Annotated in this window: 51 protein-coding genes and 1 pseudogene (2 of these 52 only partly in view); 28 read left to right on the forward strand and 24 right to left on the reverse strand. The window is 62.5% G+C overall.

Annotation, left to right across the window (positions count from 1 at the left end):
* The 3 genes from OOT43_RS17710 to OOT43_RS17720 all read left to right on the forward strand — a co-directional run.
* Positions 1-1,050 carry the final stretch of a bifunctional diguanylate cyclase/phosphodiesterase gene (locus tag OOT43_RS17710; protein WP_266021996.1) on the forward strand. 1,917 nt of this gene lie to the left of the window's left edge, so the window shows 1,050 of its 2,967 coding nt (coding positions 1,918-2,967); its start codon lies beyond the left edge, outside the window; it ends in the stop codon at positions 1,048-1,050.
* 102 nt (positions 1,051-1,152) lie between these two features.
* Complete coding sequence (pssA, locus tag OOT43_RS17715; RefSeq protein ID WP_266021997.1) at positions 1,153-1,668, forward strand: CDP-diacylglycerol--serine O-phosphatidyltransferase; 516 nt, start codon at positions 1,153-1,155, stop codon at positions 1,666-1,668.
* Positions 1,669-1,874: 206 nt separating this feature from the next.
* The gene (locus OOT43_RS17720) at positions 1,875-4,010 is read left to right on the forward strand and encodes a beta propeller repeat protein (RefSeq protein WP_266021998.1); all 2,136 of its coding nucleotides are present in this window, start codon (positions 1,875-1,877) and stop codon (positions 4,008-4,010) included.
* A gap of 49 nt (positions 4,011-4,059) precedes the next feature.
* Here OOT43_RS17720 and OOT43_RS17725 read toward each other — a convergent pair whose 3' ends face one another.
* Genes OOT43_RS17725 through OOT43_RS17755 form a run of 7 tightly spaced genes read right to left on the reverse strand, consistent with a single transcriptional unit; the run spans position 4,060 to position 10,122 of the window.
* A complete protein-coding gene (locus OOT43_RS17725) occupies positions 4,060-4,380 on the reverse strand; it encodes a non-heme iron oxygenase ferredoxin subunit (RefSeq protein WP_266021999.1) in 321 nt (106 codons plus the stop codon).
* Between the two features lie 13 nt (positions 4,381-4,393).
* Positions 4,394-4,849, reverse strand: a complete 456-nt coding sequence (gene sufU / locus OOT43_RS17730; RefSeq protein WP_266022000.1) for a Fe-S cluster assembly sulfur transfer protein SufU — start codon at positions 4,847-4,849, stop codon at positions 4,394-4,396.
* Positions 4,849-6,099 (reverse strand): cysteine desulfurase, encoded by a 1,251-nt coding sequence (locus OOT43_RS17735; RefSeq protein WP_266022001.1) that lies wholly within the window; start codon positions 6,097-6,099, stop codon positions 4,849-4,851. Before OOT43_RS17735 ends, sufU begins: the two co-directional genes overlap by 1 nt.
* Positions 6,100-6,113: 14 nt before the next feature.
* Positions 6,114-7,403 carry a Fe-S cluster assembly protein SufD gene (sufD, locus tag OOT43_RS17740; RefSeq protein ID WP_266022002.1) on the reverse strand — a complete coding sequence of 430 codons (1,290 nt, stop codon included), beginning with the start codon at positions 7,401-7,403 and terminating at the stop codon, positions 6,114-6,116.
* A gap of 1 nt (position 7,404) precedes the next feature.
* Positions 7,405-8,160, reverse strand: coding sequence for a Fe-S cluster assembly ATPase SufC (sufC, locus tag OOT43_RS17745; protein ID WP_317134078.1), 756 nt, complete (start codon positions 8,158-8,160; stop codon positions 7,405-7,407).
* A gap of 38 nt (positions 8,161-8,198) precedes the next feature.
* Entirely contained in the window at positions 8,199-9,644 is a 1,446-nt protein-coding gene (gene sufB, locus OOT43_RS17750; protein ID WP_266022004.1) for a Fe-S cluster assembly protein SufB, read from the reverse strand.
* A 16-nt stretch (positions 9,645-9,660) separates the two neighbouring features.
* Complete coding sequence (locus OOT43_RS17755; protein WP_266022005.1) at positions 9,661-10,122, reverse strand: SUF system Fe-S cluster assembly regulator; 462 nt, start codon at positions 10,120-10,122, stop codon at positions 9,661-9,663.
* A gap of 198 nt (positions 10,123-10,320) precedes the next feature.
* Here OOT43_RS17755 and OOT43_RS17760 point away from each other — a divergent pair, with 198 nt between their 5' ends.
* From OOT43_RS17760 to OOT43_RS17775, 4 genes are all read left to right on the forward strand, one after another.
* Entirely contained in the window at positions 10,321-11,424 is a 1,104-nt protein-coding gene (locus tag OOT43_RS17760; RefSeq protein ID WP_266022006.1) for a hypothetical protein, read from the forward strand.
* Between the two features lie 251 nt (positions 11,425-11,675).
* Complete coding sequence (gene lspA / locus OOT43_RS17765; RefSeq protein WP_266022008.1) at positions 11,676-12,239, forward strand: signal peptidase II; 564 nt, start codon at positions 11,676-11,678, stop codon at positions 12,237-12,239.
* Positions 12,236-12,880, forward strand: coding sequence for an FMN-binding negative transcriptional regulator (locus OOT43_RS17770; protein ID WP_266022009.1), 645 nt, complete (start codon positions 12,236-12,238; stop codon positions 12,878-12,880). Before lspA ends, OOT43_RS17770 begins: the two co-directional genes overlap by 4 nt.
* A gap of 27 nt (positions 12,881-12,907) precedes the next feature.
* Positions 12,908-14,557 carry an alpha-keto acid decarboxylase family protein gene (locus OOT43_RS17775; protein WP_266022010.1) on the forward strand — a complete coding sequence of 550 codons (1,650 nt, stop codon included), beginning with the start codon at positions 12,908-12,910 and terminating at the stop codon, positions 14,555-14,557.
* On the opposite strand, the gene OOT43_RS17780 is transcribed toward OOT43_RS17775, so the two are convergent.
* Both OOT43_RS17780 and leuA read right to left on the reverse strand, forming a co-directional pair.
* The gene (locus OOT43_RS17780; RefSeq protein ID WP_266022011.1) at positions 14,541-15,143 is read right to left on the reverse strand and encodes a GNAT family N-acetyltransferase; all 603 of its coding nucleotides are present in this window, start codon (positions 15,141-15,143) and stop codon (positions 14,541-14,543) included. The genes OOT43_RS17775 and OOT43_RS17780 overlap by 17 nt on opposite strands.
* Positions 15,128-16,834, reverse strand: coding sequence for a 2-isopropylmalate synthase (leuA, locus tag OOT43_RS17785; RefSeq protein WP_266022012.1), 1,707 nt, complete (start codon positions 16,832-16,834; stop codon positions 15,128-15,130). Before leuA ends, OOT43_RS17780 begins: the two co-directional genes overlap by 16 nt.
* Positions 16,835-17,009: 175 nt before the next feature.
* Between leuA and OOT43_RS17790 the strand changes: the two genes are divergently transcribed.
* The gene (locus OOT43_RS17790; RefSeq protein WP_266022013.1) at positions 17,010-17,480 is read left to right on the forward strand and encodes an Lrp/AsnC family transcriptional regulator; all 471 of its coding nucleotides are present in this window, start codon (positions 17,010-17,012) and stop codon (positions 17,478-17,480) included.
* Positions 17,481-17,503: 23 nt separating this feature from the next.
* On the opposite strand, the gene OOT43_RS17795 is transcribed toward OOT43_RS17790, so the two are convergent.
* The 3 genes from OOT43_RS17795 to OOT43_RS17805 all read right to left on the reverse strand — a co-directional run bounded on the left by OOT43_RS17795 (position 17,504) and on the right by OOT43_RS17805 (position 21,223).
* Entirely contained in the window at positions 17,504-19,414 is a 1,911-nt protein-coding gene (locus OOT43_RS17795; RefSeq protein ID WP_266022014.1) for a hypothetical protein, read from the reverse strand.
* A gap of 39 nt (positions 19,415-19,453) precedes the next feature.
* Positions 19,454-20,230 carry a methyltransferase domain-containing protein gene (locus OOT43_RS17800; protein ID WP_266022016.1) on the reverse strand — a complete coding sequence of 259 codons (777 nt, stop codon included), beginning with the start codon at positions 20,228-20,230 and terminating at the stop codon, positions 19,454-19,456.
* Positions 20,231-20,332: 102 nt separating this feature from the next.
* Positions 20,333-21,223, reverse strand: a complete 891-nt coding sequence (locus OOT43_RS17805; RefSeq protein ID WP_266022017.1) for a LysR family transcriptional regulator — start codon at positions 21,221-21,223, stop codon at positions 20,333-20,335.
* Positions 21,224-21,313: 90 nt separating this feature from the next.
* Here OOT43_RS17805 and OOT43_RS17810 point away from each other — a divergent pair, with 90 nt between their 5' ends.
* Positions 21,314-22,102: a ceramidase domain-containing protein gene (locus tag OOT43_RS17810; RefSeq protein WP_266022018.1), complete on the forward strand. Its 789-nt coding sequence runs from the start codon at positions 21,314-21,316 to the stop codon at positions 22,100-22,102.
* On the forward strand, positions 22,099-22,749 hold the full coding sequence (locus tag OOT43_RS17815; RefSeq protein WP_266022019.1) for a glutathione S-transferase family protein: 651 nt from the start codon (positions 22,099-22,101) through the stop codon (positions 22,747-22,749). The genes OOT43_RS17810 and OOT43_RS17815 overlap by 4 nt, the downstream gene beginning before the upstream one ends.
* A gap of 44 nt (positions 22,750-22,793) precedes the next feature.
* On the opposite strand, the pseudogene OOT43_RS17820 reads toward OOT43_RS17815, so the two are convergent.
* Both OOT43_RS17820 and OOT43_RS17825 read right to left on the reverse strand, forming a co-directional pair.
* A pseudogene (locus tag OOT43_RS17820) lies at positions 22,794-23,546 on the reverse strand (alpha/beta fold hydrolase); the annotation flags it as partial.
* Positions 23,540-23,902, reverse strand: a complete 363-nt coding sequence (locus OOT43_RS17825; protein WP_266022020.1) for a hypothetical protein — start codon at positions 23,900-23,902, stop codon at positions 23,540-23,542. The pseudogene OOT43_RS17820 and the gene OOT43_RS17825, both read right to left, overlap by 7 nt.
* Before the next feature lie 270 nt (positions 23,903-24,172).
* On the opposite strand from OOT43_RS17825, the gene OOT43_RS17830 reads away from it, so the two are divergent.
* The 5 genes from OOT43_RS17830 (at position 24,173) to OOT43_RS17850 (ending at position 28,801) form a co-directional block, all read left to right on the forward strand.
* Positions 24,173-25,261, forward strand: a complete 1,089-nt coding sequence (locus OOT43_RS17830) for a sensor histidine kinase (protein WP_266022021.1) — start codon at positions 24,173-24,175, stop codon at positions 25,259-25,261.
* Positions 25,262-25,490: 229 nt separating this feature from the next.
* Positions 25,491-26,042 (forward strand): DUF6326 family protein, encoded by a 552-nt coding sequence (locus OOT43_RS17835; protein ID WP_266022022.1) that lies wholly within the window; start codon positions 25,491-25,493, stop codon positions 26,040-26,042.
* Between the two features lie 322 nt (positions 26,043-26,364).
* Complete coding sequence (locus tag OOT43_RS17840) at positions 26,365-26,883, forward strand: DUF4189 domain-containing protein (protein WP_266022023.1); 519 nt, start codon at positions 26,365-26,367, stop codon at positions 26,881-26,883.
* Entirely contained in the window at positions 26,817-28,028 is a 1,212-nt protein-coding gene (locus OOT43_RS17845; RefSeq protein ID WP_266022024.1) for a sensor histidine kinase, read from the forward strand. Before OOT43_RS17840 ends, OOT43_RS17845 begins: the two co-directional genes overlap by 67 nt.
* On the forward strand, positions 28,025-28,801 hold the full coding sequence (locus tag OOT43_RS17850; RefSeq protein ID WP_266022025.1) for a LytR/AlgR family response regulator transcription factor: 777 nt from the start codon (positions 28,025-28,027) through the stop codon (positions 28,799-28,801). The genes OOT43_RS17845 and OOT43_RS17850 overlap by 4 nt, the downstream gene beginning before the upstream one ends.
* Positions 28,802-29,185: 384 nt before the next feature.
* On the opposite strand, the gene OOT43_RS17855 is transcribed toward OOT43_RS17850, so the two are convergent.
* The gene (locus tag OOT43_RS17855) at positions 29,186-29,605 is read right to left on the reverse strand and encodes a winged helix-turn-helix transcriptional regulator (protein ID WP_266022026.1); all 420 of its coding nucleotides are present in this window, start codon (positions 29,603-29,605) and stop codon (positions 29,186-29,188) included.
* Between the two features lie 199 nt (positions 29,606-29,804).
* Between OOT43_RS17855 and OOT43_RS17860 the strand changes: the two genes are divergently transcribed.
* Positions 29,805-30,353, forward strand: coding sequence for an MAPEG family protein (locus tag OOT43_RS17860; RefSeq protein ID WP_266022027.1), 549 nt, complete (start codon positions 29,805-29,807; stop codon positions 30,351-30,353).
* A 145-nt stretch (positions 30,354-30,498) separates the two neighbouring features.
* On the opposite strand, the gene OOT43_RS17865 is transcribed toward OOT43_RS17860, so the two are convergent.
* Positions 30,499-30,936 (reverse strand): hypothetical protein, encoded by a 438-nt coding sequence (locus tag OOT43_RS17865; RefSeq protein WP_266022028.1) that lies wholly within the window; start codon positions 30,934-30,936, stop codon positions 30,499-30,501.
* Positions 30,937-31,105: 169 nt separating this feature from the next.
* Between OOT43_RS17865 and OOT43_RS17870 the strand changes: the two genes are divergently transcribed.
* Complete coding sequence (locus tag OOT43_RS17870; protein WP_266022029.1) at positions 31,106-32,065, forward strand: AraC-like ligand-binding domain-containing protein; 960 nt, start codon at positions 31,106-31,108, stop codon at positions 32,063-32,065.
* Positions 32,066-32,154: 89 nt separating this feature from the next.
* On the opposite strand, the gene OOT43_RS17875 is transcribed toward OOT43_RS17870, so the two are convergent.
* Positions 32,155-33,264 carry a DUF3047 domain-containing protein gene (locus OOT43_RS17875; protein ID WP_266022030.1) on the reverse strand — a complete coding sequence of 370 codons (1,110 nt, stop codon included), beginning with the start codon at positions 33,262-33,264 and terminating at the stop codon, positions 32,155-32,157.
* Positions 33,265-33,382: 118 nt separating this feature from the next.
* On the opposite strand from OOT43_RS17875, the gene OOT43_RS17880 reads away from it, so the two are divergent.
* Entirely contained in the window at positions 33,383-34,153 is a 771-nt protein-coding gene (locus OOT43_RS17880; protein ID WP_266022031.1) for a helix-turn-helix domain-containing protein, read from the forward strand.
* Between the two features lie 121 nt (positions 34,154-34,274).
* Positions 34,275-35,192: an AEC family transporter gene (locus OOT43_RS17885; protein ID WP_266022032.1), complete on the forward strand. Its 918-nt coding sequence runs from the start codon at positions 34,275-34,277 to the stop codon at positions 35,190-35,192.
* A 42-nt stretch (positions 35,193-35,234) separates the two neighbouring features.
* Here the strand turns inward: OOT43_RS17885 and OOT43_RS17890 are convergent, their stop codons facing one another.
* Positions 35,235-35,714 (reverse strand): cupin domain-containing protein, encoded by a 480-nt coding sequence (locus OOT43_RS17890; RefSeq protein WP_266022033.1) that lies wholly within the window; start codon positions 35,712-35,714, stop codon positions 35,235-35,237.
* Between the two features lie 4 nt (positions 35,715-35,718).
* The gene (locus OOT43_RS17895) at positions 35,719-36,531 is read right to left on the reverse strand and encodes a glutathione S-transferase (protein WP_266022034.1); all 813 of its coding nucleotides are present in this window, start codon (positions 36,529-36,531) and stop codon (positions 35,719-35,721) included.
* Between the two features lie 34 nt (positions 36,532-36,565).
* On the opposite strand from OOT43_RS17895, the gene OOT43_RS17900 reads away from it, so the two are divergent.
* From OOT43_RS17900 to OOT43_RS17910, 3 genes are all read left to right on the forward strand, one after another.
* Positions 36,566-38,197, forward strand: a complete 1,632-nt coding sequence (locus OOT43_RS17900; protein WP_266022035.1) for a L,D-transpeptidase family protein — start codon at positions 36,566-36,568, stop codon at positions 38,195-38,197.
* A gap of 177 nt (positions 38,198-38,374) precedes the next feature.
* Positions 38,375-38,680 carry a type II toxin-antitoxin system Phd/YefM family antitoxin gene (locus tag OOT43_RS17905; RefSeq protein ID WP_266022036.1) on the forward strand — a complete coding sequence of 102 codons (306 nt, stop codon included), beginning with the start codon at positions 38,375-38,377 and terminating at the stop codon, positions 38,678-38,680.
* Positions 38,680-39,021 carry a type II toxin-antitoxin system RelE/ParE family toxin gene (locus OOT43_RS17910; RefSeq protein ID WP_266022037.1) on the forward strand — a complete coding sequence of 114 codons (342 nt, stop codon included), beginning with the start codon at positions 38,680-38,682 and terminating at the stop codon, positions 39,019-39,021. Before OOT43_RS17905 ends, OOT43_RS17910 begins: the two co-directional genes overlap by 1 nt.
* A 306-nt stretch (positions 39,022-39,327) precedes the next feature.
* On the opposite strand, the gene OOT43_RS17915 is transcribed toward OOT43_RS17910, so the two are convergent.
* The 3 genes from OOT43_RS17915 to OOT43_RS17925 all read right to left on the reverse strand — a co-directional run bounded on the left by OOT43_RS17915 (position 39,328) and on the right by OOT43_RS17925 (position 44,924).
* A complete protein-coding gene (locus tag OOT43_RS17915) occupies positions 39,328-40,581 on the reverse strand; it encodes a hypothetical protein (RefSeq protein WP_266022038.1) in 1,254 nt (417 codons plus the stop codon).
* A gap of 898 nt (positions 40,582-41,479) precedes the next feature.
* The gene (locus OOT43_RS17920; RefSeq protein ID WP_266022039.1) at positions 41,480-41,836 is read right to left on the reverse strand and encodes a lysozyme family protein; all 357 of its coding nucleotides are present in this window, start codon (positions 41,834-41,836) and stop codon (positions 41,480-41,482) included.
* Positions 41,837-42,206: 370 nt separating this feature from the next.
* On the reverse strand, positions 42,207-44,924 hold the full coding sequence (locus tag OOT43_RS17925; protein WP_266022040.1) for a cation-translocating P-type ATPase: 2,718 nt from the start codon (positions 44,922-44,924) through the stop codon (positions 42,207-42,209).
* Between the two features lie 165 nt (positions 44,925-45,089).
* On the opposite strand from OOT43_RS17925, the gene OOT43_RS17930 reads away from it, so the two are divergent.
* Positions 45,090-46,721 carry an inorganic phosphate transporter gene (locus OOT43_RS17930; RefSeq protein ID WP_266022041.1) on the forward strand — a complete coding sequence of 544 codons (1,632 nt, stop codon included), beginning with the start codon at positions 45,090-45,092 and terminating at the stop codon, positions 46,719-46,721.
* A 27-nt stretch (positions 46,722-46,748) separates the two neighbouring features.
* On the opposite strand, the gene OOT43_RS17935 is transcribed toward OOT43_RS17930, so the two are convergent.
* Positions 46,749-49,181, reverse strand: a complete 2,433-nt coding sequence (locus tag OOT43_RS17935) for an AMP-binding protein (RefSeq protein ID WP_266022042.1) — start codon at positions 49,179-49,181, stop codon at positions 46,749-46,751.
* Positions 49,182-49,318: 137 nt separating this feature from the next.
* On the opposite strand from OOT43_RS17935, the gene OOT43_RS17940 reads away from it, so the two are divergent.
* Together OOT43_RS17940 and OOT43_RS17945 are read left to right on the forward strand one after the other, a co-directional pair.
* Entirely contained in the window at positions 49,319-49,975 is a 657-nt protein-coding gene (locus tag OOT43_RS17940) for a hypothetical protein (protein ID WP_266022043.1), read from the forward strand.
* A gap of 68 nt (positions 49,976-50,043) precedes the next feature.
* On the forward strand, positions 50,044-50,709 hold the full coding sequence (locus tag OOT43_RS17945; RefSeq protein ID WP_266022044.1) for a DUF47 domain-containing protein: 666 nt from the start codon (positions 50,044-50,046) through the stop codon (positions 50,707-50,709).
* 80 nt (positions 50,710-50,789) lie between these two features.
* Here the strand turns inward: OOT43_RS17945 and OOT43_RS17950 are convergent, their stop codons facing one another.
* Positions 50,790-51,119, reverse strand: coding sequence for an RNA recognition motif domain-containing protein (locus OOT43_RS17950; RefSeq protein WP_266022045.1), 330 nt, complete (start codon positions 51,117-51,119; stop codon positions 50,790-50,792).
* Positions 51,120-51,559: 440 nt separating this feature from the next.
* On the opposite strand from OOT43_RS17950, the gene OOT43_RS17955 reads away from it, so the two are divergent.
* The 3 genes from OOT43_RS17955 to bstA form a co-directional block, all read left to right on the forward strand.
* Positions 51,560-52,924: a DEAD/DEAH box helicase gene (locus OOT43_RS17955; RefSeq protein ID WP_266022046.1), complete on the forward strand. Its 1,365-nt coding sequence runs from the start codon at positions 51,560-51,562 to the stop codon at positions 52,922-52,924.
* Between the two features lie 257 nt (positions 52,925-53,181).
* Positions 53,182-54,189 (forward strand): sterol desaturase family protein, encoded by a 1,008-nt coding sequence (locus OOT43_RS17960; RefSeq protein WP_266022047.1) that lies wholly within the window; start codon positions 53,182-53,184, stop codon positions 54,187-54,189.
* A 207-nt stretch (positions 54,190-54,396) separates the two neighbouring features.
* Positions 54,397-56,194, forward strand: the 5' portion of a protein-coding gene (gene bstA / locus OOT43_RS17965) for a sterol transporter cytoplasmic membrane protein BstA (RefSeq protein WP_266022048.1). Its footprint extends 926 nt past the window's final position; the window shows 1,798 of its 2,724 coding nt (coding positions 1-1,798); its start codon is at positions 54,397-54,399; the stop codon falls past the right edge of the window.

Raw genomic sequence — 56,194 nt, forward strand, 5'->3', positions numbered from 1 at the left:
GAATTCGCAGTCCTGGTGCCGGACCCGGCCGGCGGCCAGGAACTCGCGACGCTGGCCGGCAGAATGCTCGGCGCCTTTGCCGAGCCTTTTCTGATCGAGGGCCGGGAGCTGTTCGTTTCCGCCAGCCTGGGCATCGCGCTTTACCCCAGGGACTGCACCGGAATCGAAACCTTGTTCCGCTACGCCGATTCCGCCATGTATCACGCCAAGCGGCAGGGAAGGAACAACTTTCAGTTCTATTCAGCCGACCTCACGGCGCGCGCCTCGGAACGCATGCGAATCGAATCCGCCCTGCGCCGGGCGCTGGGGCGCGACGAACTGGAGCTGTACTTCCAATCGCAGATTGACATGACTTCCGGGACCATCGTCGGCGCCGAGGCGCTGCTTCGATGGAACAGGCTGGGGCATGGCGTCATGCTGCCGTGCAAGTTCATCCCGGTGGCGGAGGAAACCGGCCTGATCGTCGGTATCGGCGAGTGGGTGCTGGCCAGGGCCTGCGAGGCTGCCGTCGCCTGGAACGGCCGGCGCGAGCGTCCTCTTTCCGTTGCCGTGAACCTTTCCACCCGGCAGTTCATCCTGAACGATCTTGCCGGCACCGTCCGGCGCATCCTCGACGAGACCGGCTGCCGGCCGGAATGGCTGGAGCTGGAAATCACCGAAAGCCTGCTGCTGGAAGACAGCAGGGAAATCCGATCGACGCTCGAAGCTTTCGACCGCATGGGACTGTCGATCGCCATCGACGACTTCGGTACCGGCTATTCCGCCTTGAGCTACCTGCATCGCTTTCCGGTGAAACGGATCAAGATAGACCGGTCTTTCGTCCACGGCGTTCCATCCGACCGCCGCAAATCGGAACTGGTCAAGGCCATGATCTCGATCTCTCAGGCACTGGGCCTGGAGGTGCTGGCGGAAGGCGTGGAAACCCCGCAACAGGCGGTTTATCTCCAGGCTCACGGCTGCCGGTTGGCGCAGGGCTATTTGTTCGGCGTACCGCAGCCGCTCCTGGCCTTCGATGCGTTGATGGGAGAGGACTGGAGCGCTTTTTCCTGACCCCCGCCGTTGCAGGAGGCAGAGGCTGAAGGCTGCGACGCGGGGTTGTCATTTTTCCATGCTATTCAAGGAAGGATCACTACTACAGGAGGGAACGCCAAGATGAACATGCTGCGTTTGTTGTGCTGGGCCGATGCGCTGACCATCGCCAATCTGAGCTGCGGGGTGTCGGCGATATTCGCGGCTATCCAGGGACATCCGGAAATCGGCGCGGGGCTGATCGCGCTGGCGGTGGTCTGGGACTCGCTGGATGGCAAGGTGGCGGCCTGGACCCACCATACCGGCCGCGAGTTCGGCAAGCAGCTCGATTCGCTGGCCGATCTGGTCTCCTTCGGCGTATCGCCGGCCTGCCTGTTCTTCACCATGAGCGCGCCGTCCTGGCTGGCCGTGCCGCCGCTCCTGTTCTTCGTCGCCTGCGGCATGCTCAGGCTGGCGCGCTACAACATCTCCACGGGCAAAGGCTTCGAGGGGGTGCCGATCACGGTCAACGGCGTCCTGTTTCCGCTGCTCTACCTGCTGTCCGTGATTTTCCCGCCGAGCCTCAGCGCCTGGCCCCTCGTGTTTCTGGCGATGGGTCTGCTGATGGCTTCCGGCCTCAAGATCAGCCGATTGTTCTGAACGCCACCTGTCCGGATCATCCCATTCACCTGCGGGGCAGCCGTCTATCGCCATGGAATGGACATTTGTTATCTTCCAACTTAAGTTATTACATGTAATTTTACATGTGCCGACAGGGGGATTTCCGGTCTCTCCTGAAGCCCGCGGCGAGTCAAGGGCTTGGCGGCGTGTCTTGGCGTGTTCGACGTGGACGGAATGAGGTGGAGATGATGACTTCGGTTTGGCAAAGGCGAGTGGGTGGGTTGGCGCTGATGTTGGGATTCGCCGGCGCGGCCGGCGCCGTCGGGGATTGCGCGGTGAACTGGACGGCCCGAACTGCCTCGGGGGTGAGTTCGGCGCTCGAGTCGGTCGCGTGGTCCGGCACGCAGTTCGTGGCCGTGGGGGATGGTACCACGATAGCGACCAGCCCCGATGGCGTCACCTGGACGAAACGGCTGGTCGCCTGCGGGTCGGCTAATTTTCAGGACATCGCCTGGTCCGGCAGGCGGTTCGTCATGGTAGGCGCCGGCGGCTTGATATGCAGCAGTGCCGACGGCGTCACATGGTCGTCGGTGACCGTGACGCCCGGCAACACAAATACCCTGTTTGCTGTCACTTGGGCGGGCAACCAATTCGTCGCCGGCGGGCAAAACGGTGTGGTGCTCACCAGCCTTGACGGCATCAATTGGACTAATCAGGGCTCAAAGACTTCTGCGACGATCAACGCGATATCCTGGTCCGGTGAGCGATGGGTGGCGGTGGGATCCGGGGGAGCCATTCTGACCAGCAGCGACGGCCTCAGCTGGCAGACCCAAACGTCCGGCACGACAAACAACCTGAATGCCGTTGTCTGGTCTGGCAACAAATTCCTGGTGGTAGGGCAAAGCGGCAGGCTTCTCACCAGCGCCGACGGTGCCGCTTGGACCAGCGCGACTATCAACGGCGGCAACAATCTCTTCGGCCTGGCCTGGTCCGGCGGCGAGTTCGTCGCCGTGGGGTTCGCGGGTTCGCTCATCAGCAGTGCCGACGGGGTGAACTGGTCCTCGCGGACCTCCGGCGCGACGGGGAATCTCCGCTCCGTGACGTGGTCCGGCGAGCAGTTCCTGACGGTGGGACTTGGGGCGACCATCCGGGCCAGTGCCTGTCCCTGGGGCGACGGCCTCAGCCTGGCGAACGACCGCTGGACCCAGATCGGTCTGCCGGCGCTGCCGGACAATGCCACGGTGGCCGGCGTGTTCGGCGGCCTGACCGGCACCTACAACGTCGATTGGTCGGTATGGCGCTTTGACGCGGGGACCAACAGCTACGTCAACCTGCCGAGCACTTCGACCGCGATGGATCAGAGCACGGGGTACTGGTTGAAGAGCATCAACGGTGCCGCCACGCCGAGCCTGGCCGGCACCGCCACCCCGTTGGCTACCGCTAACGCCAATTGTCCATCGGCGGGAGGCTGTTACGAACTCGCGCTGGTCCCGGATCCTAGCGGCGCCACCACCCGGGCCAATCTGGTCAGTTTCCCGCTGCCCTATCCGATCGGCTGGTGGGATGCCCGGATCGAGGTGGACGGTGTCGCCTACACGCCTTCCGCCGCAGAACTCGCAGGCTACGTCAGCAAGACCTACTACGTGTGGAACGGCAGCAGTTACGACAGCTATGACGACGTCACCGCCGGTGCCACCGGCATGCTGCAGCCCTGGCAGGGCATCTGGGTCACGGTGCTGCCGAACGCCGTCGAACATACGGTCAAGCTGCTGATCCCGGCCATCCCCAAGGTCAGCCAGGCGCCCGCCGAGAGCCCTGCTTCGTGGGTCCTGCGGGCGCTGGACTGGCTCATTCCCGCGGCCATGGCGGACGCCGCTGTGCCCGCACGGGGTGCCAGGACTCCAGCCTATGGCGATGGGGCTGTCCGGGACGACTGGTATGTGCGCTTCGTCGTCGAAGCGCCCGAGGAGAAATTGGCTGATCGCAATACCCTGCTCGGTCAGCTCCACGATACGCTGGCGGGTTTCGATGCGCACGACCTCCCGGCTCTGGCTCCGTTCGGTGCGCCTTATCTCAGCGCCGTTCTGCCTCACCCGGAATGGGGCGAACACGCCGGGGACTACAACTCGGACTACCGTCCGGTGCCCGCCGGGCTTGGCACCGACCGCTGGGAACTGCGGATCGACACCGACCGTGCGCGCAAAGTGCGGCTGCGTTGGGAAGGGCCCGATGCCGTCCTCCGTCGCTCGGTGTTGATCGATGGGGCCACGGGCCGGCGTTACAACGCGGCTTCCGCCCGTCTCAAGCGCGACGGGCTCTGGCTGGAACTGAGCACGGGCGGCCACCGGTTTAGCTGGGTCTACAAGGGAGGCCGGAAGTAAACCGGCCGCCTGGACGACGAAACCTTGCGTCCGGATCTCGCTTTGTTCGCTAGTCCCAGCGGGCGTCGCGCACCCGGACCATCCCGCCTTCCACGCGGACGGCAAAGCAGGTGAGGTCTTCGTAGGCCGGCGGCGCCAGGACCTTGCCGGTCTTGAGGCAGAAGCGGGCGCCGTGGCGGGGGCAGGTGATTTCGCCGCCGGCCAGCCGGCCGCTGGCAATCTCGGCGCCGTCGTGGGTGCAGGCGTCCTCGATGGCGTAGAACTCGCCGCCCAGCTTGAATACGGCGACGGGGATGCCGTCGAGATCGGCAACGACATGCCCGCCTTCTGGAAAGCTGTCCGCCGGCGCTACGTCGATCCAGTCGCTCATCGGGCTCGAGACCTCATTCCGTGGTGACGGTCGCTTCTTTGTTCTCGATGGCGGCTTCCAGCGAGTGCCAGGCCAGGGTGGCGCATTTGACCCGCGCCGGATAGGCACGCACGCCGGCCAGGACGGCCAGCTTGCCCAGTTCTTCCAGGTTGACGGCATCGTCCTTGCCGGTAGCGATGCGGTGGAAGGTCTCGAACAATGCGTGGGCCTCGCTTTCGTGCATGTCCCGGACGATCTCGGTCATCAGCGAAGCCGAGGCGGTGGAAATCGCGCAGCCCGAGCCCTGGAAGCTGACATCCCGGATGACGCCGTCGCCGTCGATCTTGACATACAGGGTGATGCGGTCGCCGCACAGCGGGTTGAAGCCCTCGATGGTGCGATTGGCGTCTTCCATCACCCGGAAGTTGCGCGGATTCCGGTTGTGGTCGAAGACCACCTCCTGGTAGAGATCCCGAATCTGGTCCAGCATCAGCCGAATACCTCGATGACCTTGTGGATGCCTGCGATCAACGCGTCTACCTCTTCGAAAGTGTTGTAAAGCCCGAACGACGCCCGCGCCGTCGCGGGAACGCCGAAAAAGTCCATCACCGGCATGGCGCAGTGGTGCCCGGCGCGGATGGCGATGCCGAGGTGGTCGAGAATCGTGCCGATGTCGTGCGGATGGATGCGGTGCAGGGTGAACGACAGGATGGCGCCCTTGTCGGCGGCCTGGCCGAGCAGCTCTAAGCCCGGGATTCGCAGCGCCTGTTCAGTGGCGTAGGCCAGCAGCCGGTGTTCGTGCCCGGCGATGGTTTCGATGCCGATCCCGTTGACATAGTCGATCGCCGCGCCCAGGGCGATGGCGTCGACGATGCTCGGCGTGCCGGCTTCAAACTTGTAGGGCAGGGTGTTGTATTCGGTCTTTTCGAAGGTCACCCGGCGGATCATGTCGCCGCCGCCCTGGTAGGGCGGCATCTTGTTCAGCAACTCTTCCTTGCCGTAAAGGATGCCGATGCCGGCGGGGCCGTACAGCTTGTGGCCGGAAAAGGCGTAGAAATCGCAGTCCAGCGCCTGCACGTCCACCGCCATGTGCGGAATCGCCTGGGCGCCGTCGACCAGGACCGGCACGCCGCGGCGATGGGCCTGCTCGATCAGCTTTTCGACCGGGTTGATCGTGCCGAGCGCGTTCGACATGTGCGTCACCGCCAGCAGCCGGGTGCGGTTCGACAGCAGGGCCTCGAACTGGTCCAGCACCAGCGCGCCGGTGCGGTCGATCGGGACGACCTTCAGCACGGCGCCGGTCTGTTCGCACAGCATCTGCCAGGGCACGATGTTGGAATGGTGCTCCATGGCCGTGATGAGGATCTCGTCCCCCGCCTTGAAGCGCGGCCGTCCGTAGGACTGGGCGACCAGGTTGATCGCCTCGGTGGTGCCGCGGGTGAAGACGATCTCGTGCGAGTGGCGGGCGTTGAGGTGGCGTTGCACCTTTTCGCGTGCCCCCTCGAACAGCTCCGTGGCGCGCTGGCTCAGGGTGTGCACGCCGCGGTGGACGTTGGCGTAGTCCTCCGTGTACACCTTGGCGATGCAGTCCAGCACCGCCTTGGGTTTCTGGGCGGTGGCGGCATTGTCCAGGTAGACCAGCGGCTGGCCGTGAACCTGCTGTCCGAGAATCGGGAAGTCCTTCCTGATCCGGGCGGCGTCGAAAATCGGGACGGCGGCGGGGGCGGGGGCGGTGCTCATGGCGACTTCTTGGCTCACTTTGCGTTCGGGAAACGGGCCAGCAGCATGCCACGCAGCAGCTCGCGGAACGGGTCGGGGCGCATCCGTTCGACGATTTCCGCCGCGAAGGCAAAGGTCAGCATCTCGCGGGCCGTGGCTGCGTCGATGCCGCGCGATTCCAGGTAGAACACTGAATCCGGATCGAGCTGGCCGATCGTGACGCCGTGGGCGCATTTCACGTCGTCGGCATGGATCTCGAGCTGCGGCTTGATGTCGATCTCGGCGTCTTCGGACAGCAGCAGGTTGCGGTTGTTCATTTCCGCGTCGGTCTTCTGAGCGTCCGCGTGCACCACGATCCGGCCCTGGAACACGCCGCGCGAGCGGTCCTTGAGGATGCCCCGGTAGGTCACGCGGCTGGCGCCGTGCGGCTCGTCGTGGTCCACCCGGACGTGGTTGTCGACGTGCTGGCGATTCTCGCTCAGGAACAACCCGTTCATCTCGGTCTGGGCCGCGTGGGCGAGGCGGGCATGCGTTTCGTTGCGGACCAGCAGCCCTCCCAGCGACAAAGTGTGATGGCCGAAGCGGCCGTCGCGGGCGACGCGGGCGTAGCTGCCGCCGAAGTGGTAGGCCCTGCCGCCGTCGAGCTGGAGCTTGTAATGGTTCAGGCCACCGTTGTCCCCGATTTCGATCTGGTTGACCACGGCGCCCAAATAGCCGGTCTCCGCGGTGCCGACGTGGGTTTCGACGACGCGCGCCTCGGCGTTCCTGCCGATTCGGATCAGGTTGCGCAGCGTGGCCCGGCCCTCGCTGCGGGTCGAGACGAAGAACAGCTGGACCGGCTTTTCCAGCACGACGCCCTCGTCCACGCGCAGCACGGCGCCGTCGGTGAAGAAGGCGGTGTTGAAATCGACGAAGCCGTGCCGCTCGGCTTCCGGTTCGAGCGCGGATTCCAGCCAGGTCGCATCGGTTTGCAGTATCGAGCCGAGGTTGTCCAGCGTCACGCCGGCAGGCAGGCCGTTCCGCTCGGACAACTCGGGCGCGAACAGGCCGTCGACGAATACCAGCGACCAGGCATCCGCGATCCGGTAGCCCTCAATCAGCGAGTTGGCGGTCGCGATATCGGCGGGACCGGTCGCCGCGGTGAACAGCTTGCGCTCGATCGGCGTGACATGGGTGTAGCGCCATTCTTCGTCCCGCGGGGAGGGAAAGCCGGACGTCTCGAAGCGCGCCAGCGCCTGCCGGCGGAGCCGGCTCAGCCAGGCAGGTTCGTGGGTGGCCGGTTCGCGGTACGAATCAACGTAAAGGCTGTGAGATAGCGCACTCATCTCAGGCCCCCGCGGCGGCCGCTTCGATCCAGCCGTAGCCCTTCTGTTCGAGTTCGTGCGCAAGACCTGCGTCGCCGGATTTTACGATACGGCCGTGCGCCAGGACGTGGACGCGGTCGGGCTTGATGTAATCCAGCAGGCGCTGGTAATGGGTGACCAGGATGAAGGCGCGGTCCGGCGAACGCAGCGAATTGACGCCGTCGGCCACCACCTTGAGCGCGTCGATGTCCAGGCCCGAATCGGTCTCGTCGAGGATGCACAATGTGGGTTCGAGGATCGCCATCTGCAGGATCTCGTTGCGCTTCTTCTCGCCGCCCGAGAAGCCTTCGTTGACGCCCCGGTACAGGAACTGCTCGTCCAGGTCGACGATCTTGGTTTTTTCCTTGACCAGCTTCAGGAAGTCCAGCGCGTCGACCTCGTTCAGGCCGCGATGGCGCCGCATGGCGTTGTAGGCCGCTTTCAGCAGATAGATGTTGCTGACGCCGGGAATCTCCACCGGGTACTGGAAGGCCAGGAACACGCCCTCGCGGGCGCGCTGTTCCGGCGGCAGGCCCAGCAGGTCTTGGCCGCGGTAGGTCGCCGTGCCTTCGGTCACTTCGTAGCCGGAGCGCCCGGCCAGGACGTTGGACAGCGTGCTTTTGCCCGAGCCGTTCGGGCCCATGATGGCGTGGACCTCGCCGGGCCTGATGGTGAGGTCGATGCCCTTGAGGATGGCTTTGCCTTCGACGCGGGCGTGCAGGTTTTCGATGCGGAGCAGGGTGTTCATGTACAGGCTCATGGGGTTCTTAATCTGATTCAACCGACGCTGCCTTCCAGGCTGATGCCCAGCAGCGCCTGGGCTTCCACCGCGAATTCCATGGGCAGTTCCTTGAAGACCTGCTTGCAGAAGCCGTTCACGATCATGGAGACCGCATCCTCCGCCGACAGGCCGCGCTGCTGGCAGAAGAACAGCTGGTCTTCGCTGATCTTCGAGGTCGTCGCCTCGTGCTCGACCTGGGCGGAGGGCTGCTTCACCTCGATGTAGGGGAAGGTGTGCGCCCCGCAACGGTCGCCGATCAGCAGCGAATCGCACTGGGTGTAGTTGCGGGCGTTGTCGGCGCTCTTGAGGACCTTCACCAGTCCGCGGTAGCTGTTCTGGGCACGGCCGGCGGAAATGCCCTTGGATATGATCGTGCTACGGGTATTCTTGCCGATGTGGATCATCTTGGTGCCGGTATCGGCCTGCTGGCGGTGGTTGGTGACCGCCACCGAGTAGAACTCGCCGACCGAGTCGTCGCCGCGCAGAATGCAGCTGGGGTATTTCCAGGTGATGGCCGAGCCGGTTTCCACCTGGGTCCAGGAAATCTTCGAACGCGCGCCCCGGCAGTCCCCTCGCTTGGTGACGAAGTTGTAGATGCCGCCGCGGCCTTCCTCGTCGCCGGGATACCAGTTCTGCACGGTCGAGTACTTGATCTGGGCGCCTTCCAGCGCGACGAGTTCGACCACCGCCGCGTGCAGCTGGTTCTCGTCGCGCATCGGTGCGGTGCAGCCCTCCAGGTAGCTGACGTGGCTGCCCTCGTCGGCGACGATCAGGGTCCGCTCGAATTGGCCGGTCTTGGCCGCATTGATGCGGAAATAGGTCGACAGCTCCATCGGGCAGCGCACGCCCTTTGGGATGTAGACGAAGGAGCCGTCCGAGAACACCGCCGAGTTGAGCGCCGCGAAGAAATTGTCTCCCGCCGGCACCACGCTGCCCAGATATTGCCGGACCAGTTCCGGATGTTTCTCGATCGCCTCCGACATGGAGCAGAAGATCACGCCGGCTTCGGCCAGCTTGTCCTTGAAGGTGGTCGCCACCGACACGGAATCGAACACCGCGTCCACCGCCACGCCGGCCAGCTTTTCCTGCTCGTACAGCGGGATGCCCAGCTTGTTGTAGGTTTCCAGCAGCTTGGGATCGACCTCGTCCAGGGATTTCGGGTGGTCCATGGTTTTCGGCGCGGAATAGTAGCTGATGGCCTGATAGTCCACTGGCTCGTACTCGACGAAGGCCCAGCGCGGTTCCTGCATCGTCAGCCAGTGGCGGTAGGCGCTCAAGCGCCATTCCAGCATGAATTCCGGCTCGTTTTTCTTCTGCGAAATGGCGCGGATGACGTCCTCGTTCAGGCCGGGCGGAAGCGTGTCGGTTTCCAACTCGGTGACGAAGCCGGGCTTGTATTCCTGTTTGATCAGGCGGTCCAGGGTTTCTGCCGTGGCGGACATGGCGTTGCTCTGAGGTTTATCGGGGTTGGGGCTGCAGCCGTGCCAGCGAAATCGGCACTTCGTCCGTCGAGGCGGATACCGGGCGGATCATGTCCGCCAGGCTGACCGACTCCAGCGCGGTCTGCACCGCCCGGTTGATCACGTTCCAGTGGCTGCGGACATCGCAGGACGAAGACTGCTGGCAAAGCGCCTGTTCGGCGCTGCATTCGGTGAGCGCGATCGGCCCTTCGAGGGCGCCGATGATCCTGGCGACGCTGGTGTGTTCCGGCTTCCGTGCCAGGGCGTAGCCGCCGCGGGCGCCGCGGGTCGAGGTCACGATTCCGGCTCGTGCCAGCGCCTTCAGGATCTTGCTCGCGGTCGGCATCGCGATCGAGGTCTGATCCGCCAACTCGGCCGCGGCGAAGGTCTGTTCGTCGGCGCGGGCCATCTGGCCCAGGATGATGATCGCGTAGTCGGTCAGTTTGCTTATTCGCAGCATCGCGGCACCTGCTCAAATTCCGGACCATTTTAGTCCTGATTAATTTCCAAGTAAACAACTCGGGTTAACCGGCACAAAATCCCGAATTGCTCCGATTTCCCGCGACATTTTTCAGAGCGCCGCTCTCGTCACCGTCCTGCAAACAAACCCTTCTAGCATCCCCGGCTCGGCAAATTTTTCGACAAACTGGAGGGCATCATGAAACACCTGGGAGATTTTCGATCGGTTCAGCGGGCGGTGCGCAGACTGGGTGCGGGGGCATTGTCCCTGCCGCTGCTGGCGGCTGCCGCCATGGCTTCGCCGAACGTTTCCGCCGACGGTCTGGGCCGTGGCTATCCCTACGCCATCGGGCTCTGGGGCGATCTGCCGTATTCCACGGCCCAGGCGGCCGGTGTCGACAATCTGATCGAGGACATGAACGCTCAGTTCCTCGCCTTTACCGTCCACGACGGCGATCTGAAATCGGGCGGCAGCGAGTGCACCGACGCGGTATACACCGCGGCCCTCGGCTATTTCAATGCGCTGAAGGCGCCCGCCATGTTCACGCCCGGCGACAATGATTGGACCGATTGCGACCGCAAACCCAATTACAACTCCCTGGCCCAGCTCGACAAGGAGCGACAGCTGTTCTTCGGCACGCCGTTCTCCCTCGGGCAGCGCCGCATGCGTCAGGAAGTCCAGACCAGTCCGCTTTGCCTCGGGGCGGACGGTTCCTACGTCGCTTGCGTCGAGAACCGCCGTTGGAGCGTCGGCCGGGTGATCTACGCCACCATGAACGTGCAGGGCTCGTGCAACAACCTCTGCGACGTCAAGCCCGATCCGGTGGAATATGCCGCACGCAACGCGGCCAACATCGCCTGGATGAAGGAAACCTTCGAACTGGCCAAGACCCGCAAGGCCGCAGCCGTCATGTTCATTTCGCAGGCCAATCCCGGCTGGGACCTGAACGATCCGGAGCGGGCGCCGCTGCGCGATCCGAAGACGCTCGCGGAAACCGATGGCTACCCCGACGGCTTCCAGGAGTTCCTCAGCGCGTTGCGTGATGAGGTCATCGCATTCCGCCGGCCGGTCGCCTACGTGCACGGCGATTCGCATTATTTCCGCGTCGACAGGCCGTTCCTGGACGTCCAGGGACGCCGGCTCGAAAACTTCACCCGCGTCGAAACCTTCGGCGACAATCAGGGCAACGGCACCAACGACGTGCAATGGCTGAAGGTGCTGGTCGATCCGGGCAGCCGCGAAGTGTTTTACTACCAGCCGCAGATCGTGCCGGTCAACCGCGTGGCGGTCCCGGCACCGTAAGCGGGGCGAAACTTGCGGGGGCGGGCCGCGTCCACGTACGGTCCGCTTCTCTCCTTAGGACGTCTCCATGATTCACCGCGCTGCCTGGACGCCCCGCGACCCGGCGGCGTTCCGGTCGCTCCCCACTCCGATCCCAAGCGGTTTCCGGGGCATCGAAAAATAGCGCCTTCCCCCGTCGGCTTGCTGTACCCAAAGGCCGCCGTGGTTTATGTTAACCGGAGGCGCGATGGCTCCGGGAAAAGGATGGCAGGATGCGGTCGTCGCTCTTTGCCGGTGGAGTGGATCTGAATGAGGAAAATATTGCGATGACGACGGTCAAACGACTAGCCCTGGTGTTCACGATCTTGGCGTCCAGCGTGGGCTGCGACCAGGTGACCAAGGAAGCTGCCAGGGCTTGCCTCGAACCGGGTTCCGGCGTCTCCTTCTTTGGCGATTTGTTCCGGCTGCAGTATGCGGAGAATACGGGCGCGTTTTTGAGCCTGGGTTCGATGTTGCCGGAAGACCTCCGGTTCTGGGTATTCACCTTGGCAAATGGTCTGGGCTTGGTCTGTTTGTTGATTTTCGTCCTGCTGCGTCGGAACCTGCTTCCTGCGAATGTCGCCGGCCTGTCTTTGCTGATCGCCGGCGGCGTGGGCAATCTCATCGACCGTGTATCCAACCAGGGCGCGGTGATCGACTTCCTGAATATCGGCCTCGGGAACTTCCGTACCGGTATTTTCAATGTGGCCGATGTCGCAATAATGGCCGGCGCTGCCCTGTTGCTGCTCGCGGCTTATGCCCAGGACAACGCGTCAGATCGGGAACGGCTCGAATGACGGCACCCTTCTATACCCCCGATCCTTTCGCGGAAAGGGATTTCGGACGGCTGACCGCCTTTCTGCGGAATCATCCTTTCGCCATGCTCGTATCGATAGACGGCGATTCCCCGATGGTCAGCCATCTTCCGCTCCTGTTCGATCCGGCGGGGGGATCCCAGGGTAGATTGTCCGGCCACTTGGCGCGAGCCAACCCCCATTGGCGGCTGCTGGACCGGGGAATGCCCGCGCTCGCGGTATTCCGCGGGCCGCATGCATACGTGTCTCCGTCGTGGTATGCCTCGTCTGCGGTGCCGACCTGGGGCTACGCGGTCGTCCATGTGAAGGGAATGCCCAGGATCGTCGATGACAAGGCTGAATGCACGGCAATGCTCAGGCGGATGACGGCTGCCTACGAGTCGCGTCTGCCCGATCCGTGGGAATTCGAGACCGGGGATGGCCGGCTGCTGGACAGGATCGTGGCTTTCGAGATCGAGGTGACCGAACTCCAGGGCAAATTCAAGCTGAGTCAGAACCGGTCGGCCGAGGACCGCCGCCGGGTCATCGAGAAGCTCGCCGGTTCGCCGTTGGCGTCCGAAGGGGAACTCGCACGGCTCATGGAGGACTGGCAGAGTCCTCCGGAGCATCCGTTCGGTTCGTAGCATTTACGTTCACCTGCGGGAGGGGCGATGGACACAGAGGATCCCGGCACTATCGGACAACATCTGCTCACCTGCCTTTACCAGGCGGGTGTCGAGCACATCTTTGGCGTTCCCGGCGATTACGTGCTTGGCTTCTACGATTTGATGGCCAAAGGTCCCGTCCGGCATATCGGGACCACGCGGGAGGACACCGCCGCCTTCGCCGCCGACGGCTATGCCCGCTGCCGGGGTATGGGCGCGCTGGCGGTGACTTACGGGGTCGGTGCGCTCAACACCGTCAACGCCGTCGCCGGCGCCTATGCGGAATCCTCGCCGGTGGTGGTCATCAGCGGTGCGCCGGGGGTGCGCGAGCAAAGGGAAGACCCGTTGATCCACCACCGCTTCGGGCCGTTCCGGTTTCAGCGCGAGATATTCGAACGGATCACCTGCGCCGCCGTGGTGCTGGACGATCCGGTGATCGCGTTCCGGCAGGTGGAGCGTGCGCTCGCGGCCGCCCGCCAGCATTGCAAGCCGGTGTACATCGAGATTCCCGCCGACCGGGTGATGGCGCCGGGATATCCGATTCCGCAGGAAATCCCGGAAGCGCCTTTCAGCGACGATTCGGCCCTGGCGGAAGCGGTCGCCGAGGCCGCGGAGCTCCTGGGCCGTGCGGTGTCGCCGGTGGTCCTTGCAGGCGTCGAGTTGCACCGGCGAGGGCTCCAGGACGCCCTCGTCGGGCTCGTCGAGCAGGCGCGCCTGCCGGTGGCGGCGACCTTAACCGGCAAGTCGGTGTTCGCCGAGCGCCATCCCGCCTATCTGGGGGTGTACGAGGGCGCGATGAGCACGGAAAACGCGCGCTACATGGTCGAGCAGTCCGACCTCCTGCTGATGCTCGGGGTCACGCTGAACGACGTGGACACGGGCATCTACACGGCGCGTCTCGATCCGCAGCGCATCGTCCGCGCCGCCCAGAACGAGGTCGTGATTCGCCATCACCGCTATCCCCGCGTCCTGCTCGCGGACTTCGTCACGGCCCTGGCGCGGTCCGCCAAGGCTCGGGGCGAGGCGTTTCCGGTGCCGGCATGGCCGGAACCGTGGGACTTTCCCGCGCCGGACCGGCCGATGACGATCGCCCGGCTGGTGGAGCGGCTCGACCGCGCGCTGACCTCCGACATGATCGTAGTGTGCGACGTCGGCGACTGCCTGTTCGCCGCCACCGCCCTGCGCGTGCACCGGTGCAGCGAATTTCTGGCGTCCGCCTTCTATACCTCAATGGGTTTCGCGGTGCCCGCCGCCCTTGGGGCGCAGATTGCGCGTCCCGACCACCGGACGCTGATCCTGGTCGGCGACGGGGCCTTTCAGATGACCGGTACGGAGCTGTCGACCCATGCCCGTCTCGGCCTGGCACCCATCGTGGTGGTGTTCAACAATCGCGGTTACAGCACCGAACGCTTCATCCTCGACGGGGCCTTCAACGACATCGCCGACTGGCGCTTCCACCGGCTGGGCGAGGTGTTCGGCCCCCTACAGGGCTACGACGCGCCCGACGAAGCGGCGTTTGAAAGTGCGCTCAGCGAAGCGCTGGCCAACCGAAGCATGCCGAGCCTCATCAACGTCCGTCTTCCCCCCGGCGATGCTTCGATAGCCATGAAGCGTCTCGCCGGGCATCTGCAGTCCCGGGTCAAGGGCGAGGGCTGAAAGGGCTTTCCGACTGCCGGATCGACCAGGCCTCGCAGCCCAGCCGGTAAAGGCAGTGCTCGTGCAGCGGATTGCCGGCCGCGATCGCAGGGTGCTGGAAGGTCTGTGGATCGCGCTGCATGCCGAGCCGGTGCATCACGGCCTGCGAACGCGAGTTTCCGAGCGTAGTGAACGATACGATCTCCGCCAGGTTCAGCTCGGCGAAGCCGACGTGCAGTGCCGCTTCCGCGGCCTCGGTCGCATAGCCCCGGCCCCAGTGATCGAAGGCGAGCCGCCAGCCGATTTCGACGCAGGGCGAGAACGGCAGCTCGGCGGATGGCACGTGCAGGCCGACGAAGCCGATGAATTCCCCGTTCGCTTTGAGTTCGGCGGCCCAGAACCCCCAGCCGCGCCGTGCTATCAGCTCCCCGATCCGTGCGGCCAAGGCGTCGCTCTCGGCCCGGGCTAAGAGCTGGGGAAAATACTCCATCACCCTGGGATCGGCATTGAGCCGGGCGAAGGGTTCCAGGTCGGATTTACGCCATTGGCGCAGGCGCAGCCGTTCGGTTTCGGGTTCGATCGGCGCCGGCGCTATCGGGGTTTGCATGCTCGTGCTTCGGCTTTGGTGAAGGCGGAGCATCCTAACCGATTCACGCCGCTCACCAGTGCCTTGACCGAGGCAGTCACTAGATTGCCGTCGATGCCGACGCCATAGCATTCGCGGCCGCCGCGGCGGGGAGACAGCTCGACGAAGGCGCAGGCGCGGGCGTTTCCGCCGTCGCCGCTGACGCCTATGGAGCGCTCTTCGTAGCTGCGGACACGGAGATCGATGCCGGCGCTGCGTAGGGCATGCACGACGGCGTCGATCGGGCCGTTGCCTTCTCCGGTGAGCAAATGCGGCATGCCCTCCATCTCGACGATCAGACGTACGCCTTGGGCTGCGCCATGTTCGAAGAGGTGGTGCTCCACGTATTTCACCGGCGTTTCCCCATTCAGGTAGGTCTGCGAGAACAGGCGCCAGAGGTCGGCGGCGCTGAGCTCGCCGCCGTGGGCGTCGGAATGACGCTGTACCATGCCGGCGAATTCGACCTGCAAACGACGAGGTAGCGCCACCCCGTATTCGGTTTCCAGCAGGTAGGCGATGCCGCCTTTGCCGGACTGGCTGTTCACCCGGATCACCGAGTCGTAGCTGCGGCCGAGATCGGCAGGATCGATCGGCAGATAGGGCACGCCCCATAAGGCGCCGGCTTGCTGGGCGGCAAAGCCTTTTTTGATCGCATCTTGGTGCGACCCCGAAAAGGCCGTGAAGACCAGATCGCCGGCATAGGGATGGCGAGGATGGATGGGCAGCTGGGTGCAGTGCTCCACGGTCCGGGCGGCGGCATTGATGTCGGAGAAATCGAGGCCGGGCAATACGCCTTGGGTATAGAGGTTCAGCGCCAGGGTCACGATGTCCACATTGCCGGTGCGTTCTCCGTTGCCGAATAAACAGCCCTCGATCCGGTCTGCCCCGGCCATCAGGCCGAGTTCCGCCGCCGCGACCGCCGTGCCGCGGTCGTTGTGCGGGTGCAGGCTGAGGATGACGCCGTTGCGGCGGGCGAGACGCTCGTGCATCCATTCGACCTGGTCGGCATAGACATTGGGACTCGCCATCTCCACCGTGGCCGGCAGGTTGAGGATGACCTTGCGCTCCGGTGTCGCTCCCCAGGTCTCGGTCACGGCGTCGCAGACTTCCAGAGCGAAATCCAGCTCGGTTCCGGAGAAGGTTTCCGGGCTGTATTCGAGCACCCACTCGGTGTCCGGCTGCTCGGCGGCCAATTGCTGGATGAGGCGCACGGCGGAAACCGCCATGTCCAGGACTTCCGCACGGCTCATTCCGAACACGATGTCTCGGAAGGGCCGGGAGGTCGCGTTATAGACGTGGACGATGGCGCGGCGGGCGCCGCGCAGCGATTCCATGGTTCGCCGGATCAGATGCTCCCGGGACTGGGTGAGCACTTCGACGGTGACGTCGGCCGGAACATGCCCGTTCTCGATGAGCCGCCGGACGAAATCGAAATCGGTCTGCGAGGCCGAGGGGAAGGCGATTTCGATTTCCTTGAAACCGATGTCGCAGAGCATCCGGAACAGGCGCAGTTTGCGCTCAGCATCCATGGGCTCGAACAAGGCCTGATTGCCGTCCCGCAGATCGGTGCTCATCCAGATGGGCGGGCGGGCGATGGTCCGGCCTGGCCACTGGCGGTCGGGGAGGTCGATCCGGGGAAACGGGCTGTACTTGGTTTCGGGTTGCTTCAACACGATGCAGGCTCCTGGACGTGCGCGATGAACATTTCGGCTGGGTGAAATGCTACGCAAGATCGAGGAGCATGTGCTTGCGTTTACTGGCCATGATTTGCTTATATAAGCAATAAAATAGCGATGATATATAAGATATGGAAATGATGTTTCTTATTGATAAGTTCGAGACAAAGTTATGGAACTCGATCGCTTCGACCTGAAAATCCTGCAGGCGCTGCAGGACGATGGGCGCATCAGCAACCAGGATCTGGCCGAGCGCATTGGCTTATCGCCTTCGCCCTGCCTGCGCCGAGTCCGCGCGCTGGAGGAGGCGGGCGTGATCGCCGGCTATCGCGCGCTGCTCGAGCCGAGGGCGCTCGGTTTGTCGTTGACGGCTCTGATTTACATCTCGATGGACCAGCATACGCCCGAGCGCTTCAGCCATTTCGAGGCCGAGATCGGGCGGATGCCTGAAATTCTCGAATGCCTGCTGATCACCGGCCAGGATGCCGACTACCAGTTGAAGGCCGTGGTGCGGGATATGGAGGCTTACCAGGAACTGCTGTTGTGCCGAATCACCCGGATACATGGCGTGACCGGCGTGCATTCGAGCTTCGTGCTGCGCCGGGTGCTGGATAAGACGGCCTTGCCCCTGGGCGCCTTCTGAGACGCAATCCCTTACATGCCGGGCTAAGGCGCGGCGCGCGCGGCGGCCTGCGCGCGGGCGGAGACCGCGTAGATACCGATGTCGCCCGAGGCGAAGACCTTGGGATAGCGCTCTTCGAAGTGGCGCCCGTCGATCTTGAACTTGTCCCGCTCGTAGCTGCTGAAATAGACGTAGTCGACCTTGTATTTGGCGCTGAGTTCGGGAAAGGCGCCGGGATCGCTGTACATCCTTTCCAGCTCGGACCAGCGCGTGTCATAGCCGATGCCGTGGAAGAACAGGTAGATGGGCGTGCCGACCAGGATGTTCCGTCCGGCCAGGGCGGCCACGGCGTTGTTGTGGTTGTCCGAGGTGATGAACAGCGCGTCCTTCGGGGCATGGACCCGGATGAATTCGGCAGCCAAGACCTGGTGGCGGTCGAAGAGCTGGTAGTCGGAGACGACCTCCCTGCCGATCGAGAGGATCGCGGAGGAGCTTGCGACGAATAGGATCAGCGCCGAGGCGATCCAGCGGCCGCGCAGTCCTTCGAGGCGCCCGTGCAGATCGTGCAGGAAACCGCCGACCAGGATGCAGCTCAGAAGGTACCAGACGTAGAACAGCTTGTTGTTGTCGTATTCGTTGGGCTGGAATAGCACCAGATCGGCCAGCACGAAGATGCCGATGGCGCCGGAATATAGGGACAGCACGCGCCGGCTCGCCGCCCATAGCGCCGCGGGCAGCAACACGAACACCAGCCCTACGTTCTTCACCCAGAACCAGGGCCAGATGTCGTCGTGGTTGGCCCAGTCGAAATGGAATTTCAGGAAACCGCCTTCATCGGCCTGCTGGAAGGTCCAGGCGAAAAGCTGCGGCGCCGCCAGGCCGACCGCGATCGCCCCGTAGAGTATCCAATTCTGAAGATAAGGCTTGACGGTCCGCCGGCTCTGCTGCGCCAGGTATACCCACAGCCAGATGGCGGAGATGATGCCCAGCCCGAGGAAGGAATGGGTATGGATCATCGGCAACAGGCCCGCGCCGATTCCCGCGGCGACGAAATACTTGCGCCGGCGGCGGGTGAGGCCGACATATAGCAGCCACAGGCACAGCATGAGGAAGCACCAGCCGGCCAGGGTAGTGCGCTGGGGCACGAGCATGTCGCAGATGACGTTCGACCAGCGGATGTTTTCCTCCACCAGGTTGGTGGGCGTCTGGTAGAAACCGGTGAAGATGCGGAAGAAGTTTTCCGGATTCTTGCTGGCGCCTTCCAGGAAATAGGCAAAGCCGAAGCCGCCGTTGAGAAAGAACAGCACCTGCGCCCACAGCACGGCCGATCGGTTTTGCAGGATTTCCCTTGCCAGGCTGGTGAAGCCGGCGACCACGCAGAAGGCCATGACGAAGCTGGGCAGGAGAACGGCCCAGCGCAGCGGCGTGCCGAGCAGGTAGAGGCTGGCGGAGAGCGAATTCACCAGGAACGGATAGTTCAGCCGGTGGCCGGGGAAGATCGAATAGTCGGGCGGGAATTCGCCCTGTTCCGCGATGCTGGTGACGATCCCCAGGTGCAAGGCCAGGTCGCCGTAGGTCGACTGGCCCACGCTGAGCCCGCCGTCCGCATTGGGGTAGATCACGTGGGTGTAGAGCAGCAGGCAGATCAGCAGGGTGAACAGCGCCACCATGCCTATTTCCGCCCGGCTCGGCCTGTCCGCGGGGGGCATTTGAACCGGCGCGGAGGCGAAGCGCAGCGTCAGCAGGGTGAAGACGCCCATCATGCCGGCCGCGATCCACTGGCAGCGCGGCGTGAAGCCGGTCAGCAGGGCGGTGGAGGCCGGCAGCCAGATGAGTCCCAACAGGCCGCCGGCCAGCCCTGCCCAGGCGCGCAGCCAGGGGCTGTGTTCGGCGAACAGCCGGTGGGACATCGCCAGTCCGCAGCCGAGAAAGAAGACGAATAGTGCAATGCCCATGGGCGAATATCGTGGCCGGTGAGTAGTTAAAAGGACGGTTTATCGGTACGCCTCCACCTGCAGTCGCACCATGGCGACGTGCACCCGTCCCGAGGCATCCGGCGGGTACGCCGCCAGATAGCGTTCGGCCGCGGCATCGATGAAGCGGTCCCGGCGATCCGCCGGAACCCGCGAAGTATACGGATGCCAGGCGGTCCGCAGCCAGCCGGCGAAGGCCTCGCGGCCGGTGTGGACCATGTCCCTGGGGATCGATTCGACCCTGACCGGATGCAGGCCCGCTTCGCCGAGCCAGCGGCGATAGCTCTCCGCATCATGGAAACCGTAGCTGGATTCGAAGTCCGTGAAATGCCTGCGCCATTCGTCTTCTTCCGCAAGGCCTTCGAAGGCGGCGATCACCCCGGCCCCGCTGCCGTGGCCGCCCATCTCCATCAGGCAGCGCCCGCCCGGCTTCAGGGCGCGGGCGATGCCGGCCAAAGCCGGCCGGTGGTCCTTGATCCAGTGCAGGGCGGCGTTGGAGAAGACGGCAGTGAATTCGGCATCGAACGGCAGGGCCTGGGCGTCAATCTGCCTGAATGCAAGATTGGGGCGGTGATGGTGCGCCTGGGCGTGGCCGATCATGTCGGGTGACAAATCCACGCCGACGACCCGGCCTTTCGGCACCCGGTCGGCGATGGCGGCGGTGATGCGCCCGTCGCCGCAGCCGATGTCGAGCACCGCGTCGTCCGGCCGCAGCTTCAATCCGGCCAACAGATCCCGCGCCCAGGCTTCCTGGCCGGCGGAGTTGCGGGCGTAGTCTTCGGGGTTCCAGCGATACATGGCTTGCTCCAGAGGTTGAACATTCGGAGGCAGGATGCCGCAGGCGGGAGGGCGGGAAAATCGATCGTTTGCGAGGCCGCCATCGCCGTTGGCGATGGCAGGTCAGGAAGGCAGGCCGGTGAGATGGTCCAGCAGCAGCCGGGAAGCGGCGGACAGGCTTTCCGTGGAGCGCAGGCAGATGTGCAGGCGGCGCTTGCTCCATGCGTCTTCCAGCGCGACCGGCACCAGCCCGAGCGATGCCGTGTAGGCCGCGGCGGCGGCCCGCGGTACCACGCCGACGCCTAAGCCCGCTGCCACCATGGCGCAGACGGCATCGAAGCTGGTGACCTGGATCTTGAGCTTGAGCGGCCGTCCGGTCTCGGCGGCGGCGCGGAGCATCAAGTAGTGCAGGGCGCCGTCCGTGTGCAGTCCGACGAAGTCCGAATCCAATGCCTCGCCGAAGCCGGCGCTGCCCCGTGCCGCCAGCGGATGGTCCGGTCGGACCAGCAGCACCAGTTCGTCCTCACGGAAGGGTATCGCCGCGAGCTTGCTGCCGGCGGGCAGCTCGCTCAGTATTCCCAATTCGGCTCGGTTTTCGGCGACGGCCTCAGCGATTTCGGTGCTCACCCGCTCTTCCAGCTCCACCTCGATTTCGGGATGGGCGGCGAGAAACGAGGCGAGCGCCGAAGGCAGGAATTCCACGATGGCCGAGATGTTGGCGAACACCCGCACCCGTCCGCGCAGCCCATTCGAATAGCCGCGCAGCTCGTGCTCCAGTTGGCCGGCCTGATGCAGCACGGCCCTTGCGCGGCCGAGCAGGGCGAGACCGGCGGCCGTCGGCGCGATGCCCTTGCTGCTGCGCAGCAGGAGCGCCGTGCCGTAGGCGGCCTCGAGGTCGGACAGCCGCTTGCTGACGGCGGAGGCCACGATATGGCAGCGCTCGGCCGCTTTGGCGATGCTGCCGGCCTCTGTCGCGGCGACGAACAGCTCCAGGTCTTTCAGATCGAAACGCATGGCGGGATGATGTCGGGTACGAAGGGCAGGGCTTTTGGGATTCGAGCATACCGGTTCCGTTGCCGGGAGCGAAGACGAGGGGAGGGTACCTTGCGACAAAAAGAGAGACTGCTGCTGGTCCTGGCGGCTTTGGCCGTGACCGTTGCCTTGTTCGTGCCCGCCATTCCGCAGGACCCTGCCTATCACCGGTTCGCGGACGGGACCGCCCGCTTCGGCATTCCCAATTTCTGGAACGTCGTCAGCAATCTGCCGTTCCTCGCGGTCGGCTTGGCCGGGGTGCTGGACGTGTACCGGGGAAGGCCGGCCATCCTGGGGGAATTCCACATCGCCTACCTGATCTTTTTTGCCGCGGTCGCACTGGTGGCACCGGGTTCGGCGTACTACCACCTGAATCCGAACAACGCGACCCTGGTCTGGGACCGGCTGCCCATGACCGTCGCCTTCATGGCCTTGTTTTCCATCGTCCTCGCCGAATACGTGTCGGTTGCTCTGGGGCGGCGCCTGTTGTGGCCGCTGCTGGTGATCGGCGTCGTGTCGGTGTTCTACTGGGATTTCACCGAAGCGCAAGGCCGCGGCGATCTCCGCCTCTACGGTCTGGTCCAGTTTCTGCCGATGCTGCTGATTCCGCCGATCCTCCTCCTGTTCCGGTCGAGGTTCGGCGGCACGGCCTACCTGTGGGCGGTGCTCGGCGCCTATGCCGTCGCCAAGGCCGCGGAACTCCTGGACGAGCCTATATTCCGGATATTCCATCCCTTGAGCGGACACGCCCTCAAGCATCTGCTGGCGGCCTTGGGGGTGTATATTTTCCTGGCCGCCATCCGGCGGCGAAGCACGGTTTCACCGTCCCCCGTCTGCCGTCACGAAAAGGAAACCTCATGAGCCTGACACTGGTCATCGGCAACAAGAACTATTCGTCCTGGTCCCTGCGTCCCTGGCTGTACCTGAAGCACCACGGCCTGGCCTTCGAGGAGGTCCGGATTCCGCTGTACCGGGAAGACTCGAAGGCGAAGATTCTGGCTCATTCCCCGGCGGGGAAGGTGCCGGTGCTGATCGACGGCGATCTCGCGGTGTGGGATTCCCTGGCGATCCTGGAATACTTGGCGGAGCGTTTTCCCGAAACCGCCGGCTGGCCGCAAGCGCCGGCGGACAGGGCGCGTGCCCGTTCGCTCGCGGCGGAAATGCACTCGGGCTTTCTGGCGCTGCGGACGCACTGTGGCATGAATTGCCGCCGGCCTTCCGCCGTCAAGGCGGTGCCGGAGGCCGTGCAGCAGGATGTTGCCCGCGTCGGGCAAATCTGGCGGGATTGCCGGGAGCGGTTCGCCGGCGAGGGTCCGTGGCTGTTCGGCCGCTTCAGCATCGCCGACGCGATGTACGCGCCCGTCGCGCTGCGGTTTGCGACTTACCGGCTCGAGGCCGGTCCGGTAGCGGCCGAGTACGTGAGCACAGTGCTCGGCCATCCGGCGATGTGGGAATGGATGGAAGCCGGTCGGGCCGAGATTGAGGTGATCCCGGCGTTCGAGGACTGACGGGACGCCCGCATCGCCTCGCGTATGGCTGAGATTACCGCCTCGGGCTTTTCCAAGGGAATGACATGCCCGCTATCGACCCATATTTGCTTGGAGCCGGGATAAAGCCGGGCGATGTCTTTGCGTTTTGCGTTGGCATCGTCCGCCAACGGCGATTTTTCTTTCATCGGCTCGGATGCGCTTAGAACGAACACCGGTTTATTCGACAAGGGCGGGAAGCCAAGCACTTGCCCGCCGGTTTGAGGCAGCAGGTCGAGTTCCTCCCTGGCCGTACCCGTCACCAAAATGCCGAGTAAACCCCGAATCAAGAATGGCAGCTTATCCAGAGAGCCTTCGCCCTCGAACTGTTTTGGATGAGTGGAGTCGACGAGAATAAGCGCGCTCACCTCGTCCGGGTAGCGTCGGGCAAAAAGCTGCATATACAAACCGCCGAGCGAGTGGCCCACCAGAACGTAGGGCGGGTTCATACCTTTGCTTCGGAGCAGCACGCGCAGCTCATCCACGATGTGCAACCCGTCTCGGGGTGTCGATACGGGATCGCTATCCCCGTAACCAGGACGGTTGTATGCGAATGTCGTGGTATCTGTTGAGATATCGGCAATTACCTTTTCCCACAACTCCATTCTTCCGCCCAGTCCGTTTTCGAAAACAACGGGGACGGTGTCGCGCCGAGTCAATGCGAACTCGGTGCGGCGATCATTGATTTTCTCTGTAGTCGAATGGGGCAGCGATGCGCAACCGGTCAGCAAGGCTGCCAGCAGGACGGTAACGCCTTTTGATGGCGGTATCTTCAACACTGGCCGGCAGCTCTTAATAGGTCGTTGCAAGCGGGAGCGGGCTTGCTTTTCGACGCATTTCCTTCCATTTGCGCGCAAACCGCATCGGAAGTGCCTGACATTCCAAAAGTCACGACCTTGGTAAGGCAACCCGAATCCACGATGTAACACTTGTAAAATGCGCCATCCTTGGTGCGGGCATCGTACGTCGTTTTCGATGTGGCTGCCCCGCCTTCATTGACCACATTCGATACGCTGAATTGTCCGATTTCCCGGCCAATAGCGAACGAAGTCTTTTTGTCGATATCTTCTGGCTTGAGTTTAACGCCGGTGCAACCACAAGCCAATACCACGGGTATCAACAATAGCTTTTTCATGAGTATCCTTAAACGAATGACGAAAACAAAGACTAAAATCCATCGGTAAGATCGAGTTGGCCCAGTCTTGGGTCAGGCTATGCGCTACATGCCGCCTATACCATCAGCAAAGACAGGCCCGTGAATTGTAATGGCAAGTGATGGTGCCGCTTGGCCAACTTCTGCCAACCGGCCGATGGCGGCGGCAGACGGCAAAAAATTCTGCGAATGGCGATTTTTTCTGGATGAACGGCGCTTTGCCAGTGCCTCCGGCAGGGAGATAATGTGCCCATGAACAAGACCGCCGACATTGCCGCCACCGCCAATGAGTCCTGCAGCGTCATGCAGGCCACGCTGCGCCTCAACCTGCTGTATTGGCTCTGCATGTTTGCGGCCGACAGCCTATTGGGTTATTTCATCAATATCGATCCGATTGAATCCGCCCCGCTGAAACTCGTGTTATTCGGCTTCAGCGCGTTGATGACCTATGCGATGGCGAGATTATTGTTTCGCCTGCGTCACAGGCTGTCATTTCTGCAAAAGGCCTTTCTCTGTTTCCTGATGGCGGCAGTCGCCGCGCCGGTCTACACCGCGATAGATTTTCTCAACTACACCCTCTGTCAATATCCAAAACCTGTCACCCTCGATCCGGTGTATTCCGGTTATACCCTGATTGAAGGCGCCTCCATGCTGTTCGGATGGAGTTGTCTATTCGTCGCGGTGCTCGATAACTTTGAAGTCCTTGAGCGCGAACGCCTGCTGGCTGTCGCGCGCAAAGAAGCGCTCGCCGCTCAAATGCAGGCGCTCCGCTACCAGATCAACCCGCATTTTCTGTTCAACACGCTCAACTCCATCGCCGGACTGATCGAAGAAGGCGCCGCCACCCGCGCCGAACGCATGGTGCTTTCGCTCTCAACCTTCATGCGTACCACGCTTGCGCTCGATCCCATGCATGACGTGTCGCTCGCCGACGAAATTGCTCTTCAGGAAGAATATCTGGAGATCGAACGCGAGCGATTCGCCGACCGTATGTCGTTCAAAATCTCTGTACCGGACGACGTGAAGTCCGCCCTTGTGCCCAGCCTCATTCTTCAGCCTCTGATTGAAAACTCGATCAAGCACGGTGTCGGTGCGACGGTTGGCCCCGTGGAAGTCACGCTCAGTGCCTATCGCGAAGATAACCGGCTTCACGTTATTGTCGAAAACGATATGCCGCGCGACGATGCATCCGCCGATTCCCGTCCAGGCATGGGCGTGGGTCTGTGCAACGTGGATGAGCGTCTGCGCGTGCGCTTTCAGGATGCCGCCGGTTTTCTCGCAGGCCGAATATCCACCAGCCGTTACAGGGCCGCCATTATTCTGCCTTGGAGAAGCGCATGAGCAGGGTTTCCTTTTCGTATCGACGACGAACTGCTGGCCAGACGCAGCCTCATACGGATTTTGCGTCATCTGGACTGGATCGGCCGAATCGAGGAAGCCGCCGATGTCATGGAGGCACGCGATAAGGAATGCATACCCCCAGGTTGGTGAAACAATGCGTTCGTTGTAACGAGCGGGGGCTGACTTGACCTTGAATTCGTTTGCGGGGTGCCGATCTGGGGAAGCCAGGATGCAAAACACTCAAGAAAAATTATCGGCTCGCTGGTTATTAGTGATACTAAACATGATGTTCGCGGACATCGTGGGATTCCTGGTTCCGGGGGTGCTTGAAGCCATGTTATGGTTCACAAAACTGAAAAGGACGATACACATGCTGGAAGATATAAAAATCAACACAAAAGTGCAACTCACGGCTCTATGGACTGCGTTCATGTTTCTCTACATTTATGTTGATTATTTCCATTTGTATATGCCGGGTTCCATAAGAAATATCCTGGCAGGAAAAATGTTTGTATTTGACATTACACAAGGCGTTCTATTGACAGGACTGGCCTCGGTGACGATTCCAGCTCTAATGATTTTCCTCTCCGTTGTCTTGACAGCTAAAGTCAATCGCTGGACAAACATAATCGTGGCCACAGTTTATATTCCATATACGTTGTTCAATCTGGCAGGTGAGGCTTGGATGCATATGGTGTTTGGCGCTGTTGTAGAAGTCATTCTGCTCTCCCTGATTATCAGTTATGCGTGGAAATGGCCTCGCCAAGGTAGTGAACCATAGCAACCGCTTCCACTGGACGGCGTCGCTGACGCGCCGCCGCCATTGAAGCTGGCCGATGGTCATAAAACCAACATCAATAATTTTTCTGGCGTTGTCAGTCTTGCTGGAAATGCCAATTGCAATGATTTACGTGGCACGCTTTTCGCTTTATCGGATAAATCATTGGGCGAATATTGCCGCTGTCGCTGTTACGTTTTTATTTGTTGTGGGCGGGGGGCACACATCCCTCTAACATTTTCTTTGCAGGCGTGAGGGAATGGGAATTTTATATATCGCATGGCTTGCTTGGAAATGGAAAATTAACGAATAATTGGAGAATAGGATGTCATTGCGCAAAAAACAAAATGTTCAGCTATTTATTTTTGGCACACTCTCGGTCATCAGTAGTTACGCCTTGGCATGCCCGCCCGGATATTATCCAACCGGCGGTGATCATGTTGGCTGGCACGCTTGCGCGCCGATGAATGGTGGCATTAGCAATGAGCCGGAAAACAACGAGTCCGCAGGACAGCAAAGGTCAGAAGAACAATGGGATGAGCGCTGGGGCGCCATTGCCACTGCCGATGGCGCGATGGGTCAAGCTGTTTCCAAAAGCTCAAAGCAAGAGGCCGAGAATGAAGCGTTAGCTGATTGTACAAGCCGCGCTGGAAATCAGCCCTGTAAGCTAAAAGTCGCATACTACAACCAATGTGTTGCCCTATCTTGGGGAAGCGAAGGCAATGTTGCTGCAAGGGGGCCAGATATTAAGGAAGTTGAGCAAAGCGCAACGGAAAAATGCTCGGAATCTTTCAGCAATTGCAAAATCTACTACTCGGCTTGCAGTCTGCCGGTGAGGAATTGATGCGCCAGCTTGAGCCGGACGATGAATCTCCTGCCGGACGCAAGAGTATCCAGTCTTTACAACTTCAGATCGAGGATGGAAGACCTCCTCGTGAATCCCTGTTTGGAGACGCCTTCAGGCTGGGAGTGGCCTACCTGCTCCTGGCTACTTTATTCTTCGGCATATCTTCATATATTCCAGGCCCGGAACCCTACAAACATGTTCCGGCAGGTTTCGCCGGTCATTCCGTATTGGTCGAAATTATGTCTGGACTTACATCATTTTTCATCATGTCGGTTGCAGTCTGGCATCTGCGCAAAAACAGGATGATTCACAACTTAATGATGTGCTTCTTTATATCTGCCGTCGTTTCCATAGCGGATTTCATTTCAAGAAGAGAGCTTTACATAATGCTCTATGCCACCGATAACCTGAACATGGATAATATCCAGGAGCTGTTCATGTGTTGGGCCATGTTTTTCGGCTGGTCTAGTGTGTTTCTTACGCTTTTGTACAGCTTTGATGTCAGAGATCGGGAACGCCAATTGGCAGCGGTTCGGGAAGAAGCCTTTTCCGCGCAAATGAAAGCGCTGCGCTACCAGATCAATCCGCATTTTCTGTTCAACACCCTCAACTCCATTGCCGGGCTGATCGAGGAAGGGGCAGCGACACGCGCCGAATGCATGGTGCTGTCGCTTTCGACCTTCATGCGCACCACGCTGACGCTCGACCCCATGCATGACGTATCGCTCGCCGACGAAATCGCCCTGCAGGAAGAGTATCTGGAGATCGAACGCGAGCGATTCTCCGACCGCATGACGTTCAAAATCGACATGCCGGATAGCGTGCGCAACGCACTGGTGCCCAGTCTCATCTTGCAGCCGTTGATCGAAAATGCCGTCAAGCACGGCGTCGGCGCTACCAGCGGCCCGGTCGAAATCGTGCTTAGCGCCTACCGCGCCGCCGATCGCCTCCATATTGCCCTGGAAAACGACATGCCACACGACGACGCAAAAGAAAATCGTCGTCCGGGTATGGGCGTCGGGCTGCGCAACGTAGAAGAGCGCTTGAGTGCCAGATTTCAAGAAGATGCACACTTTTCAGCCGGGTGTATTGCGCTCGGGCGCTACCGCGTTGCCATGGAACTACCCTGGAGGCAGGCATGACGGGTCTCAATGTGCTCGTTGTGGATGACGAACCGCTTGCCCGACGCCGGTTGGTTCGCCTGCTGGGCAAACTTGATTGGGTTGGCTACATCGAACAAGCAGCCGATGTGGCGGAAGCCCGCCGCAAAATACTCGATTTGCAGCCGGACCTCCTGCTGCTGGATATTTTGATGCCCGGAGGCTCAGGTTTTGACGTGTTGGAACAATTAGGCCCGGAGCCGCCCATCGTCGTCTTCGTCACCGCCTTCGATCACCACGCTTTGCGCGCGTTCGAAGCCAATGCCGTCGATTACCTCACCAAACCGATCGAACCTGGCCGTTTCGGGCTGGCGATGGAAAAGGCAAAATCCGCTGTCGCCGCGCGTAACCAAAGCGACCGTATCGCCGAATTGCAAGAAACCATCGCCGCCCTCAAACGCAGCCTGCGCGAACAACCCAGGCAAAACCACGAATTCTGGGTCAAGGTCCGGGGAGAACACATCCGCATCGCGCAAGAGGGCATCATCCGGTTCCAGGCCGAACGCGACTATGTGCGTATCCATGTCGCGGGGGCGGAATACCTCTACCACGAAACGCTGACGGCCCTCGAACAACGCCTGGACCCCGACAAGTTCATCCGTATCCATCGCAGTGCCATCGTGCGCTGCAGCGCCATTGCCCGTCTCAAATCCGCTCCCTTCTCCGCATTGATTGCGGTGCTGGAAGATGGCTCGGAAATTCGTGTGGGCAGAACCTATGCCCCTGGCGTTCGCGGCAGGCTTATACAAGCTTAAGCGCCCGGTCGCGGCCTTTAGAAGCGGCGCGACGCTCCCCGGCGGCGGAATGAACCGAGTCGCCAATGCGGGAATCGAGGTGGTCCCGCTTGACGGACCGGGCTGCCGCCGGCTTCAGCCGGCCTCGAAGGAGGACAGGAGGACGACACCGGTAGCCCCCCGAAGCCGAACCCAGGAGCCTGTCGGGCTTTCCGGTCTTCCAGGAGACGGTACGACGCCATAGTGTTCGGCGGTGAATCGGCGGGCAAATGCCGCTGAAGGCGTTTAGCATTGAACAGCCCTGATCGCCCTGTAACGCTTGCGCGAAGGCTTCCAGATTCTCGGCCGAATGGCGAAACGGACCTCTTACCGGTGCTGCTGCTTCGCTCGGCCGTGGACTCAGCCCTATGATGTCTGCCGCACTCGCGCCGCTTCCTTCAATTCGGCGATGAGTTGTTGCGGTTCCTCATCGTAACGGCGCATGAGGTCCGGCGGTGCCGCTGTATTGTTGTCGTACGTTGCACTCCAACGGCTGATTTCAAGCAGAACAGGCACCAAGTCGAGCGCTTTTTCCGTGAGCTCATAGAAGAACTGGCGCTTATCTTCGGCGTTTTGTTTGCGGATGACGAGCCCGTCCGCCTCCATTTTCCGGAGCCGCGCAGCCAGAATGTTGCTGGCTATGCCTTCCTTGGAGGCTCTCAAGTCTCGATAGTGCCGTTTGCCGCTTAGCATCAAGTCGCGGAGTACGAGCAATGTCCACCGGTCTCCGAACACTTCGAGAGCGTAGTCGATTGGGCATCTTGCGTTCAGCTTAACTTTAGCCATCCGCTCAAATAACTTGCAATATGAAACTGATCTAGGATAATTGGTTGCGTATTGCAAGTATCTGTCGGCAACAGGTCTTTTTGCAAGCAAAGCACTGGCAATTCTGTCTTGCCGTGGACGGCCATGCAGCGCGCGTTGCTCCGGCGCAATCTGGAGAGGCGCACAAGGCTTTCAGTCTGCGACCACTTGGAGATTACCTATGTCATCGATAAATTCTGCAGCTCCAGAGATCCCGTTGTCCCGGATTTACACCGCTCCGGGCATCATTATCGGATCCGTCCTGGCATGGATTTCTTGGGCGGTAGCAGGGGCACACCATTACGTTCAACCCGAGTCGCTTATTCCTTCCATGGCGGCGCTCATGATCCTGACGGCATCGGTGTGGCTCGTCATGGTTGTCGTCCGTAACGTGGCGGTGATCCGAGGGCTCGCTTCCGTTCGGTATTTCGCTGATTACAAGTCAGATCTGCCAACCGACGATCGTCTAGAACGTCCCGCGCGGACGTTCAATAATCTTATGCAAGTACCGACGCTCTTTTACGTCGTTTGTATCTTGATGTTGGTCACAAAGAGTACCGACAACGTTCAAGTCATCCTCGCATGGACGTTCGTGGTGCTTCGGTGGTTCCATGCGGCTATCTATATGGCTCTTAATTGGGTGCCCTATCGTTTCGCAGTCTGGGCGGCTAGCTGCATAGTCCTCGGCGTGATCTGGTTCCGTTTCGCGGGGCAAACCTCCTTTGGTTAATTGTCGCGTCATCGATGCGATACACGCGCAGTGGTCAGTTGGTTTCCGCCTTAGCGGCGCGACGCTCCCCGGCGGCGGAATGAACCGAGGCGCCAATGCGGGAATCGAGGTGATCCCGCATTGGAGAGGATTGACGGACCGGGTTTCAGCCGGCCTTGAAGGTGGAGCGGAGGACGATTACGGCGGCCCGGCCGAAGCCGTAGCTGGTGAGGGTCACGCTGGCGACGGCGTACAGTCCGAAGGCCGCCTGCGCCGAGTTGCCCGGCGCGGGTGGCGCATCCAGGGCGGGAAAGATCGCCTGGAGCAGGAATGCGCTGGGGTTGGTGAAGGCGCCGATCACCATGGCCCAGCAGACCGGGCGGGGCAGGGATATCTTCGCGGCATGGAAGCCGAACAGCAGGGCGCTCATCAGCAGCAGATCCAGATGCGCCTGCACCAGACGGGTGAATTTGCCCGCAAAGAGGGAAGGCAGCAGGGGCAGGCCGAAATTCAGCCCGACCAGGCACCAGGCCAGGATCAGGGCCAGCAGCAGCCACAGGGCGGCGCCTCTGAGCAACAGGGGGGTCTCTGGAGCGTGGGACATCGTCATCCTCTGGTTTTCGCCAAAACATTCTTGCCGAGTATGGATGGTCTTTTGATCATTCGCTTGGCTGAAACGGAACCAGCGCTTGACTGAAACGGAAGCCCGGCGATTTTTATTGGTAATGCCCGGATATACGATTCACCTTCAATTCAATAACAGGAGCGGGGCCATGGCGAATCCCATCCCTAATGGATTCAAGCTGTCGACTGCGGAAGTTGCACCCCGCGACAGGTACGGCTGGCTTATGGATGTGATCAGGCGTGAGTACGTCAAGGTGGAAGTACGGCCCCCTGGAGACGGGGAGCTGTACAACGAGATGACGATTTATCCGTGGAAGGATAGTCGCCTGTCCGTGATCCGCTCCCGCCCGATTGGCATCGAACGGCTCCCCGGTGAACCGCATCGGGTGGATCAGGACGCCTACTTTGCCGTAGTGTTGCTTGCCGGCCGCTATTCGCTGGAGCAGCAGGGGAAAAGTGTGCTCCTCCGGCCGGGCGACCTGACGCTTTACGATGCCACGAGGCCGCACCGCATCGAATGTCCGGCGAATTTCGCAAAGCTCATCGTTTCCATCCCACGGACCATCCTCGGAGGACGGGTTCCCGGGATCGAGCATTGCACCGCCTTACGCGTCCCCGGTGATCGAGGATTGGGTGCGGTGGCGTCGAGTTTTATCCGCGCGGCAGCGTCTCAGGCCGGGCAGTTGACGCCTGATGAATTCCAACAACTTTCGGGACATACGCTCGATCTGCTGGCGGCGGCATTCGCGTCGTTACCTTCCGGAACACCCCGCGTCGCGCGGGAGCGGTCCGTTTCGCTTGCCCTCGCGAAGGATTTCATCGAGCGGCATCTGGCCGATCCGGATCTGAATGCCGCCGGCATAGCCTGCGGTGTGGGTTTGTCAGCCCGTTACATCCGCGAGCTTTTTCTGGAGGAAGGTACCTCTCCCATGCGCCACGTGTGGCGCCGCCGGTTGGAGAATTGCCGTAGAGACTTGCTCGATGCGAGACATGCCGGGCGCCATGTGTCAGAAATTGCGTTTCGTTGGGGATTCAACGACGCCTCGCATTTCAGCCGTACATTCAAGAGGCACTTTGGCTGTTCGCCTCGTGAATACCGGGGGAATTAAGCATCCGGGGCGCAAATCCTGCGGAGGGAGCCGCGGTGTCCTGTGGCGGCTCTTCCGGCGCCCTGAAAGTTGGCGGCACCGCCTATTTCTCAGCCATTGGCGGTAACGGGAACGCGCCGCTCCCCTGTGACGAAGGCGATGTTCGCGTAGCGCCCGTCGCCTTCGCGGCCCTGGAACAGACTCACGGCGATCAGCCATACGCGTACGATGTTGCCCGGCAGCGGGCCGCCGATGTACTCCAGATAGTCCCGGTAGACGTTCCTCTCTTCGTCGAACCATCGGCCCAGGCCCTCGCTGCCGGAACGGATCACCACATGGGTTTCGCGCGCGGTCCAGGTGGGGATCGGGCAGCGGTAGCCGGTGCCGACCGGGAGCTCGGCGCTCCAGTAATAGGTGATGTCCTGGCCGTTGTCGAATTCCACGGCGATGCTGAGATAGTCGTGGGTCGGCAGGGTGTCTTCGCGGACCGCCGAGGGCAGTCGGTCCATCCGCCAGGCCCAGCGCAGGCGGGTGTCCGGCGACAGCGGGAGCACGATGTCCTTTTGCAGCAATCCCACGTCGCGGTGGGTATGGCAGCAGATGGCGGGCTTTTCCTCCGGCGTCCGGCAGGGCCGGTAGATTTCGGCCGGTCCCGCGAACCACAGGTAGTTCCAGCCCGGCGGTGTTTCGATGGGGTGGGTCAGGCGGTCGATTTCGGAGGCGACCAGTCCTTCCACGTCGCCGATTTCCGCCAGTTTGTTCAGCCCTTCCAGCGGCGCCTTTCGCCAGCGCAGGATCAGCACGGCCAGGGTTCCCGAGGCTTGCAGATACGCTTCGTCCGGGGTGGCCAGCCCGCCGGTCCGGGTCGACCATTCGCCGGGGAAGTAGCTGGCCAGATAAAGCCGGCCGGAGCGTTCGGCCGTGAAGCTGTGGCTAGCCCGGGTGCCGCGGAATATTTCTCCGTCCGCGCCGATGCGGAACCACAACTGGAAGTCCGCGCCGAACCAGAAATCCGCGCCCTGCAGCTGGGTCTTGCCCACGGCGAAACTGGTGACGGATTCGCCCTCGGCCAGATCGATGCCGGTGTCCAGCCAGGGTTTGCGGTCGCACGGCACGTCGACGAAGCTGTGTTCGGCCAGTTCCTCCTTCGGCAGCCGCTCGAGCAAGGTTTCGAAGCGGCTGCGGAAATCGGCTGGGTCCAGTGCATGAATGTCGTTCATGGAAATCCTCAGGGCAGTGGTTTGCAAATTGAGGTCTCGGCGTCATCATGTCGGCGCCGGCTGACCAGCGCCGGAAATTTTATGGGCCTTTCTCCGACAAGACTTGCACAAACCGGCTATGCGCAAGCTTTATCCCGCACATTCGCAGCTTTATTTGGGGCCGGGGCGGGCGCTGTATTGCGGCCCGATCCAGCGCCTCGAGACTCACGTCTACGGCGCCGCTGTCCTCCATGTCGGGATCTATCGTCCGTTCCGCATCCGTCTCGCCGGCGGCGCATGGCGCGCGGCGTCCTGCGCCATCGTGCCCGCGGGGATCAGCCATGCCTTGGACTTGGCGGGCGGGGTGCACGGCAAGCTGTTCGTGGAAAAGGACGGCGCCGATGCGCCGGGCTTGTACCACCGGTTTCCCCATCCGGAGACGGCGGCGAGGTTTTTCGAGGATGCGGAAGCGGTTGAGTGCTTCCGCCGGATTTACGAGGAGGACCCCGGCCGGGCTTCCGTCGAGGAGCGGCTGAACCGGCTGCTGGCGTGCCCGGAGCGGCGCCCGTGGGCGCCGGACGCCCGCATCCGCCAAGTGGTCGAGCTGATCGGGCGGGAGCCGGACCGGAATTTTTCCCAGGAGGAACTGGCGGCCCGGATCGGCTTGTCGCCCTCGCGGTTCCTGCATTTGTTCCGCCAGCAGACCGGCTTGCCCTACCGGCGCTTCCGCCAGTGGAAGCGCATGATGTCCGCCTTCGCTCTGCTGCATGCCACCGACAGCCTGACCCGCGCCGCTCTTGATGCCGGCTACGCGGACGCGACCCATTTCAGCCACAGCTTCCGCGCTACCTTCGGCGTGAATCCGGCGCCGGTGTTCCGCACACTGGGCCGGTTCGAGATGGGGCCGTGAATTGCGCAAGGCTCGCATAATGGGTACCTGTCCCCCGGTATATCCAGAAAGCCGGCAAAAACCTCGGCTTTCTGACAAGAGGCGCTCGGCAGTTTTCCGAATCGCAGTGTTTTAGAGGCTTATGACCGCTGTTTTTGCACCCCTGGTCTTTATCGTTTTCATCGGCGCATTGCTTCGTCTTCGAAATCCACAGATGGAGGATGTCCGGCGAGCGATGAACCGGCTGGTTCTCGTCGTCTTCCTTCCGGCGCTGGTCTTTCGGACCGTCATGGAAACGAACCTTGACCGGCTCTTTTACGAAATTCCTCTCGCTGCAGCCACCGGCATCGTGGGATGTCTCTTGGTGTCCCTGATGGTTTTCCACTTCTTGCCGATTCCAGGCCGTACCAAGGGCGCGATGGTCCTGGGCGCCAGTTTCGGCAACGTCACCTACTTGGGTCTGCCTGTCCTGCTCGAAACCTTTCCGAATGCGTCCGAGCAAGTATCCGAGGTGAGCGTTCTGTTCGAGGTCACCAAATCTTCGATCAATCTGACCGTAGGGGCCATGATCGCTATCCATTACGGAAGCCGCGAGGCGATTACCTTTCGAAAAACGGCATTCGAGGCGTTTAAGCTCCCCCCTATCTGGGGCCTGTTCCTCGCGATACTGTTCAAGGTCAATGGGATTCCCTGCCCGGCATTCCTTCAGGAGGCTACGCATATCCTGGCATCGGCGGTGAGTGGCCTGATGGTGCTGTCGCTCGGCATGGCCTTTCACTTCAGGGCCTCACGCCTGTTCTGGCTGGTCATACCGGTTTCCGTGATCAAGCTGATCCTCTCTCCCTTGCTGATGGGGCGGGTGGTTTCCTGGTACGACATCGCCGGTGTGTATGCGGATGCTGCGATCCTGGAGGCAGGCATGCCCAGCCAGCTGCTTTCGTTTGTCATTTCGTCCCGGTTCGAGCTGGATGAGGAAACGCTGGCCACCGTCATCCTGCTCGATACCCTGCTGGCCTTTTTGAGCATCCCGCTGATAGGGAAATATCTGATGCCGGGCTGACGGCGGGAAACCGCCTGATGATGCGGCCGTTCGTCCGCAAACTCAGTACGGGGTTCCGTCTTTGTGCCGGAACTCGTAGCTTCCCCTGATCGCCCTGGCCTCCAAGTCCTCTTCGGGATAATGCGCCCGGTCTCCCGGCAGCCGGTCGCCGACTTCCAGGTAGACCGCGACGCGGCCGCTCCGGTTGACCAGCTGATGCCCGTCCGCCCGGCCGGCCGGGAAGCCAGCGCAGGTGCCCGCCGCCAGGCATTGCTCGCCGGTCTCGGTGACCAGGGTGAGTTCGCCTTCCAGCACGTAGACGAATTCGTCCTGCCGGCTGTGCCAGTGCCGGAAGGCGGAGATTGCACCGGGCTCCAGCCTGACCAGGTTGACGCCGAAATTCTGCAATCCCAAGGCATCGCCCAGGGCTTGTTTGCTGCGGCCCTTAACCCGCTGGCGCTGCTCCTCGGTCGGGTAGATGGAGGAGGTCCGGACAGGCACGCCCGCGGGGTCGAGGGCTGGTAAATCGAGCGGCGTTTTCATGGCGTTACGGTTTGCGGGCGCCGACGAATGTTTCCAGCGCCTGGGCCCGGTCCGCCGCGACCTTTTGCGCGGCGGACCGGGCCGTCATTACCGCCAGATAGTCGGCCAGGGCCGGAATCTGGGCGGCGACCAGGTCTTCGCCGTAGATGCGGCTGGTGGCGAGGCCGATCAAGGTCAAATGTGGCCAGGCGGCGCAGAAGTTGTCGGAGCACACATACGGGGAGAACCGTGCCAGCCGCATCAGGCCTTTCAGGCCCGCTTCGATCTTCGGTCTGACCTCGGCCTTGGTTTCCTCGGAGACCTTGCCGCCGAAGAAGGCTTCCAGGTAAAGCCTGCGGGCGATGAGTTCGACGTTCAGTTCGAGGTGCTGGATCAGTTCGCGGCATTTGGCGCGGGCGTAAGGGTCGGCGGGGTAGAGCGGTTTTTCCGGGTGAGTGTCTTCCAGGTATTCCAGAATGGCCTGGGATTCCGATAAGCAGCCCCGATCCGTTTCGATGAACGGGATCTTTCCGAGCGGCGACTTCGCCAGGACGGCAGCGTCCTGGGAAGGAATCGTCCGTTCCTCGCGGAATTCGATGCCCTTTTCGAGCAGGGCCAGCTTGACCTTGTTGTAGTAGTTGCTGATGGCGGAACCGTACAGGGTGACCATGGGCGGTGCCTCGCGGTCGTGGATGGAGCGCCGATTGTAAGCCGAAGGGGGCGACGGCGGGCCTGCCAAGTTGCCGTATCCCGGCTTGCCGGCCATCGCGGGTATACTGTTGCTAATGGGCAACGATGCTTGGCGGATGACGATGAAAAACGGGAGGGAAAGGAACATGGGCGGCTTCCCACGGGGCCGGGTAATCGCACTAATGGCGGCATTTTCGATCGGCGCCGATGCCGCGGGGACTGCACCGGATGCGCCGGCGGCGCACATCGATGGACTGCTCGCGTCGGGTGTCCATCCCCGGCTGCGCTGGGGGCGTTTTGCGGATTTCCAGAACCAGTTGCGGGCCTTGTACCTTGCCCAAGGTTCACGGCCTTTGTGGCTGGACGGGGGCCGGCCGGTGAAACAGTCGGCCGCCGTTCTCGAGTGTCTGCGCATGGCCGACGACCAGGGCCTGAACAGCAGCGACTACGATATCGAGCTCCTGGGCGGCTGGCTCGAGAAGCTCAACGACGGCAGGGCGGCCGGTGCGGAGGAGGCGGCGCAGTTCGAGGTGGCGATGAGCCTCGCCTTGATGCGCTACGGCTCGAATCTCGCCCTCGGCCGGGTCAGCCCGCGCGCCGCCGATTTCGCCCTGGAGGTGGCGCCGAAGCGGCTCGACCTGCCCGCGCTGGTGCAGCGCCTCGCCCGCGGCTCCCGGCCCTGTGACGCCATCGCCGAGCTGGAGCCGAAGCTGCCCCTCTACCGGAACCTCAAGGCGGCCCTGCCGCGTTACCGGGGATTGGCTGAGAACTACGACGTCTCGGCGCTGGCCTTTCCGCCCAAACTCAGCCCGGGCGACCGCCACAAGGAGGTTCCCGCCTTGCGCAAACGCCTGTCCGCGCTGGGTTTTCTGCCGCAAGAGTCGTCCTCCAAAGACCCGGAGGCCTATGCCGGCGATCTGGTCGAGGCCGTCGAGCGTTTCCAGGAGCGTCACGGCCTGGCGCCGGACGGGGTGATCGGCAAGGGCACGCTGGCGGCGCTCAACGTGTCGCCGGCCGCGCGGCTCAGGCAGATCCGGCTGGGGCTGGAGCGGTTGCGCTGGCTGCCGGAGCGGTTCGATGGACCCTTCATCCTGGTGAACATCCCCTCGTTCCATTTGTACGGCTACGGCGAGGATCCCGAGCGGCCGGAGGTGTCGATGAACGTGGTCGTGGGCCAGTCGTCCGGGGGACACAACACGCCGGTCTTCCATTCCGACATGACCTACGTGGTGTTCCGCCCTTACTGGAACCTGCCGCGCGCCATCACGGTCAAGGAAATGCTGCCGGGCATCCTGCGCGACCCGGGCTACCTGGCCCGCCACAATCTGGAGCTGGTGCCCAGCTTCGGCAACGGCTCCCAGGTCTACGAGCCCAGCCTGGAAAGCCTGGAGATGCTGTCGGCCGGCTCGCTCAAGCTGCGCCAGCGGCCGGGGCCGAAGAACGCGCTGGGGCTGGTCAAGTTCGCGTTTCCCAACAACGACAACATCTATCTGCACAGCACGCCCAGCGTGAACCTGTTCCAGCGGGCGCGGCGGGATTTCAGCCACGGCTGCATCCGGGTCCAGGATCCCGTGGGGCTGGCGGAGTTCGTCCTGAAACGCCAGGACGAGGCCTGGTCCCTCGAGCGGATCGAGGAGGCGATGAACGGCGCCCAGTCGCGCACGGTCACGCTGAAGCAGCCGCTGCCGGTCTACATCTACTACTCGACTGTGCTGGCCGCGCCGGACGGCAGCGTAGAGTTCTTTGAGGACATCTACGGACTCGACCGGGTGCTGGAGCAGTTGCTGGACAAGGGGTTACCTTATCCGTCCTGAGCCTGTGGAGCGCGCCGCAGGTGTTCAGCTCTTACTCATCGCGCGCAAGTCTTTCAGCAGCCGGTAGAGGATGAGCGGTTCCCCCGGAAAGGGCTCGAACCCAAGGTGGGCGTAAAAACTTCTGGCAGCCTCCCGACCCAAAACACTCATTGCGAATGGTCTTAATTTGGACTATATATGGTCCTCTTTAGTGTCGAGGCCACGACCATGCGCTATTCCTCCCAAGTCAAACCCATCAGCTATCTCAAAGCCAACGCCGCCGAGGTGCTGGCGCGTCTTGCCGAACGGCGGGAGCCTTTGGTCATTACGCAGAATGGGGAGGCCAAAGCTGTATTGCAGGATGTCGCCACGTTCGAAGAAACTCAGGAAGCGCTGGCTCTACTGAAAATTCTGGCACTGGGAAACCAGGACGTGGAAGCGGGCCGGATCAAGCCTGTCGCCGACGTCGTAGCGCGCCTGCGCGCCAAGCACGCAACGGCCTGATGGCGGACCCACTGAAGCCTTATGAAGTCCTGCTTACCCAGGGCGCGGAACAGGATCTGGAAGCCATTCACGATTACATTGCCGAGTTCGACTGCCCAGCGAATGCCGGCTATGTTCTCGACCGGTTGTTGGAAGCCGTGGAGGATTTGGCGCAGTTTCCCGAACGCGGCGGCTATCCAAAGGAACTGGTGCCGCTGGGCATCAAGGAGTACCGGCAAACCGCGTTCAAACCCTACCGGGTGATCTATCGGATCATCGGCCGCCAAGTGATCGTTTACCTGATCGCCGATGGCCGCCGCGATATGCAGTCGGTGCTGGCTCGCAGGCTGCTCGGCGCTTGAATCCGCGGCGGCGGACGCCTCGTCCGGAAAATGGGTCAATACGTTCTGCGCGCATGGGATAGAAGAAACCTTTTCGCTACCCGCATGTCGACGCGATAAGGTGCGCAACCGCCGCGAGCGATGCGCCTCCTCACGTCGGCAGCTCACGTAGGTCCGAATAGCGTAGCGTATTCGGGCGCATGTCATTCCCCTCCACCGAAACGTCTGCATCCCTGCATCCGTCCGCGTTCCGATCAGTAAGGCGTCATCGGAGCAACGCAGCTTTCATGCGTGCGAATACGCGCCGCTATTCGCACCTACGCAGGCTCACTGCTCCAGCCGCGCCGCTTCGTAGTTCTTCCAATCCTTGCCCAGCTTTTCGCGGGGGCCGTAGAGGGTCCAGAGTTTTTGGCCGTTTTGGGTTTCGCAGCGGTAGGCGCGTTTGCCGTAGACGACCACGGAGCCATTGCCGTAGATCGAGCTGCCATCGGCTGCCGCGGGCTGGGTGAAGGGTTCGCAGGGGGTGCCGGCGTAGTTTTGGGCGGGGTCTTTGGGGGTGTAGCCCGCGGGCGCCGCGCCGCTTTTGCCGCGCTCCGCTGCCGGGGTTGCGGAAAGCGCCGGTTCGCCGTCCGGGGGCTCGCCCAGCACTTCCCGCAGTTTCTCCCTCATCCGGATGGTATGCAAACTTCCGTGTAGTTTCATGTAACCTTCTTGGGCTTTGTAGAGGACTTTATTCAACCCTGGCGTATTAGTTGGATACCCTTCTGGATTTTTTGGATCAAAAACTGCACGAGGCCAATCTTTATCTGTAATGGCTTCTTGTTTTTTACATTTAATACGACTTCTTTTCATTTTCTCAATCACTTCAGCCCAATTATCTCCTTCAATACTGTAAGCAGCTACCGGTTTCCGATATTTGGGATCTCTAACATAAGAATGCACATTATAAGAATCAAGAATTTCCACCAGCAAAGATGTTTTTGGATTTCCCGTTTTTCGATCCGTAACCGTGTATTCCGTCCAGTGCAAGGTCATTGCTGCAAAAGTAGGATTAGGTTTCAAGACAGCAGGAGTTGATGCTACGTAAGTTCCGGGGGGGGCATCAATACCCGCAGCAATTTCCTTGAATTGCTGCTCCGAATTCACTTTGCTGCAATACTGAGTTTTTCGACCATTTGGGAGAGTGACAGGAGCATACATTGAAGAGTCTCCACCAACAAAATCGCCACGAGTCAAACTTTGAGTTGTTGTCACTGGCTCAAATCCAAGTTCAGGAAAGTGTTCATTAATAAAATCTTCTAAAGGAGCAGGCACTTGAACACCATTGACACAAGCTTTTTCAATATAAATACGACAAGTCGAATCAACAATCCCATTAGCACATGTTGTAATAAACTTATTAACGGAGGTTCTCTCATTAACATTGGAGTCTTCACAAATGACCGTTGCGCTATTAGCTGCCGACTCTTGTGGATCTGTACCGAGAGGATCTATTATATCAAGATCTCCAAAGCTATTAACTTGAAATAATAAGCCGACCAAGGCGAGCGTTATTCGTGCGATTCGATGCGTCGTTTTCATGAGGGGATATCGAGGTTCGTTCCGATGATTCGGGAGGCCGTGCGCACCGTCTCCCGTGGCCAAAAAAGACGCCGCCAACGATCCGATAAATTCGCGGCCCGCGCAAGCGGGAAAGGCGCTGCGGCGGCCGGTTGAGCGGCGTCCAAGCCCCGTCGGTTCGCTTCGATTCCCTTCGACTCCGCCCGCCGAGATCAAGACCCCGTCCCGCTTGCTCAAGCTTGATCAACCTGCCTGTACACAAGATTGACCCTAACTCTCCTTGGCGCTCCGCCGGTAAGCTCGAAGCTTGAGACGGTGGGCTTTTGTCCCGTTACATAAGCGTAAAGAAAGGTAGGTCAGATCGTCATGCCGGATGGGACTCCGGCATCCAGGCACAAGGACGTGAATGCCTCGCCATCCCCCGGATCGAGTCCGGGGCAGGCTCTGGACGCTGGATTCATGCCGAGCCGTCCTGCCCGGCACCCTGCGGGCAGGCGCCAATCCGCTCCCGGCGGATTGGTCCGGGTTCCCACCCGGAATGACAAAGGTGGTGACATTATTTTCATTATGTTTAGTAAGGCCGTTTCCCTGCCATGATCGCGCGCGGCAGATAAGGGCGCCTCGAAAAATCCTCTTTTCGTCGCTCCCGCGTAGGCGGGAGCCCAGTCAAGACAAAGACCTGGATTCCCGCTTGCGCGGGAATGACGGGTTTTTTGAGGAACCCTGTTGGGGGTGTATCCGTTAGGGCCGATCCTTGACCCCGATCGCGCGCGGCAGATAAGCGGCGGAAGACGGGGCTGCCGGAGCATGGGGCGAGGTTCCCGCTGCGGCTTCGGTGCCGGCCGGCGCTGCCTTGCGGGCTTCCAGCCACGCCGCCCAGCGGGCGGACTTGTCCAGGATCGCGGCGCGGTAGGCGGCGTTATGCCGGGGGTTGCGGGAATGGTAGTGGGCTGCTCGGGTCCAGAGGTCGCCTCTGTCGTGTATGAGGTGGCCGCTCAGCCGCCAGGTGGCGAGGTCGTAAGCGTAGCAGCCGGGGCTGGGCCACGGCGGCGGCGGTAATGCCGTAGCGGGCCAGACCGGCGAGATAGGCGGTGTTGAACTGCATCGGTCCGACGTCGTAAGTACCGTTGGCGTTCCGCACCCATAGGCCGGGTTTGCCGCCTTCCTGTTCGGCGACGGCCAGCACCAGGTGGGCCGGTAGGCCGTACTTTTCGGCGGCGGCGATGGAGCAGAGGACGCGCTCCTCGATTGGCGGCGAAAGGTCGAGTACCGGCATGGGGGATGACGGGTCGTTAAGAAATCAATGTCATTGATTGATCGCCCTCACCCGCCGGCTTGGGCGGGCGGTTGCTTGTGGACGAAGGCTGCGACTTCATCCTGTTCGGCATCGCCGTCCGCGCTTTTTACGCGGTTTTGGCCTGCACGGCTTGCTTGGCTCCTTGCGCCAGATTCAGGCCGACATCGGCGGCGAAGCGGCCAAGCCGCGGCCTTTTATCGGCATCACGGTTTCACGCAGCGTTGACGCTTTTTCTGCCACTGGCGACGGCCCGAATGGATCGATGAGGGGTAACCCGGTGGGGTATCGGTCACTCTGATGGGGGGATTGTGATCGTTCCTACGCGCTCAATGAGGTTGAGGTACAGGGTTTAACCCTGGCGCAGGGACCCCGCCCGCTTGATCCGTTCCGTCCCCAGGAACACGGCGGCGGCTACGGCGCCGGCAATGGCCAGATCGCCCAGGGAGAGCGCGGTGGTATGGAAGGCGGTTTGCAACGGCGGCAGATAGACGATGGCGAGTTGCAGCAGCACCGTGGCGGCGACGGCGCCGAGCAGCGCCGGATTCGATCTCCAGCCGAGCTGGCTGACGGGGCGTGTCCGGCTGCGCAAGGCCAGGGCGACGGCCATCTGGCTGAACACCAGCACCGTGAGCAGCATCGTCTGCCAGGCCGCACTCCCTCCCAGCCAGTAGGCAAAGCCTACGCCTAAGCTCAGCTCGGTGATCACCGCGCCCACCAGCAGCATCAGGTGCAGGCCCTGTTTCCCGAAGATCAGCTCGCTGGCGGCCTGGGACGGCCTCTCCATCAGGCTGTCCTCCGCCGGTTCCATCCCCAGAGCAAGGGCCGGCAGGCCGTCGGTGACCAGGTTCATCCACAGTATCTGCAGCGGCAGCAGCGGCAGGGGCATCCCCAGGAACGGCGCGAAGGTGACCACGGCGATTTCGCTGACGTTGCAGCTCAGCAGGTAGACGATGAACTTGATCAGGTTGTCGTAGATCGCCCGGCCCTGGCGCACCGCGGCGGTGATGGTGGCGAAATTGTCGTCCAGCAGGACGATCTGGGCGGCTTCCTTGGCGACGTCGGTGCCCATCCTGCCCATGGCGATGCCGATGTCGGCCTTTTTGAGGGCCGGCGCGTCGTTGACGCCGTCGCCGGTCATCGCCACGCTGCAGCCATTGCCCTGGTAGGCTTCGATCAGCCGCAGCTTGTCCTCCGGCGACACCCGGGCGAACACGGCGCAGCGTTTCACCGCATCCCGCAGTTGGGCGGGCGTCATGGCGGCGATTTCGCTTCCGCCGATCACGCCACCCGCGGTGTCGATGCCGACTTCCTCCGCGATGTGGCGGGCGGTCAACGGGTGATCGCCGGTGATCATGACCGCCGTGATGCCGGCCCGGCGGCATTCGGAGATCGCTTGCGTGACCGCGGGGCGCGGCGGGTCGTAGATGCCGATCAGGCCGATGAAGCTCAGGCCGCCTTCCAATGCCGCTTTGGTTTCCGGCGAAGGCGGAGCGCCCAGGCGGCGCGCGCCCAAGGCCAGCACCCGCATGCCTTTTTCCGCCAGGAGGTCGTGCGCCCGGACGATCCGCTCGCGCCAGGCAGCGTTCAGCGCTTGCTCGCTGCCGTCGACCCAGATCGTGTCGGCGCGCGGGAGCAGGGCTTCCACGGCGCCCTTGGTCAGGCTGAGGAACCGGCTGCCGGCGAGATACTGGCCGACGACGCCAGGACAGGCGCCGTCTGCCGCTGCGGGGCCGTGCACGGTCGTCATGAGCTTGCGGCCGGCGTCGAAGGGGATTTCCTCGATCCTGGGCAAGGCGGCTTCGAGTTCCGCTTTGAGCCGTTCCGCCCGGGCCGCGGCCAGCACCAGCGCGGCTTCAGTGGGCTCTCCCAGAACCCGGTACGCGCGATGCGGGTCTTCCGGGTTCTCGATCAGTCCATCGTTGCACAACGCGCCGCCGATCAGCAGGAGGTCGATGGCCGGGTGGCCGGCGATTTCCACCGCCAGTCCCGCGGCGTCCGGCTCGCCGAGCTTGAGTTCCAGCCGGTGTTCGGCGACGTCCAGCACGGAAACGGTCATCCGGTTTTGGGTCATCGTGCCGGTCTTGTCGGCGCAGATCACCCCGATCGAACCCAGGGCTTCCACCGCCGGCAGGCGACGGATCAATGCGCCTTGCTTCAGCATCTTCTGGGCGCCCAGAGCCAGGGTGATGGCGACCAGCGCCGTGAGGGACTCGGGTACCGCCGCGACGGCGAGGCTGACCGCCGTGAGCATCATGGTGCGGAAGCTCTCGCCCATGGCCGTTCCGAGCAGCAGGATCACGATGGCAATGCCGGAAACGCCGTAGGCCAGCGAGCGGGCGAAGCCGTCGAGCTGCTTCTGTAGCGGAGTGGGCTCGGCGGTCACCGATTCCAGCAATCGGGCCGTGGCGCCGAGGGCGGTGGCCGGACCGGTCTCGGTCACGATGAAGCTGCCATGGCCGTAGACGACCTGAGTGCCGAGGTGGACCCTGTTGGTCCGGTCGGCGAGCGCGGTAGCCGGCTCCAGCACGGCGACTGCATCCTTGTGGACCGGCACCGATTCGCCCGTCAGGGCCGATTCCTGGAGGCTGAGGTCGACGCTTTCGAGCAGCCGGCCGTCGGCGGCCACGCTGTTGCCGGTCTGCAGCAGCACGATGTCGCCGGGAACCAGTTGGTTGGCGGGGATTTCGCAGATCCGGCCGTTCCGCCGCACCATGGCCTGGCCGACCGCCATGCGCCGCAGCGCCTCGAGGGCCTTTTCCGCTTTGGATTCCTGCAGGAATCCAAGGATGGCATTGAGCAGGACGATGGCCAGGATCACGCCGGCCTCCAGGACTTCACCGATAGTCAGGGAAAATACGGCAGCGGCGATCAGGATCTGGACCAGCATGCCGGAGAACTGCTCGGTGAAGATGCGCCAGGGAGCGCGTGTGCTGGCGCTGGGGATTTCATTCGGGCCGGACGAAGCGAGCCGGGTTCCGGCTTCGGCCTCGCTCAGTCCCTGCCGGATGTTCACGTCCAGCCGGGTTGCCACTTCCCCGGATGTCAACGAATGCCAGGCTTGGTTCATGGTCGCGGTTCCTCTCCGTGAAGGTCATCATGATGGCCCGAAGCACCGCGCTTGCCTAGAGCGGCAACTGTCACACGGCGGCAATGAGGCTGGCTTATGGTCTTGGCCGGTGGGACGGATAGCCCGTGCCCGGTATCGTATCGCTCTCCATCAGGACAGGTGCTTATGACACAGAATACTTGCGAAGCGGTTGCAGAGCCCATCGCGGCCACAGTCGAGAAACCGAAACTGGAATCCCGTACCGGGCCGGTCGGGTCGATCGTATTCATGGGTCTTCTGGGCGTCGGCGTCGCCTTCACGGCGTACGGTCTGCAAAGCGACGTAGCCGGTGCCGGCACTGCGCTGGCTTTGGCGCCTTTGCTGCTGCTCGGACTGTCGCTCCTGATCGCCTTGGGCTTCGAGTTCGTGAACGGGTTCCACGATACGGCGAATGCCGTCGCCACCGTCATCTATACCCATTCGCTGCCGCCGATGGTCGCGGTGGTCTGGTCGGGAATCTGGAATTTCGTCGGTGTGCTGGTGTCGTCCGGGGCCGTCGCCTTCGGCATCATTTCCCTCCTGCCGGTCGAACTGATTCTCCAGGTGGGGAGCGACGCGGGCTTCGCCATGGTGTTCTCGCTGCTGATCGCGGCCATCTTGTGGAATCTCGGGACCTGGTATTTCGGCCTGCCGGCGTCCAGCTCGCACACCCTGATCGGTTCGATCATCGGCGTCGGGCTCGCCAACGAGCTGATGCATCGGGGCGAATCCACCACTTCGGGGGTGGATTGGTCGCAGGCGGCGAAAGTGGGCCAATCGCTCTTGATGTCGCCACTCATCGGGGCGGTTGCCGCCGGGCTGCTGCTGGTCGTACTCAAGTTCGTCGTCACCAATCCCAAGCTCTACCGCGCCCCGGAAGGCTTGCGGCCGCCGCCGTGGTGGATCCGCAGCGTCCTGGTGCTGACCTGCACCGGCGTCTCCTTCGCGCACGGCTCGAACGACGGGCAGAAAGGCATGGGGCTGATCATGCTGATCCTGATCGGCATCGTGCCGACAGCCTATGCCTTGAATCGGGCGGTGCCGGACTCCTATGTGCCCGAGTTCCTGGCTTTGTCGCATGTCGTCGGGCAGGCCCTGCTGGAAAAGTCGGAAGGCCCGAAAGCCTTCGACGGCGATCCCCGGCCTGCGGTGACCGACTTTATCCGGACCCGCCAACTGGGGCCCGACACGCTGGCGGCAACCTCGAAGCTGGTCGGGGAAATCGCCGGCACCATCGAAAAAAACGGCTCGCTCGCCCACATTCCCGTGACCAAGACCCAGAACGTGCGCAACGACATGTACCTCGTCGACGAGGCGATGCGGCGGTTGGAAAAGCTGGGCCAGCCGGTGTTCGACGAGCGCACGAAAAAGGAGATCGGCGGCTACCGCAAGGCGCTGGGGAACGCCACCCGCTTCATCCCCACCTGGGTGAAGGTCGCCGTGGCTATCGCCTTGGGCCTGGGCACGATGGTCGGCTGGCGGCGCATCGTGGTGACCGTCGGCGAAAAGATCGGCAAGCAGCACCTGACCTACGGCCAGGGCGCGTCGGCGGAACTGGTGGCCATGAGTACCATCGCGGCAGCGGACATGTATGGGATGCCCGTGTCGACGACCCATGTGCTGTCGTCGGGCGTTGCCGGCGCTATGGCGGCCAATGGCTCGGGGCTGCAGTGGTCCACGGTGCGGAACCTGCTGATGGCCTGGGTGCTCACCCTGCCCGCCGCCATCCTGCTTTCGGGCGGGCTGTTCTTCCTGTTTCACCAGATGATCGCCCAATGACTCGGATCTGCGATGGCCGCCGCCGGCTCAGGGGGCCGGGTTTTGTAGCAGTCGTCGCAGGTCTTCTTCGATCCGGGTGAGCATCTGCCCGTGGGTTTCGGTCTCTCCCGCCCGCAAGGGGGCGCCGAAGCGCACACTCACGGTCGCTACGGCGCGGGGCACGATCCTGCCCGGCGGCATCACCTTTTCGGTGCCTTCTATCACCATGGGCACGACGGGCACCCCCATGTCGACCGCAATGGTGCCGGCGCCCCGGCGGAGCGGCTGGATGCCCAGTCCGCTCCGGTTCATTTGGCCTTCCGGGAAGATCAGGACGTTCCAGCCGTCGTCCAGCAGGCGGCCGATGAGTTCGAGGCCGGGGCGGATGTTCTCGTCGGGGCCGCTGGGGAGCGGGAAGGCGTTGAGCGAGAGTTCGCCGACCGGCACGGCCCAGCGGTAGCGGGTGTACAGCACCCCAGTGGCGGCGGCGATGGCGAGGCGGTAGCGGATGGGGTCGGGCAGGGCGAAGCTGGCGACCGCGGAATCCAGGTAGCTGCGATGGTTGGCCATGAAGATCGCGGGGCCTTCCAGCGCCGCCAAGTGCTCGAGGCCTGAGATCTGGAGCCGGCAGAACGGTGCGATCCACCATTCCAGGAAGACTTTCTGTGCCAGGGGACGCAGCTTTGAAGCCCAGGGCGACAGCGACCAGCGGGGATAGGCGGCGAGTTTCGGCATCCGGCCCTGGCGCCGTTCCAGCAGGGCTTCGAGATCGGCCACTTTGGTCAGCGGGCCGATATCGGTTTCGTCCAGGCAGACGCCGAGGTCCTCTTCTATGCGCGCTACGGTTTCGATCCGGAGCAGGGAATCGAGCCCCAAGTCGGGAACCAGGCGGGTGTCGCCGCTCAAGGCGCTGGCCTCGGCTCCGGCAACCTGGGCCAGGAGAAGCCGAAGCGGTGTTGTCCGTCCGGACGGGCGTGCCCGGACCTCAGGCTCCCGTCGCAGCCGGCGCAGGACCTCGTCCTTCTTGACCTTGCGGGTGACCGAACGGGGGAAATCGGCTTCCGGCCATACCGACCAGCTCATGACGTGCTGATGCGGTGCCAAGTGGCGGTTGGCCTCCGCGACGATGCCGGCGGCCCGCGCTTCGTCGCCCAGCAGCACGGCGTGGATGAGGGTGCGTCCGCCGCTATCCAGCCCGACGACGGCGCTGTCCGTGACGCCGGCAGTGCGGTTGAGCACCGCTTCAATGTCCTCGGGAAAGACGTTTTCCCCTCCCGGTCCCAGGATCATGTAGCGCTTCCTGCCGTAGACGTACAGGAACCCGTCCGAATCGAAGCGGCCGGCGTCGTCGGTCTTCAGCCAGCCGTCGGCGAAAGCCGCTTCGGTGCGTGCCGGATCGCGGAAATAGCCGGCCATGACCATGGGGCCCTTCACCAGTATCTCGCCGTCGGAGGCGATGCGCAGCTCGGCGTCTTCCAGGGGCTTGCCGACCGAACCGATGCGATGCGCTTTGGGTGTGTTGGCGGCGATCACCGGGCTGGTTTCGGTCAGGCCGTAGCCCTGCAGCACTTCGAAGCCCAGCGCCCACCATTTTTCTTCGGCGATCGGATCGAGCGGGGCGCCGCCGCAGACGATGGTCCGCAGGGACGTCGAAATCCGCGTGCGGATTCTGTCCCTCAGCAGAGGCCGCAGGAAGCCGGGAATCCCGCCAACGCGGGTCTCCAGCCGATCCATCATGGTCTTGAGGACTTCCGGCACCGCGACCATGTGGGTGGCGGGCGTGTGCGCCAGGGCTTCGAGCACGCTGCGGGTGGTGGGAGCGGCGAGGTAGCTGATCGCACAGCCCGCGGCGAGCGGGCAGAAGAGGCTGGTCATCTGACCGTAAACGTGGAACAACGGGACCAGGCTCAGCACATGGTCATCCGGCTTCAGCGGAACCGCGCGGGAGACCGCGCCCAGGTCGGACAGCAGGTTGGCGTGGGTGAGCATGACGCCCTTGGGGTCGCCGGTGGTCCCCGACGTATAGATGATCTCGGCCAATTGTGCGGGATCGGCGGGGGCTGCCGACCGATCGGACGGCGCCGTGGCGGGATGTTCGATATCGACGACGGGCAGCCGGGTGCCTTCCCAGCGGCAGCGGGGCGAAGCCAGGACCAGGCTCGGCCCGGCCGATCGAGCCAGTTTGTCGAGCTGGTCCGGCGGGCTCTTGGGATTGAGCGGCACCACGATTGCGCCGCGCGCGGCGATGGCGAAAAAGGCCGCCACCCAATGAGGCGAATTCTCGGCGAAAAGGAAAACGCGGTCGCCGGCTCCTACACCATGTTTGGCCAGCAATGACGACAGCTGCCCAACCCGGTTTCCGAGCTCGAGGTAACTCCAGCGAAGCGTGCGGTAGCGCGGACGATACTGAACCGCGAGCCGCGGACCGTAACGACCGACCACGGCGTCCAGAAATTCGGAAAATGACGCGACCGTTTGCATTCGTCTGGCCTTGAGGTTGCAGTGGGATGCATCATTAAGGATACTGCGATTCCTGGCCCCGTTCGCCCGTTCCGCCATTTGCGACCGGGCGGCTGAGCATCGCAAACCGTCGAGTTTTCTCCCGAACGACTTTCCCCATGAAAAACAAGGCCAAGGATACGGCATTTCGTACCTGGATCGACCTGCTCAAATACCGAATCGCCTTCCGCACTGGGGTTCGCCTTTTCTTCGGCATGATACTGCTGTTCGGCCTCGCCGGTGTGGCTGCCGATGTCCGGCCGGGAACCTGGCTCAAATATTTCGATCTCGACCGGGAATATACCGTGCCGGCACTGTTTTCCGGCTGTCTGCTGCTGGCAGCGGCCTGGGAATCCTTTACCGCGGCATCTTCGAAGCGGCTCGGAGCCTGGGCGTTTGCGCTCGCGGCGGTGTTTTTCGAGATGGGATTCGACGAACTCCTGATGATTCACGAACGTATCGAGCAGGCCGCCAGCGTCGACTGGCAGATTCTTTACCTGCCGGTCATGGCCTTTGCCGGCATCGCTTGGCTTTCGGTCTTCATACAATTGCGGGATCGGCAGCACCGGCGATTATGGATCGCGGGCGCTGTCGCCTGGACCGCCTCCCAACTGTTCGAGGCCGCCGAGTGGGGATGGGGGGCGGAAAGCAAGATTCCTTTGCCGGGATACCTTTATCTGGTACATATCGAAGAGCTGCTGGAAATGTCGGGCTCCTCTTTTTTCCTGCTGACGCTGTTGCTCCTGAACGGCAGCCCTTCGATTTCACGAAAATGACACGCAACGATAACGTGCCGGTGGGGGAAGCAGGAATTTCATCATGGTAGTTTAGGCGGATATCTCCCGTGTTTCGCCGTTTCGTTCGCCATGCTGAAATCGACATGAATTTCGATCACGCCGACCTGTCACTGAAGGAAATATTCCAAGACCATCTGAGCTGCTGCGTCGAATGTGGCCAGGCTTTGGAGCGCCTGTTCGCCGAGCTCGATGCCGCGGAAACGCACATCGGCCTGATCCGGCAGCTGGAAGAAAAGGGCGATGCGCTGATGCGCAAAGCCTATGATGCGCTGGAGATCGCGCCTTATTCCGAACTGGTGCTGCTGATCCAGCAGTTCGCCAGGCATGTCGACGACATTCTCGACGGCCTGAACGATACCGCCCGGGTGATCGACATCTTTACGCCCCAGCAGGCGGAAACCGCCGCTCTCGATTTGGTCGCGATCACCCTGGGGATGGTTCGGCGGTTGTCGGCGGAAATGGATCACTATCCCGAAAACGCGCTCGCAGGTATCAAGCAATGCCGCGAGGAGCTCAAGGCATCGGAGGCGAGCGCGGACCAGGTGTATCACGAGTGGCGGAAATCCCACCGGCGCTACAGCACCCTGTCACTCCTGGCCGAATCCGACTGGACTGAGATTCTGGGAATCCTGGAAAAAACCACGGATTCCTGCTATCACGCGGCATTGCTGCTCGAGCGCATCACCAAGTACCGGCTCAAACAGGCGCCCTGAGGTGCCGGATGCCGGCCTTCCGCGTCCGCGGAAAGCCGGCAGTGGATTCCGCTCGGAAGCCGGAACGGCGCCTTACGCTCTCAGTAGCGCCTGCCGCCGCCGCCGCGCTTCGCGTCGCCGCCGGTGCCGCCTCGCCTCTCCGGCGGGCGGGCTTCGTTGACCATCAGGTTGCGCCCGTCCATATCCTTGCCGTTGAGTCCGGCAATAGCGGCCTGAGCCTCCTGGTCGCTGCCCATTTCCACGAACCCGAATCCCCTGGAGCGGCCGGTGGCGCGGTCCATGACCACCTGTGCCGATTTCACGGTGCCGTACGCTGCGAAAGTCCGTTCCAGATCGGTATCGCCGACACGATAGTTCAAGTTGCCTACATATAGCTTGCTGCCCACGAAAGACCCCCCATCGAGGTTCATGAAAACCCGCGATCCACAATAAAACAAAAATGCCTCATTCGACAGGGGCGGAGGCAAAAAAATATTCCATGCGTCTTCGCCGCCGTGACGGGCGCGTGTCGGGCTGCGCGGCTGAGGGCACTGCGAAGAACTTGGGGCAACCTCTGTCGGGCAAGAATGCTCCGCTAACATAACTGATCCAAGATTTTGAAAAATTGAGAAATATTGAGGCTAGACTTGGGGTTGACGACGGGAAACCCGCAGGAACGACGATTTTTCCAGGTCCCCTACGGGTTTTTTATGTGACATTCGTAGGCGAGCCGCTTATACTCTTGCCGCGACGCGTCCAACCAATCATCGCGCCGTCTCTTTTTTATCCCTCCCGATCCATTGAATCGTCTGCCTCGATTGGTGCCGTTTATCCCTTGAACGGCAGGCCGTCGCAGGACACTTAGCAAAATATGTCATCAGATTTGAATTCTGCCGGCCCGGCGTTTGCCGATCTTGGGCTGGCTCAGCCCCTATTGCGTGCCGTTTCCGAAGCCGGCTACGTCAATCCCACTCCGATTCAGGCACAGGCGATCCCGCTTCTGCTCGCCGGCGGCGATCTGCTGGCCGCGGCCCAGACCGGAACCGGCAAGACCGCCGGCTTCACCTTGCCGATTCTGCACCGGCTGCTGGAGAAACAGGCTCCGCGCCGGCCAAGGCGCCCGCGCTGCCTCATCCTCACGCCGACCCGCGAACTGGCGGCGCAGGTTCAGGAATCGGTCGAAACCTACGGCAAACACGTTCCTCTGAAATCCACGGTCATGTTCGGCGGGGTGGGACTCAATCCGCAGATTCGTGCCTTGGAACATGGGGTCGACATCCTCGTTGCCACACCGGGCCGGCTGCTCGATCACTGTGGGCAGAAAACCGTCGATCTGTCCGGTGTGGAAATCTTCGTGCTCGACGAGGCGGACCGCATGCTGGACATGGGGTTCATTCGCGACATCCGCCGAATTCTGGGACTGCTGCCGAAGCAGAGGCAGAACATGCTGTTTTCGGCCACGTTCTCGGACGAAATCCGGGCGCTCGCCGACGGTCTGCTGAACAATCCCGGCTACGTCGAAGTGGCGCGCCGCAACGCCGCTTCCGATCTGGTGGACCAGACCGTCCACTTGGTCGCCCAGGAACATAAGCGCGATCTGCTCAGCCACTTGATCCGCCAGCACGACTGGCGCCAGGTGCTGGTATTCACCCGTACCAAGCACGGCGCGAACCGGCTGGCGGAGAAGCTGGCCGATGAAGGCATCCCGGCAGCCGCGATCCACGGCAACAAGAGCCAGTCGGCGCGTACCAAGGCGCTGGCGGATTTCAAGGACGGCAGGGTGCCGGTCCTGGTAGCCACGGACATCGCGGCACGCGGTCTGGATATCGACCAGCTGCCGCACGTGGTGAATTTCGAGTTGCCGAACGTGCCGGAGGACTATGTCCATCGGATCGGCCGCACCGGGCGGGCCGGCAACGCCGGCTCCGCCGTATCGCTGGTGGCGAAGGAAGAGCTGAAGCTGCTGAACGGCATCGAACGTTTGATCAAACGCCCGATCCAGCGGGGCACGGTGGAAGGCTTCAGTCCGCCCCCCCGTGCACCGTTCGATCGCAGTGAGGACCGGCCGCGGCGTCCGCAGGACTTGCGCGACGCCGGCGGAAGGCAGTCTCCCGCGGGGCAGCCCAAGGCGCGGGCGGGCCTGGGGGCCCGCAACGCAGCCCCGCACTCGCCGAAGCCGCAACAGCGGCAGGGAGGCGGCCGGCTGCGCAGCCAGGGCGGCGGCAAGCGCGGTTGACGGCCCTTGCGAGCCGGCGGGTGCTCTGCCTTGCCGGCTCCTGGTGAGCCGCCGTTCATTTCGCTCAACAGTTTGTCACCCCGCGTTTTGTTGCCGGCGCCGCTCGCAGCGGATAGTCTGAACCTGGCCTTGGACAAGCCGTAGCGGCGTGGAGGGTTCCAACCGTTTCATGATCGGGGTCCCATTTTGATGGGAAGCCGTTTCCTACGTGTGTTGTCGAGGCTTCTTTCAGACAGCATTCGTGCGGAGGAAAGATCATGATCCTGAGCAATCTGACATCGCATCTGAAACTTCCCGGCATCGACCGTTTGGGGCTCGAAGTCGCGGTCCAGGACGTGCTGTCGGCGGTGATCCTGCTGACGTTCGCTTGCTTGATGGCGTTCGAGGTCCGCCGGGGCGTGCGTGGCAAACCCGTGGTGCGAAGGTCGTACCGCACGAACCTATGCCTGTTTCTGTTCAACGACCTGCTGATGTCCGCGTTGTCCGTGTCCTCTCTGCTGGTTTTGGCGGAGCGCCACGCCGGCGGTGGACTCCTGGCCGGTGTGAGCAATCCCTGGCTACGCGGGGCGCTGGCCCTGATTCTGCTAGATTTGGTGTTGTACCTGTGGCACTGGGCGAGCCATCGGCTGCCTTGGCTGTGGTTGTTTCACAAGGTGCACCATAGCGACCGTTCGATGAACGTGACGACCGGTTTCCGGCTGCATTTCGCCGAGGTGCTGTTGACGGTGCTGGTCAAAGCAGGCTTCATCGTGGTCACAGGTGTGCACGCCGCTCAGTTATTGCTCAGCGAGGCGCTGATCACTCTGGCTGTGCTGTTCCATCATGCCGATATTTCGCTCCGGGGCGAGCGCATATTGGGCCGTCTTTGCGTCGTGCCGAGCCTGCACCGTGTGCATCACTCGACGCTGCGCGGTGAGCACGATCGCAATTACGGTGCGCTGTTTTCCATCTGGGACCGGCTTTTCGGCACACTGCTGGAAGCCCGGCCGGCACAGATCGGACTGCGCGAGGTGGAGGCCCTGGGTTTTGCTGAAACCTTGAGATTCGGCTTCACCTATGCCTACGGGCCGGCGCCACGTCCCCTTCGGCTTCGCTCAGGGCGGGCATTGGAGCCGATGATTGCCGAAGCCGCCTATTTCCGGGCCGAAAAGCGGGGGTTCGTTCCGGGGTTCGAAATGTTCGACTGGCTGGCCGCAGAGCGCGAAATCGAGGAACGGATGAACGGTGGCCGTGGCAACGCTGGTAGCGGCCGGCGGGCTTCGTAAAGGCTGGACGATGGGCCATTTGTCCGCGTTCGCGGGGAAATGGCCCGAACGGTCTGGGAGTCTCGGAGTTACGGTTTTGTTTTAGGGCGCTCACAATTTAGACTATGCGCCGAAAGCACCGCCGCGGAGTGCTTTTTTTGCGTCCGAACTTCACCGGATCTCCGGCTCGGGCGCCGTTCCGCACGCCTTTAACACGAACCGCTTCGAGTGAACATTCCCCAACTGGCCGCCAACGTGGCCGAACGCTTCGCCCGCAGGCCATGGCGGGTCCTGGTTGTCGCCATTGCACTCTCGGTCCTGTCTCTCTGGGCGACTTCCCAGCTGCCGGTCTATACCTCCCGCCAGGCTCTACTGCCGCACGACAACGCCGTTGCGCAGCGTTTCGACGCTTTCCTGAAGAAGTTCGGAGCCGCTTCTGACCTGATCGTCGTTCTGGAAGGGGCGCCTCCGGACGACCTGAAGACATTTGCCGACGAACTGGCGACCGCTCTCGCTGCCGAGCCCGAAATTGCCCAGGCGACGGCACGGGTCGACCTGCGTTTTGTGCTGGAGCATGCCTATCTGTCGGTGGCCGACGACCGCCTCGAGGCGCTGGCCAGCATGCTGGAACGATTCGGGGCGGGCGCCATCCCCGGCGATGTCCCGCAGGTCGACGCCGCGCTGGACCGTCTTCGGGACCGGCTCGAAGAGGCGCCCGCCGCGCCCGATGCGCGCATCGACATGCCCGCGGCCGAGGCGGGGTTGAAACTGCTGGGGTCGCTGCTCGACGAGTGGCACCGCTGGCTCACCGCGGGCGAGGTGCCGGGGGCGCTCGACTGGAAGCGGCTGCTGGCCGGCCAGGGCGGGAGCGAGGTCGCCAACGATGGCTATTTCGTCTCCCGCGATGGCCGGATGTACTTCCTGTTCGTGCATCCAGCGAGCGCTTCGGAGGATTTCACCACCACCGGGCCGTTCATCGAAAAGGTGAGAGCCGTGGCGGCAGTCCAGACGGCCAAGGCACGCGCGGCCGGCCGCGCCACGCCGAAGGTGGGGCTGACCGGGCTGCCGGCCATCGAGTACGAAGAGCACGTCAGCATCCGTCACGACATAGCGCTGGTCGTCGGCTCCTCCGCCGGGCTGATCGTCCTCCTGATCCTGGCGGTGGTCCGGAGCTGGCGCTGGGCGCTGGTGATCTTCGTTCCCATGGGGCTCGGCGTGCTGTGGAGCCTGGGGCTGGCGCTGGTCACCGTCGGCCATCTCACCCTCATCACCGCCAGCTTCATCGCTATCCTATTCGGCCTGGGGGCGGATTACGGTATCTTCACTTCGGCCCGCATTGCGGAGGAGCGGCGCCGCGGCAAACCGCTGATCGAGGCGATCGGCGCGGGGATCGGCACTTCCTTCAAAGCGGTGTTCACCGCCGGCGGGGCCTCTGTGGTGATATTCGGCGCGTTGGCCACGGTGGATTTTCCCGGCTTTTCCGAGCTTGGGCTGGTGGCGGCCAAGGGCGTATTGCTGATCCTGGTCAGTACCTGGATGGTCCAGCCGGCGCTGTACGTCTTGCTGCCGCCGAAGCTCAAGCCAATGCCTGCCGCTGCTTCGGCCGGGGAGGTCGAGCCGGGCCGCCTGCCTTTCCGGGGAAGCGTCGCCGCGCTCCTGGTCGTGGGGTCGTTGGCTGCGGCGGCATTCGGTATCGGACGCGGCTACGAACTTCCCTTCGACTACGACGTGCTTTCGCTGTTGCCGAAAGATTCCGAAGCGGCCTACTACCAGAACCGCATGGTCGCGGAAAGCGACTACCAAGCGGAAGTGGTCATCTTTACCGCGCGTGACGTCGACGAGGCCCGGCGCATTGCGGCCGATGCGGCCAAGCTGGGTAGTGTGGCCAAGGTGCAGTCGCTCACGGACTTGTTTCCGACGGACGCCGAGGCGCGCGCCCTGACGGCCCGGCGCATCGGTGGGCTTGTCGCCGACGGTGGCTATGCGGCCAGGTTGGCCGGTTTCGCCGGCCTAGGCCTGCCGGATG

The organism is Methylococcus mesophilus (assembly GCF_026247885.1).
In the GTDB taxonomy this organism is placed as follows: Bacteria; Pseudomonadota; Gammaproteobacteria; order Methylococcales; family Methylococcaceae; genus Methylococcus; species Methylococcus mesophilus.

Coding starts and splice junctions, on each gene's coding strand:
- pssA (WP_266021997.1), top strand. CDS start 1,153: ATGAACATGCTGCGTTTGTTGTGCTGGGCCGATGCGCTGACCATCGCC.
- OOT43_RS17720 (WP_266021998.1), top strand. CDS start 1,875: ATGATGACTTCGGTTTGGCAAAGGCGAGTGGGTGGGTTGGCGCTGATG.
- OOT43_RS17725 (WP_266021999.1), bottom strand. CDS start 4,380: ATGAGCGACTGGATCGACGTAGCGCCGGCGGACAGCTTTCCAGAAGGC.
- sufU (WP_266022000.1), bottom strand. CDS start 4,849: ATGCTGGACCAGATTCGGGATCTCTACCAGGAGGTGGTCTTCGACCAC.
- OOT43_RS17735 (WP_266022001.1), bottom strand. CDS start 6,099: ATGAGCACCGCCCCCGCCCCCGCCGCCGTCCCGATTTTCGACGCCGCC.
- sufD (WP_266022002.1), bottom strand. CDS start 7,403: ATGAGTGCGCTATCTCACAGCCTTTACGTTGATTCGTACCGCGAACCG.
- sufB (WP_266022004.1), bottom strand. CDS start 9,644: ATGTCCGCCACGGCAGAAACCCTGGACCGCCTGATCAAACAGGAATAC.
- OOT43_RS17755 (WP_266022005.1), bottom strand. CDS start 10,122: ATGCTGCGAATAAGCAAACTGACCGACTACGCGATCATCATCCTGGGC.
- OOT43_RS17760 (WP_266022006.1), top strand. CDS start 10,321: ATGAAACACCTGGGAGATTTTCGATCGGTTCAGCGGGCGGTGCGCAGA.
- lspA (WP_266022008.1), top strand. CDS start 11,676: ATGCGGTCGTCGCTCTTTGCCGGTGGAGTGGATCTGAATGAGGAAAAT.
- OOT43_RS17770 (WP_266022009.1), top strand. CDS start 12,236: ATGACGGCACCCTTCTATACCCCCGATCCTTTCGCGGAAAGGGATTTC.
- OOT43_RS17775 (WP_266022010.1), top strand. CDS start 12,908: ATGGACACAGAGGATCCCGGCACTATCGGACAACATCTGCTCACCTGC.
- OOT43_RS17780 (WP_266022011.1), bottom strand. CDS start 15,143: ATGCAAACCCCGATAGCGCCGGCGCCGATCGAACCCGAAACCGAACGG.
- OOT43_RS17790 (WP_266022013.1), top strand. CDS start 17,010: ATGGAACTCGATCGCTTCGACCTGAAAATCCTGCAGGCGCTGCAGGAC.
- OOT43_RS17795 (WP_266022014.1), bottom strand. CDS start 19,414: ATGGGCATTGCACTATTCGTCTTCTTTCTCGGCTGCGGACTGGCGATG.
- OOT43_RS17800 (WP_266022016.1), bottom strand. CDS start 20,230: ATGTATCGCTGGAACCCCGAAGACTACGCCCGCAACTCCGCCGGCCAG.
- OOT43_RS17805 (WP_266022017.1), bottom strand. CDS start 21,223: ATGCGTTTCGATCTGAAAGACCTGGAGCTGTTCGTCGCCGCGACAGAG.
- OOT43_RS17815 (WP_266022019.1), top strand. CDS start 22,099: ATGAGCCTGACACTGGTCATCGGCAACAAGAACTATTCGTCCTGGTCC.
- OOT43_RS17825 (WP_266022020.1), bottom strand. CDS start 23,902: ATGAAAAAGCTATTGTTGATACCCGTGGTATTGGCTTGTGGTTGCACC.
- OOT43_RS17830 (WP_266022021.1), top strand. CDS start 24,173: ATGAACAAGACCGCCGACATTGCCGCCACCGCCAATGAGTCCTGCAGC.
- OOT43_RS17835 (WP_266022022.1), top strand. CDS start 25,491: ATGCAAAACACTCAAGAAAAATTATCGGCTCGCTGGTTATTAGTGATA.
- OOT43_RS17840 (WP_266022023.1), top strand. CDS start 26,365: ATGTCATTGCGCAAAAAACAAAATGTTCAGCTATTTATTTTTGGCACA.
- OOT43_RS17845 (WP_266022024.1), top strand. CDS start 26,817: ATGCTCGGAATCTTTCAGCAATTGCAAAATCTACTACTCGGCTTGCAG.
- OOT43_RS17850 (WP_266022025.1), top strand. CDS start 28,025: ATGACGGGTCTCAATGTGCTCGTTGTGGATGACGAACCGCTTGCCCGA.
- OOT43_RS17855 (WP_266022026.1), bottom strand. CDS start 29,605: ATGGCTAAAGTTAAGCTGAACGCAAGATGCCCAATCGACTACGCTCTC.
- OOT43_RS17860 (WP_266022027.1), top strand. CDS start 29,805: ATGTCATCGATAAATTCTGCAGCTCCAGAGATCCCGTTGTCCCGGATT.
- OOT43_RS17865 (WP_266022028.1), bottom strand. CDS start 30,936: ATGTCCCACGCTCCAGAGACCCCCCTGTTGCTCAGAGGCGCCGCCCTG.
- OOT43_RS17870 (WP_266022029.1), top strand. CDS start 31,106: ATGGCGAATCCCATCCCTAATGGATTCAAGCTGTCGACTGCGGAAGTT.
- OOT43_RS17875 (WP_266022030.1), bottom strand. CDS start 33,264: ATGAACGACATTCATGCACTGGACCCAGCCGATTTCCGCAGCCGCTTC.
- OOT43_RS17880 (WP_266022031.1), top strand. CDS start 33,383: ATGCGCAAGCTTTATCCCGCACATTCGCAGCTTTATTTGGGGCCGGGG.
- OOT43_RS17885 (WP_266022032.1), top strand. CDS start 34,275: ATGACCGCTGTTTTTGCACCCCTGGTCTTTATCGTTTTCATCGGCGCA.
- OOT43_RS17890 (WP_266022033.1), bottom strand. CDS start 35,714: ATGAAAACGCCGCTCGATTTACCAGCCCTCGACCCCGCGGGCGTGCCT.
- OOT43_RS17895 (WP_266022034.1), bottom strand. CDS start 36,531: ATGTTCCTTTCCCTCCCGTTTTTCATCGTCATCCGCCAAGCATCGTTG.
- OOT43_RS17900 (WP_266022035.1), top strand. CDS start 36,566: ATGGCGGCATTTTCGATCGGCGCCGATGCCGCGGGGACTGCACCGGAT.
- OOT43_RS17905 (WP_266022036.1), top strand. CDS start 38,375: ATGGTCCTCTTTAGTGTCGAGGCCACGACCATGCGCTATTCCTCCCAA.
- OOT43_RS17910 (WP_266022037.1), top strand. CDS start 38,680: ATGGCGGACCCACTGAAGCCTTATGAAGTCCTGCTTACCCAGGGCGCG.
- OOT43_RS17915 (WP_266022038.1), bottom strand. CDS start 40,581: ATGAAAACGACGCATCGAATCGCACGAATAACGCTCGCCTTGGTCGGC.
- OOT43_RS17920 (WP_266022039.1), bottom strand. CDS start 41,836: ATGCCGGTACTCGACCTTTCGCCGCCAATCGAGGAGCGCGTCCTCTGC.
- OOT43_RS17925 (WP_266022040.1), bottom strand. CDS start 44,924: ATGAACCAAGCCTGGCATTCGTTGACATCCGGGGAAGTGGCAACCCGG.
- OOT43_RS17930 (WP_266022041.1), top strand. CDS start 45,090: ATGACACAGAATACTTGCGAAGCGGTTGCAGAGCCCATCGCGGCCACA.
- OOT43_RS17935 (WP_266022042.1), bottom strand. CDS start 49,181: ATGCAAACGGTCGCGTCATTTTCCGAATTTCTGGACGCCGTGGTCGGT.
- OOT43_RS17940 (WP_266022043.1), top strand. CDS start 49,319: ATGAAAAACAAGGCCAAGGATACGGCATTTCGTACCTGGATCGACCTG.
- OOT43_RS17950 (WP_266022045.1), bottom strand. CDS start 51,119: ATGAACCTCGATGGGGGGTCTTTCGTGGGCAGCAAGCTATATGTAGGC.
- OOT43_RS17955 (WP_266022046.1), top strand. CDS start 51,560: ATGTCATCAGATTTGAATTCTGCCGGCCCGGCGTTTGCCGATCTTGGG.
- OOT43_RS17960 (WP_266022047.1), top strand. CDS start 53,182: ATGATCCTGAGCAATCTGACATCGCATCTGAAACTTCCCGGCATCGAC.